This is a genomic window from Micromonospora sp. NPDC002296 (genome assembly GCF_040296145.1).
In the GTDB taxonomy this organism is placed as follows: Bacteria; Actinomycetota; Actinomycetes; order Mycobacteriales; family Micromonosporaceae; genus Micromonospora.
The window spans coordinates 1-57,671 of the sequence record NZ_JBEOWQ010000031.1 but is presented as its reverse complement, the minus strand read 5'-3'; the positions used below and the strand labels follow the sequence as shown (position 1 = coordinate 57,671).

35 protein-coding genes and 2 pseudogenes (1 of these 37 running past the window's edge) are annotated in these 57,671 nt (G+C 74.6%); 18 read left to right on the top strand and 19 right to left on the bottom strand.

Annotated elements, in window-relative coordinates:
• The 4 genes and pseudogenes from ABT023_RS21665 to ABT023_RS21650 all read left to right on the top strand — a co-directional run.
• Positions 1-6,300: the 3' portion of a type I polyketide synthase gene (locus tag ABT023_RS21665; RefSeq protein ID WP_350888196.1), read on the top strand. 3,153 nt of this gene lie to the left of the window's left edge; the window shows 6,300 of its 9,453 coding nt (coding positions 3,154-9,453); the start codon falls outside the window, past its left edge; it ends in the stop codon at positions 6,298-6,300.
• A gap of 25 nt (positions 6,301-6,325) precedes the next feature.
• A pseudogene (locus ABT023_RS21660) lies at positions 6,326-11,809 on the top strand (type I polyketide synthase); the annotation flags it as partial.
• Between the two features lie 88 nt (positions 11,810-11,897).
• On the top strand, positions 11,898-12,938 hold the full coding sequence (locus tag ABT023_RS21655) for an ABC transporter ATP-binding protein (protein ID WP_350888194.1): 1,041 nt from the start codon (positions 11,898-11,900) through the stop codon (positions 12,936-12,938).
• Positions 12,935-13,777 (top strand): ABC transporter permease, encoded by an 843-nt coding sequence (locus ABT023_RS21650; RefSeq protein WP_350888193.1) that lies wholly within the window; start codon positions 12,935-12,937, stop codon positions 13,775-13,777. Before ABT023_RS21655 ends, ABT023_RS21650 begins: the two co-directional genes overlap by 4 nt.
• Before the next feature lie 61 nt (positions 13,778-13,838).
• Here ABT023_RS21650 and ABT023_RS21645 read toward each other — a convergent pair whose 3' ends face one another.
• Positions 13,839-16,685, bottom strand: a complete 2,847-nt coding sequence (locus ABT023_RS21645) for an ATP-binding protein (protein ID WP_350888192.1) — start codon at positions 16,683-16,685, stop codon at positions 13,839-13,841.
• Between the two features lie 479 nt (positions 16,686-17,164).
• Positions 17,165-19,999, bottom strand: coding sequence for an AAA family ATPase (locus ABT023_RS21640; RefSeq protein WP_350888191.1), 2,835 nt, complete (start codon positions 19,997-19,999; stop codon positions 17,165-17,167).
• A 1,599-nt stretch (positions 20,000-21,598) separates the two neighbouring features.
• On the opposite strand from ABT023_RS21640, the gene ABT023_RS21635 reads away from it, so the two are divergent.
• On the top strand, positions 21,599-22,981 hold the full coding sequence (locus tag ABT023_RS21635; RefSeq protein WP_350888190.1) for an AMP-binding protein: 1,383 nt from the start codon (positions 21,599-21,601) through the stop codon (positions 22,979-22,981).
• Positions 22,982-23,014: 33 nt separating this feature from the next.
• Here ABT023_RS21635 and ABT023_RS21630 read toward each other — a convergent pair whose 3' ends face one another.
• Positions 23,015-23,455, bottom strand: a complete 441-nt coding sequence (locus ABT023_RS21630) for a cold-shock protein (protein WP_350888189.1) — start codon at positions 23,453-23,455, stop codon at positions 23,015-23,017.
• Positions 23,456-23,611: 156 nt separating this feature from the next.
• On the opposite strand from ABT023_RS21630, the gene ABT023_RS21625 reads away from it, so the two are divergent.
• Entirely contained in the window at positions 23,612-24,274 is a 663-nt protein-coding gene (locus ABT023_RS21625; protein WP_350888188.1) for a 4'-phosphopantetheinyl transferase family protein, read from the top strand.
• A 14-nt stretch (positions 24,275-24,288) separates the two neighbouring features.
• Here ABT023_RS21625 and ABT023_RS21620 read toward each other — a convergent pair whose 3' ends face one another.
• Positions 24,289-25,698 carry an acyl-CoA synthetase gene (locus ABT023_RS21620; RefSeq protein ID WP_350888187.1) on the bottom strand — a complete coding sequence of 470 codons (1,410 nt, stop codon included), beginning with the start codon at positions 25,696-25,698 and terminating at the stop codon, positions 24,289-24,291.
• 263 nt (positions 25,699-25,961) lie between these two features.
• Here ABT023_RS21620 and ABT023_RS21615 point away from each other — a divergent pair.
• The 4 genes and pseudogenes from ABT023_RS21615 to ABT023_RS21600 form a co-directional block, all read left to right on the top strand.
• Positions 25,962-26,627, top strand: a pseudogene (locus ABT023_RS21615) (HAD-IA family hydrolase); the annotation flags it as partial.
• 260 nt (positions 26,628-26,887) lie between these two features.
• Positions 26,888-27,835 carry an ABC transporter ATP-binding protein gene (locus tag ABT023_RS21610; RefSeq protein ID WP_350888186.1) on the top strand — a complete coding sequence of 316 codons (948 nt, stop codon included), beginning with the start codon at positions 26,888-26,890 and terminating at the stop codon, positions 27,833-27,835.
• Positions 27,832-28,569, top strand: a complete 738-nt coding sequence (locus ABT023_RS21605) for an ABC transporter permease (protein ID WP_350888185.1) — start codon at positions 27,832-27,834, stop codon at positions 28,567-28,569. The genes ABT023_RS21610 and ABT023_RS21605 overlap by 4 nt, the downstream gene beginning before the upstream one ends.
• 296 nt (positions 28,570-28,865) lie before the next feature.
• The gene (locus tag ABT023_RS21600) at positions 28,866-29,177 is read left to right on the top strand and encodes a DUF5988 family protein (RefSeq protein ID WP_350888184.1); all 312 of its coding nucleotides are present in this window, start codon (positions 28,866-28,868) and stop codon (positions 29,175-29,177) included.
• Positions 29,178-29,263: 86 nt separating this feature from the next.
• Here ABT023_RS21600 and recD2 read toward each other — a convergent pair whose 3' ends face one another.
• Together recD2 and ABT023_RS21590 are read right to left on the bottom strand one after the other, a co-directional pair.
• Positions 29,264-31,519, bottom strand: a complete 2,256-nt coding sequence (recD2, locus tag ABT023_RS21595; protein ID WP_350888183.1) for an SF1B family DNA helicase RecD2 — start codon at positions 31,517-31,519, stop codon at positions 29,264-29,266.
• 125 nt (positions 31,520-31,644) lie between these two features.
• A complete protein-coding gene (locus tag ABT023_RS21590) occupies positions 31,645-32,160 on the bottom strand; it encodes a 2'-5' RNA ligase family protein (protein WP_350888182.1) in 516 nt (171 codons plus the stop codon).
• A gap of 81 nt (positions 32,161-32,241) precedes the next feature.
• On the opposite strand from ABT023_RS21590, the gene ABT023_RS21585 reads away from it, so the two are divergent.
• Positions 32,242-32,751, top strand: coding sequence for a mycothiol transferase (locus ABT023_RS21585; protein ID WP_350888181.1), 510 nt, complete (start codon positions 32,242-32,244; stop codon positions 32,749-32,751).
• A 42-nt stretch (positions 32,752-32,793) separates the two neighbouring features.
• Here ABT023_RS21585 and ABT023_RS21580 read toward each other — a convergent pair whose 3' ends face one another.
• The gene (locus tag ABT023_RS21580; RefSeq protein WP_350888180.1) at positions 32,794-33,843 is read right to left on the bottom strand and encodes an NAD(P)-dependent alcohol dehydrogenase; all 1,050 of its coding nucleotides are present in this window, start codon (positions 33,841-33,843) and stop codon (positions 32,794-32,796) included.
• 184 nt (positions 33,844-34,027) lie between these two features.
• On the opposite strand from ABT023_RS21580, the gene ABT023_RS21575 reads away from it, so the two are divergent.
• The 3 genes from ABT023_RS21575 (at position 34,028) to ABT023_RS21565 (ending at position 36,517) form a co-directional block, all read left to right on the top strand.
• Positions 34,028-34,486 carry a hypothetical protein gene (locus ABT023_RS21575; RefSeq protein ID WP_350888179.1) on the top strand — a complete coding sequence of 153 codons (459 nt, stop codon included), beginning with the start codon at positions 34,028-34,030 and terminating at the stop codon, positions 34,484-34,486.
• Between the two features lie 4 nt (positions 34,487-34,490).
• A complete protein-coding gene (locus tag ABT023_RS21570; protein ID WP_350888178.1) occupies positions 34,491-35,531 on the top strand; it encodes a polyprenyl synthetase family protein in 1,041 nt (346 codons plus the stop codon).
• 74 nt (positions 35,532-35,605) lie between these two features.
• Positions 35,606-36,517: a DUF72 domain-containing protein gene (locus tag ABT023_RS21565; RefSeq protein WP_350888177.1), complete on the top strand. Its 912-nt coding sequence runs from the start codon at positions 35,606-35,608 to the stop codon at positions 36,515-36,517.
• Here ABT023_RS21565 and ABT023_RS21560 read toward each other — a convergent pair.
• From ABT023_RS21560 to ABT023_RS21535, 6 genes are all read right to left on the bottom strand, one after another.
• A complete protein-coding gene (locus ABT023_RS21560; protein WP_350888176.1) occupies positions 36,501-36,896 on the bottom strand; it encodes a hypothetical protein in 396 nt (131 codons plus the stop codon). The two genes, ABT023_RS21565 and ABT023_RS21560, sit on opposite strands and share 17 nt — an antisense overlap.
• A 97-nt stretch (positions 36,897-36,993) precedes the next feature.
• Positions 36,994-37,623, bottom strand: coding sequence for a hypothetical protein (locus tag ABT023_RS21555; protein ID WP_350888175.1), 630 nt, complete (start codon positions 37,621-37,623; stop codon positions 36,994-36,996).
• Between the two features lie 68 nt (positions 37,624-37,691).
• A complete protein-coding gene (locus ABT023_RS21550) occupies positions 37,692-38,903 on the bottom strand; it encodes a cellulose-binding domain-containing protein (RefSeq protein ID WP_350888174.1) in 1,212 nt (403 codons plus the stop codon).
• Positions 38,904-38,980: 77 nt separating this feature from the next.
• Entirely contained in the window at positions 38,981-39,856 is an 876-nt protein-coding gene (locus tag ABT023_RS21545) for an alpha/beta hydrolase family protein (protein WP_350888173.1), read from the bottom strand.
• Between the two features lie 60 nt (positions 39,857-39,916).
• On the bottom strand, positions 39,917-41,128 hold the full coding sequence (locus ABT023_RS21540; protein ID WP_350888172.1) for a glycosyltransferase: 1,212 nt from the start codon (positions 41,126-41,128) through the stop codon (positions 39,917-39,919).
• 113 nt (positions 41,129-41,241) lie between these two features.
• A complete protein-coding gene (locus tag ABT023_RS21535; protein ID WP_350888171.1) occupies positions 41,242-42,465 on the bottom strand; it encodes a globin domain-containing protein in 1,224 nt (407 codons plus the stop codon).
• A gap of 179 nt (positions 42,466-42,644) precedes the next feature.
• On the opposite strand from ABT023_RS21535, the gene ABT023_RS21530 reads away from it, so the two are divergent.
• Positions 42,645-43,070: an RrF2 family transcriptional regulator gene (locus ABT023_RS21530; RefSeq protein ID WP_350888170.1), complete on the top strand. Its 426-nt coding sequence runs from the start codon at positions 42,645-42,647 to the stop codon at positions 43,068-43,070.
• 49 nt (positions 43,071-43,119) lie between these two features.
• Here the strand turns inward: ABT023_RS21530 and ABT023_RS21525 are convergent, their stop codons facing one another.
• Positions 43,120-44,376: an SGNH/GDSL hydrolase family protein gene (locus ABT023_RS21525; protein WP_350888169.1), complete on the bottom strand. Its 1,257-nt coding sequence runs from the start codon at positions 44,374-44,376 to the stop codon at positions 43,120-43,122.
• Between the two features lie 408 nt (positions 44,377-44,784).
• On the opposite strand from ABT023_RS21525, the gene ABT023_RS21520 reads away from it, so the two are divergent.
• Positions 44,785-46,824 (top strand): DNA gyrase/topoisomerase IV subunit B, encoded by a 2,040-nt coding sequence (locus ABT023_RS21520; protein WP_350888199.1) that lies wholly within the window; start codon positions 44,785-44,787, stop codon positions 46,822-46,824.
• A gap of 77 nt (positions 46,825-46,901) precedes the next feature.
• Complete coding sequence (locus ABT023_RS21515; protein WP_350888168.1) at positions 46,902-49,391, top strand: DNA gyrase/topoisomerase IV subunit A; 2,490 nt, start codon at positions 46,902-46,904, stop codon at positions 49,389-49,391.
• 98 nt (positions 49,392-49,489) lie between these two features.
• On the opposite strand, the gene ABT023_RS21510 is transcribed toward ABT023_RS21515, so the two are convergent.
• The 5 genes from ABT023_RS21510 to ABT023_RS21490 all read right to left on the bottom strand — a co-directional run bounded on the left by ABT023_RS21510 (position 49,490) and on the right by ABT023_RS21490 (position 56,067).
• A complete protein-coding gene (locus ABT023_RS21510) occupies positions 49,490-50,836 on the bottom strand; it encodes a uracil-xanthine permease family protein (RefSeq protein WP_350888167.1) in 1,347 nt (448 codons plus the stop codon).
• Between the two features lie 118 nt (positions 50,837-50,954).
• Positions 50,955-52,220, bottom strand: a complete 1,266-nt coding sequence (locus tag ABT023_RS21505) for a glycosyltransferase family 2 protein (RefSeq protein WP_350888166.1) — start codon at positions 52,218-52,220, stop codon at positions 50,955-50,957.
• The gene (locus ABT023_RS21500) at positions 52,162-53,697 is read right to left on the bottom strand and encodes a glycosyltransferase family 39 protein (RefSeq protein ID WP_350888165.1); all 1,536 of its coding nucleotides are present in this window, start codon (positions 53,695-53,697) and stop codon (positions 52,162-52,164) included. The genes ABT023_RS21505 and ABT023_RS21500 overlap by 59 nt, the downstream gene beginning before the upstream one ends.
• 256 nt (positions 53,698-53,953) lie before the next feature.
• Entirely contained in the window at positions 53,954-54,589 is a 636-nt protein-coding gene (locus ABT023_RS21495) for an alpha-ketoglutarate-dependent dioxygenase AlkB (protein ID WP_350888164.1), read from the bottom strand.
• A gap of 152 nt (positions 54,590-54,741) precedes the next feature.
• Complete coding sequence (locus tag ABT023_RS21490) at positions 54,742-56,067, bottom strand: polysaccharide pyruvyl transferase family protein (protein ID WP_350888163.1); 1,326 nt, start codon at positions 56,065-56,067, stop codon at positions 54,742-54,744.
• A 306-nt stretch (positions 56,068-56,373) separates the two neighbouring features.
• On the opposite strand from ABT023_RS21490, the gene ABT023_RS21485 reads away from it, so the two are divergent.
• Entirely contained in the window at positions 56,374-57,633 is a 1,260-nt protein-coding gene (locus tag ABT023_RS21485) for an acyltransferase family protein (protein WP_350888162.1), read from the top strand.
• The last annotated feature ends 38 nt before the right edge of the window (positions 57,634-57,671 follow it).

The window sequence follows — 57,671 nt, the reverse complement described above, 5'->3', positions numbered from 1 at the left end:
TGGTGCGCCACCCGGCGGGCCGTCGCCGTCGACGCCGGGGACCCCGCGCCGAGCCCGGCCGCCGCCGCCGTCTGGGGCCTCGGCCGCGCGGTCGCCCTCGAACACCCCGGCCGCTGGGCCGGCCTGGTCGACCTGCCGGACGTCCTCGACCCCTGGACCGGGGTGCGGCTCTGCGCGGCGCTCGGCGACAACGGCGGCGAGGACCAACTCGCCGTCCGCGACTCCGGGGTCTTCGCCCGCCGGCTCACCCGGATCACCGAGCCCGAGCCGACCGCGTCCGGCGAGCCGGCACACGACGGCTGGCGGATGCGCGGCACCGTGCTGATCACCGGTGGCACCGGCGGCCTGGGTGGGCATCTGGCCCGCTGGGCGGCCCGCTCCGGCGCCGCGCACGTCCTGCTGGCCAGCCGGCGCGGCCCGGACGCCCCGGGTGCCGCCGAGTTGGAGGCGGAGCTGACCGACCTCGGCGTACGGGTCACCGTCGCGGCCTGCGACGTGACCGATCGGGCGCAGCTCGCCGACCTGCTGGCCACCGTCGACGGGGACGCCCCGGTGAGCGCCGTGCTGCACACCGCCGCGGTCCTCGACGACGGCATCGTGGACACCGCCACTCCGCAGCGCCTGCACACCGTCGCCGCCCCCAAGTGCGCCGCCGCCGTCCACCTGGACGAGTTGACCCGCGACCTTGATCTGGACGCCTTCGTGCTGTTCTCCTCGGTCGCCGGCACCACCGGCAACGCCGGGCAGGGCGCGTACGGGGCCGCGAACGCCTTCCTCGACGCCCTCGCCGAGCGGCGCCGGGCCGAGGGCCTTCCCGCCCTCTCGGTGGCCTGGGGGGCGTGGAGCGGTGCCGGCCTGCCCGCCGACAACGAGCGCGCCCAGCAGCGGCTGCGCCGGGGCGGCATGGTCGGCATGGACCCGGACCTGGCCGTCGAGGCCCTGGCCCGGGCGCTGCGCCGGGGCGAGACCAGCACGCTGATCGCCGACATCGACTGGGGCCGGTTCGCCCCCGCCTTCACCCTGGTCCGGCCCAGCCCGCTGATCGGCGACCTCGCCGAGGTGCGCGAGGCGGCCCGGGAGACCACGGCGCAGGCCACGGAGGAGGAGTCGGCCGCCCCGTCCGGGGCGCTGGCCCGCCGGCTCGCCGTGCTCACCCCGGCGGAGCGCGTCGAGGCGCTGCTGGAACTGGTCCGCCAGTGCGCGGCGACGGCGCTGGGCTACGGCGCGGCCGACGACATCCCGGCCACCCGGCCCTTCCGGGACCTGGGCCTGGACTCGCTGACCGCGGTGGACATGCGTAACTTCCTGGCCTCCGCCACCGACCTGCGGCTGCCGGCGACGCTCGCCTTCGACTACCCGAACCCGACGGTGCTCGCCGCGCACCTGGACGAGCTGCTCACCGGGGTCGTCCCGGCCGTGACCGCCCCCGCCGCACCCGCCGTGGCCGTCGACGACGACCCGATCGCCATCGTCGCCATGAGCTGCCGCCTCCCCGGCGGGGCGGACGACCCGGAGCGGCTGTGGCAGCTCCTCGCCGCCGGCGGCGACGCGATCGGCGAGTTCCCCACCGACCGGGGCTGGGACCTCGACCGGCTGTTCGACTCCGACCCGGAGAACGAGGGCACCAGCTACGCCCGGGAGGGCGGGTTCGTCGCCGGGGTCGCCGACTTCGACGCCGGCTTCTTCGGCATCAGCCCCCGCGAGGCCCTGGCCATGGACCCGCAGCAGCGGCTGCTGCTGGAGGCGTCCTGGGAGGCGATCGAGCGGGCCGGGATCGACCCGCAGGCGCTGCGCGGCAGCCCCACCGGCGTCTTCGTCGGCACCAACTACCAGGACTACCGGAACCTGATGTACAGCGCCGAGGGCGCCGAGGGACACCTGATGACCGGCAACGCCGGCAGCGTGCTCTCCGGCCGGGTGTCGTACACCCTCGGGCTGGAGGGGCCCGCCGTCTCGGTGGACACCGCCTGCTCGTCGTCGCTGGTCGCGCTGCACTGGGCCTGCCAGGCGCTGCGCCAGGCGGAGTGCTCCCTCGCCCTCGTCAGCGGCGTCACCGTGATGTCCACCCCCGGGGTGTTCGTCGGCTTCAGCCGGCAGCGGGGCCTGGCCCCGGACAGCCGGGTCAAGGCGTTCGCCTCCGCCGCCGACGGCACGAGCTGGGGCGAGGGCCTCGGCGTGCTGCTGGTCGAGCGGCTCTCCGACGCCCAGCGCAACGGCCACCCCGTGCTCGCGGTGATCCGGGGCAGCGCCGTCAACCAGGACGGCGCGTCCAACGGCCTCACCGCCCCGAACGGGCCCTCGCAGCAGCGGGTGATCCGGCAGGCCCTGGCCAACGCCGGCCTCACCCCGGCCGAGGTGGACGCCGTCGAGGCGCACGGCACCGGCACCAAGCTCGGCGACCCGATCGAGGCGCAGGCCCTGCTCGCCACGTACGGGCGGGACCGGCCGGCCGACCAGCCGCTCTGGCTCGGCTCGATCAAGTCCAACATCGGGCACACCCAGGCCGCCGCCGGGGTCGCCGGCATCATCAAGATGGTCCTGGCCCTGCGGTACGGCTACCTGCCGCAGACCCTGCACGTCGACGAGCCGACCGACCAGGTGGACTGGAGCGTCGGCGCGGTCGAGCTGCTCGACGAGGGCCGGACCTGGCCGGTCACCGGCCGCCCCCGGCGGGCCGCCGTCTCCTCCTTCGGGATCAGCGGCACCAACGCGCACACCATCCTGGAGCAGGCCCCCGAGCTGCCCGTACCGGCCGAGCCGGCCGGGGACCCGGACCGGCTGCCGGTGGTGCCGGTGCTGCTGTCGGCGCGTACCGCGTCCGCGCTGGCCGCGCAGGCCGGTCCGTGGGCCGACCAGGTCACCGGGCCGGAGGCGCCGCCGATGGTCGACGTCGGCTGGTCGTCCGTGGTGTCCCGGGCCGCCCTGGAGCACCGGGCCGTCGTCCTCGCCACCGACCGGATCGCGCTGCGCACGGGGCTGCGTGCCCTCGGCTCCGGCGAGGAGTCGCCGCTGGTGGTCACCGGCGCGGTAGCGCCCCGGCCGAAGGTGGCGTACCTGTTCTCCGGGCAGGGCGCGCAGCGGGCCGGGATGGGCCGCGAGCTGGCCGCCGCGTTCCCGGCCTTCGCCGCCGCCCTGGACGAGGTCTGCGCCGCCCTCGACCCGCACCTGCCGGGACCGCTGCGGCCGGTGCTGAACGCCTCGCCCGGCACCGCCGACGCGGAGCTGCTGGACCGCACCGAGTACACCCAGCCGGCGCTGTTCGCCGTCGAGGTGGCGCTGTTCCGGCTGCTGCGGGCGTGGGGCGTGCGCCCCGACGCGGTCGCCGGGCACTCCATCGGCGAGTTCGCCGCCGCCCACGCCGCCGGGATGCTCAGCCTGACCGAGGCCGCCGAGCTGGTCGCCGCCCGGGGCCGGCTCATGCAGGCGCTGCCGGACGGCGGAGCGATGCTCGCGGTCGCCGCCGCCGAGGCCGACGTGCTGGCCTCGCTCGGCGACCGCGCCGACCGGGTCTCCGTCGCCGCCGTCAACGGCCCCGCCGCCGTGGTGCTGTCCGGGGCCGGCGACGCCGTCGAGGAACTGGCCGCCGAGTGGTCGGCCCGGGGCGTGCGTATCCGGCGGCTGACCGTCAGCCACGCCTTCCACAGCCCGCTGATGGACCCGGTGCTCGACGACCTCGCCGCCGCCGCCGCCCGGCTGGAACAGCGGACCCCGACCGTGCCGATGGTCTCCACGGTCACCGGCGCGGTGGTCGACCCGGCGGAGCTGGCCAGCCCGGAGTACTGGGTGCGACACGCCCGCGACGCCGTGCGCTTCGCCGACGCCGTCACGGCCCTGCGCGCACAGGGCTGCACCGGGTACGTCGAGATCGGCCCGGACGGGGTGCTCACCGCCCTCACCCAGGCGGTCCTCGCCGAGGGTGCCCCGGCCGGCGGCCGGGCCCCGCTGGTCGTGCCGACGCTGCGCCGGGACCGGCCGGAGCCGACCGCCCTGCTGCGGGCCGTCGCCGCGCTGCACACCCACGGCGTCTCCCCGGACTGGTCCGCCCTGTACGAGGGCACCGGCGCCCAGCCGATGGACCTGCCCACGTACGTGTTCGACCGGCAGCGCTACTGGCCGGAGCCACCGGACTGGGCCGCCCTCGTCCCCGCCGAGGACGACAGCACCGAGGTCGAGCGCCGGTTCTGGGCGGCGGTTGAGGCCGAGGACTTCGATTCGCTGACCCGGGAGCTGGACGTGGACCGCGACCAGCCGTTCGGGGCGGTGCTGCCGGCCCTGTCCGCGTGGCGGCGGCGTGGCCGGGAACGCTCCCTCGTGGACGGTGCCCGGTACCGGGCGGTCTGGGAGCCGCTGGCCGGCACGCCGACGGAGCAGGACGCCGGCTCCTGGCTGGTGCTGCTGCCCGCCGACCGGGCCGACGACCCGGACCTGAACGCCTGCACCTGGACCCTCGGCGGCGACGTGACCATCGTGCCCGTCGACACCGCCGCCGATCCCGACGAGCTGGGCGGCCAGCTCGCCGACGTGCTCGGCGAGGCGCTCGCCGCGGCCGACGGGACGCTGTCGATCCTGTCCTTCCTCGGCCTGGACGACGCCCCGCACGCCGAGCACCCGGTGGTGTCCCGCGGCCTCGCCGCGACCGTGCAGCTCCTCCAGGAGCTCACCGACACCGCCGCGGCGGCCCGGCTGTGGTGCGTCACCCAGGGCGCGGTCGGCGTCGGCGACGGCGACGTGCCGGTCAACCCCCGCCAGGCGATGCTGTGGGGGCTGGGCCGGGTGGCCGCGCTGGAGCAGCCCGCCCGCTGGGCCGGGCTGGTCGACCTGCCCGCCACTCTGGAGAGCTGGACGGCGATGCGGTTCGGCGGCATCCTCACCGGCGGTGTGGGGGAGGACCAGCTCGCCGTCCGCGACTCCGGGGTGCTGGTCCGCCGGCTCGCCCCGGCCGTCACCGCCGGGGAGCCCGCGCCGTGGCAACCCCGGGGCACCGTGCTGATCACCGGAGGTACCGGGGCGCTCGGCGGGCACGTGGCCCGCTGGGCGGCCGGCGCCGGCGCGGAGCGGGTGGTGCTGACCAGCCGGCGCGGCGCCGACACCCCCGGCACGGCCGAGCTGCTCGCCGAGCTGGACGCCCTCGGCGTCTCCGCCCGGGTGGCGCGGTGCGACGCCGCCGACCGGGCCGCCATGACCGACCTCGTCGCCGAGCTGCGGCGGGAGGGCCCGCCGCTGCGCGCGGTGGTGCACGCCGCCGGGGTCAGCGAGGTGGTGCCGCTGGCCGACACCACCCTGGAGGACCTCGCGTACGTCATCGCCCCGAAGCTGGTCGGTGCCGAGCTGCTCGACGAGTTGCTCGACGGCGTCGAGCTGGACGCGTTCGTGCTCTTCTCGTCGATCGCGGCGGTGTGGGGCAGCGGCGGGCAGGGCGCGTACGCCGCCGGCAACGCGTACCTGGACGCGCTGGCCGAGCAGCGGCACGGCCGGGGCCTGCCGGCCACCTCGGTGGCGTGGGGGCCGTGGACCGAGTCGGGCATGTTCGCCCACGATGCGCCGGAACAGCTGCGCCGCCGCGGCCTGCGGGTGATGCCGCCGGGCGTCGCGATGGCCGGCCTGCGGCACGCCCTCGCCGCCGGGGACGTCTGCGTCACCGTCGCCGACGTCGACTGGGCCACCTTCCAGCCGTTGTTCACCGCGCTGCGGCCCAGCCCGTTGCTGGCCGACCTGCCGGCCGTGCGTGCCCTGACGGAGACCGTCGCCGACGGCCCCGCCCCGGCCGCGCCGGCCACCCGGGACCTGCTCGCCGGGATGCGCGCGCTGCCCGGCGAGGAACGGCGGGCGGCACTGCTGGAGATGGTGCGGGTGGACGCGGCGAAGGTGCTCGGCCACTCCTCCGCCGACGTGATCGAGACCGACCGGGGCTTCCTCGACCTCGGCTTCGACTCGCTGACCGCCGTGGAACTGCGCAACCTGCTCACCGCGGCGACCGGGCACGAGCTGCCCACCACGGTCGTCTTCGACTACCCGACCCCGGCCGGCCTGGCCGACCACCTCTACGAGGAGCTCTTCCCCGACGCGGCCGCGTCGGCCGGCGACGACGGCGACGAGGAGTCCGTCCGCCGGGTGCTGGCCGCGATCCCGCTGGACCAGCTACGCCAGGCCGGGCTGCTCGACCAGCTGCTCCAGCTGGCCCGCGCGGCCGGACCGGTCGCGGGCGCGCCGGTGGCCGTACCGGCCGCGCCGGAGGCCGAGATCCGCGAACTGGACGTCGCCGGTCTGGTCCGGATGGCCCTGGAAGGCTCCGACTCGTGACCCGGCTGGCCGCAAGGAGCCCCCGATGAGCGTCTCACTGGACGAGGTCGTCAGCGCGTTGCGCGCGTCCCTGCTCGACAACCAGAAGCTCAAGCAGCAGAACCAGCAGCTCGCCGCCACGCTCACCGAACCGGTGGCGATCATCGGGATGAGCTGCCGGTTCCCCGGCGGTGTGCGTTCGCCGGAGCAGCTCTGGGACCTGGTCGCCGCCGGGGCCGACGCGATGGCGCCGTTCCCCGACGACCGGGGGTGGAACCTCGAAGCCCTGTACGACACCGACCCGGACAGCCGGGGCACCTCGTACGTGCGGGAAGGCGGGTTCCTCTACTCCGCCGGCGACTTCGACCCCGCGTTCTTCGGCATCAGCCCCCGCGAGGCGCTGGCCATGGACCCGCAGCAGCGGCTGCTGCTGGAGGCCGCGTGGGAGGCGTTCGAGCGGGCCGGGATCGACCCGACCACGCTGCGCGGCGCGCCCACCGGCGTGTACGCGGCGACGAGCAGCCAGGGCGACTACGCGGCCCTGCTGTCCGGGGTCGGCGGCGGTGTCGAGGGGTACCTCGGCACCGGCAGCGCCGCCGCCGTGGCCAGCGGCCGGATCTCGTACGCCCTCGGGCTGGAGGGCCCGGCGGTCACCGTGGACACCGCCTGCTCGTCGTCGCTCGTCGCGCTGCACCTGGCCTGCCAGGCGCTGCGGCTGGGCGAGTGCACCCTGGCGCTGGCCGGCGGCGTGTCGGTGATGGCCACCCCGACGGTCTTCGTGGAGTTCTCCCGCCAGCGTGGCCTGTCCACCGACGGGCGGTGCAAGTCGTTCGCCGCCGCCGCCGACGGCACCGGCTGGTCCGAGGGGGTCGGCATGCTGCTCGTCGAGCGGCTCTCCGACGCCCGCCGAAACGGCCACCGGGTCCTCGCCGTGGTGCGCGGCAGCGCGGTCAACCAGGACGGGGCCAGCAGCGGGCTCACCGCCCCCAACGGCCCCTCCCAGCGCCGGGTGATCAAGCAGGCGCTGGCCAACGCCGGGCTGACCGCCGACCAGGTCGACGTGGTGGAGGCGCACGGCACCGGCACCACCCTCGGCGACCCGATCGAGGCGCAGGCGCTGCTCGCCACGTACGGCCGGGACCGGCCGGCGGACCGGCCGCTGCTGCTCGGCTCGGTGAAGTCGAACATCGGCCACACCCAGGCCGCCGCCGGGGTCGCCGGCATCATCAAGATGGTCCACGCCATGCGGCACGGGACGCTGCCGTCCACCCTGCACGTCGACCGTCCCACCCCGCACGTCGACTGGTCCGCCGGGGCGGTGTCCCTGCTCACCGAGGCGGTCCCGTGGCCGGAGACCGGGCAGCCGCGCCGCGCCGGGGTGTCCGCGTTCGGGGTCAGCGGCACGAACGCGCACACCATCATCGAACAGCCCGACCCCGCCGACGTGCCGCCGCCCCGTCCCGCCGGGGTGCCCGCCCCGCCGGCGCCGTGGATCGTCTCCGCCCGCTCCGCGCCGGCCCTCGCGGGGCAGGCCCGCCGGCTGCTGGACCACCTGGCCGCCCACCCCGACCTGACCCCGGCCGACGTGGCGTACTCGCTGGTCACCACCCGGGCGGCGCTGCCGCACCGGGCGGCCGTGACCGGCGCGGACGGCGACGCGCTGCGGGCCGGCCTGCGGGCCGTCGCCGAGGACCGGCCCGCCGCGGGCGTGACCCGTGGGGTGGCCCGTCCGGCCGGCAAGCTCGCCTTCCTCTTCACCGGCCAGGGCGCGCAGCGCCCCGGGATGGGCGCCGAGCTGCACCGCTGTTTCCCGGTGTTCGCCGCCGCCTTCGACGAGGTGGCCGCCGAACTCGACCGGCACCTGGCCCGCCCGCTGCGCGAGGTCGTCTTCGCCGACCCCGGCTCGCCCGAGGCGGCCCTGCTGGACCGCACCGAGTTCACCCAGCCGGCGCTGTTCGCGTACGAGGTGGCCGCGTATCGGCTGGTCACCGCGTGGGGGCTGCGCCCGCAGCAACTGCTCGGGCACTCCGTCGGCGAGCTGGCCGCGGCGCACGTCGCCGGGGTGCTGTCGCTGGCCGACGCGGCGGCCCTGGTGGCCGCCCGGGGCCGGCTGATGCAGGCCCTGCCCGACGGCGGGGCGATGCTGGCGGTCCGGGCGTCCGAGGCGGAGGTGGCGCCGCAGCTCGGCGACCGGGTCGCCCTGGCCGCCGTGAACGGCCCCGCGTCGGTGGTGCTCTCCGGCGACGCCGACGCCGTGCTCGCGGCCGGCGAGAGCCTCGCCGCGCAGGGCAGGCGGACCCGCCGGCTGCGGGTCAGCCACGCGTTCCACTCAGCCCGGATGGACGCCATGCTCGCCGACTTCCGGGTGGTCGCCGAGAAGGTCACCTGGCACCCGCCGAGGCTGCCGGTCGTCTCCGACCGCACCGGCGACGTGCTCACCGCCGAGCAGGCCACCGACCCCGGCTACTGGGTCGACCACGTGCGGGACACGGTGCGCTTCCACGCCGGCATCGCCACCCTGGCCGCCGCCGGGGTGGGCACCTTCCTGGAGCTGGGCCCGGACGGCGCGCTCACCGCGCTGGGCCGGGAGTGCCTGCCCGACGCCGACCCGGCGGCCTTCGTGCCGGTGGCTCGCCGGGACCAGCCGGAGTCGGCCGGGCTGCTCGCCGCCCTCGCCGCCGTGGACCTGAGGGGCGCCGCGGTGGACTGGCCCGCCCTGTTCACCGGCGCCGACGCCGCCCGCGTCGACCTGCCCACCTACGCCTTCCACCACGAGCGGTACTGGCCGGAGCCGCCCGGGTTCCACCTCGTCCCGCCCCCGGCTGCGGACGCCGTGGACGGGGACTTCTGGGCCGCCGTCGAGGCCGACGAGCCTGCCGCGCTGGCCGCCGTCCTCGGTCTCGACGGCGACCGGCGGGACGCTTTGGCCGAGCTGCTGCCCGTCCTCGGGGCGTACCGGGGCCGGCAGCGCCGACGTACGGAGCTGGACGGCCTGCGGTACCGGGCCGGCTGGGCGCGGGTCGCCCCGCCGACCGCCGTCGTCCCGCCGACCGGCCCCTGCCTGGTGGTCACCCCGACCGGCGCGGACGCGGGCCCGGTGCTGGCCGCGCTGCGCGCCGAGGGCCTGTCGCCGGTGCTGGTGCCCGTTGGCGACCACCCCGGCGACCTCGTACTGCCGGCCGGGGACGCCCCGTCGGTCGTGGTGTCGCTGCTGGCGGCGGGCGACTCCATCGGCACCGACGCGCTGGCCGGCACCGCCGCGCTGGTCCGGGCCCTGGGCGCGGCCGACGGCGGCGCGCCGGTGTGGTGCGTGACCCGGGGAGCCGTCGCCGTCGACCCGGACGATCCTGCGCCGGGCGTCGCCGGGGCGTACGTCTGGGGCCTGGGCCGGGTGCTCGCGCTGGAGATGCCGCGGCTGTGGGGCGGCCTGGTCGACCTGCCGGCGGAGCCGGACGACGCCGCCCTCGCGGCGCTGGCCCGGCTCGTCGCGGGCGGGGGCGACGAGGACCAGCTGGCGGTCCGGCCCGCCGGGGTGTACGCGCGGCGGCTGGAACCCGCCCCGACGGGCGTCGCCGACGAGGACTGGCATCCCAGGGGAGCGGTGCTGGTCGACGGCGCGGCCGGCGTGCGGGGGCCGCACGTGCTGCGTTGGCTCGCCGACCGGGGCGCGCCGCACCTGGTCCTCACCGGGGCGGCCCTGCCCGCCGAGACGGCGGCCGAGCTGACCGGGCGGGGCGTCGAGGTCACCCCGGTCGGCGATCCCGCGGCGCTGCCCGGACTGCTGGACCGGCTCGCCGCCGACGGCCACCCGGTCCGCACGGTCGTCCACGTCGCCGACGCCGGCGGGGCGGGCGAGCCGGTCGCCGGCCTGGACCCGGCGGAGCTGGCCGCCGCCGTCTCCGCCCGCGTCGCCGCCGTGGAGCTGCTCGACTCCGCCTGCGCCGACCGGCCCGTCGACGAGTTCGTGGTCTTCACCTCCACCGCCGCCACCTGGGGCGGCGGTGGCGCGGCGGTCACGGCCGCCGCCGGCGCGGGCCTGGAGGCGCTGGCCGCCCGCCGCCGGGCCGCCGGCCGGCCGGCCACCGTGCTGGCCTGGGTGCCGTGGGCCGACGAGGTCGCCGAGCCGGAGCAGCTGCGTCGCCGGGGCGTCCGGCCGCTCGACGCCGAGCTGGCCGTCGCCGCGTTGCAGCAGGCCGTGGGCCGGGGCGACGACCAGCTCGCCGTCGCCGACATCGACTGGCCCGCGTTCGTGCCGGCTTTCACCGCGGTACGGCCCAGCCCGCTGCTGCGCGGCGTTCCCGAGGCGACGGCCGCCGCCGCGGCGGACGGGTCGGCCGGGGGCGACGCCGGCGACCCGGCCCGGGCGCTGCTGACCCGGCTCACCGGCAGCACCGCCGCGGACCGGCAGCGGATCCTGCTGGACCTGGTCCGGGCGCGGGTGGCCACGGTGCTCGGGCACGCGTCGCCCGGGGCGATCGAGGCCGACCGGGACTTCCTGGAACTCGGCTTCGACTCGCTGACCGCCCTGGAGCTGCGCGACGCGCTGCGTCAGGAGACCGGCGCGGAGCTGTCCGCGACCCTGCTGTTCGACCACCCCACCCCGACGGCGCTGGCCCGGCACCTGCTCGGCCAGCTCCTCGGCGCGGGCGCGGCCGGCGACGCGGCGACCGGAGCGGGCGACGACGGCGGCGGCGGGGCGGGCGGCGGCGGGCTGCTCGGCGGGCTGTTCAACCAGCCCAAGGCCCGGGAGGACTCCGCCGGGTACGCCGAGCTGCTGGTCAAGCTCGCCCAGTTCCGGCCGTCCTTCACCGATCCCGGGCAGCTCTCCCGGCCGGCCGGGATCCTCCGGCTGGCCGAGGGCGGCGCCGGGGCGCCGTTGGTCTTCTGCTGCACCATGTCGCTGCTCTCCGGCGCGCACGAGTACGCCCGGCTCGCGTCCGGCTTCCGCGGCCTGCGCGACGTCTGGGCGCTGCCCAACCCCGGCTTCGGGGCGGGCGAGGAGCTGCCCGCCGACCTGGACGCCCTGCTGCGGGTGCACGCCGACACGGTGCTGCGCGCCGTCGGCGACGGCCCGTACGTGTTGGGCGGGCACTCCGGCGGCGCGATGGTCGCCAACGTGCTCGCCCGCGAGCTGGACCGCCAGGGCCGGCCGCCGGCCGCCGTGGTGCTGATGGACACCTACCCGGCCGACAGCGAGGTGCTCGGCGGCTGGGTGCCGGAGCTGCTCGACGGGATGACCGAGCGGGACAGCGCGTACACCCCGATGGACGACTGGCGGACCACCGCGTGGGCCGGGTACCTGCCGTTGTTCCTGGACTGGCAACCCGCCCCGATGACGTCGGCGACCCTGCTGGTGCGGGCCAGCGAGCCGCTGGGGCAGTGGACGGGGGAGGCCGACGGCTGGCGGTCCCGGTGGCCGTACCCGCACGAGGCGGTGGACGCGGCCGGCGACCACTTCAGCATGGTCGCCGACCGGGGCCCGGAGCTGGCCGTGAGCCTGCAGGGGTGGCTGGCCGGGCATGGCCTGTGAGGGCCCACGCCCCTGCGGTCCCCCTTAGCGCCCCCTATTCGAAGATCGGTATCTGTCCCATAGATGACCTGGACGGGAGCATGACGACGTGGACGAGGCAGTGGTGGTCACGGAGCTGGTCAAGCAGTACCAGCCCAACATGCCACCGGCGGTGGACGGACTGAGTTTCACCGTCGCCGCTGGTGAGGTCTTCGGTCTGCTCGGGCCGAACGGCGCGGGCAAGACGACGACGATCGGGGTGCTGACCACGCGGGTGCGAGCCACCTCGGGTCGGGCCACCGTCTGCGGCGCGGACGTGATCGGCGCGCCGGCCGTGGCCCGGCAGTTGCTGGCGGTCGTGCCGCAGCGGGTGAACCTGGACCGGGCGTTGACCGTCCGGCAGAACCTGGTGTTCCACGCGGCGTACCACCGCGTGCCGCGGGCCGAGCGCAACCGGCGGGCGGACGAGCTGCTGGAGCAGATGGGCCTCACGGAGATGGCCAAGCTTCGCACCGACTTCCTCTCCGGCGGCCTGGCGCAGCGCACGATGATCGCGCGGGCGCTGATGCACTCGCCCCGGGTGCTCTTCCTCGACGAGCCCTCCAGCGGCCTCGACCCGCAGTCGCGGCTTTTCGTGCACGACCGGATCGCCGAGCTGAAGCAGCAGGGGGTGACCGTGGTGGTCACCACCCACGACATGGACGAGGCGGAGAAGCTCTGCGACCGGGTCGGCATCATCGACCACGGCAAGCTGCTCACCCTGGACACCCCCGCCGCGCTGACCCGCACCCTGCCCGGCAGCAGCACGCTGACCCTGGTGGTCGGCGCCGGCGCGCCGGCCGAGGAGGTGCAGGCCGCGCTCGGCAACATCGCGGACGTGGAGCGGGTGGAACAGCTGCGCGGCGGCGCGGGCGCCGGCATGCCGGCGTTCCCCGGGATGCCGCCCATGCCCATGCCCATGCCCGCCGCGCCGGCCGACCCGGACGCCACCCTGTCCTTCCGGGTCTACACCGGCACCCAGCCGGCCCACGCCGTGCCGATGGCGCTGAAGATCCTCGGCGACCTGAGTTGCGAGGTCCGCGACCTCAGCATCGGCCAGCCCAGCCTGGAAGACGTCTTCATCCACCTGACCGGAAGGGAACTTCGGTGAGCGTCACCGCACCCGCCGCCCCGTCCGCGCCGACGCAGGCGTTCACGGCGCCTCGTTCCGTGCGCTGGCTGGACCAGCTCGCCACGTTCCGCGCGGTGCTCACGCGTGACCTGTTCGTCACCGGCCGCGAGCTGGGCGCGTTCCTGGCCCAGGTCTTCATCCAGCCGCTGTTCATGTTGCTGATCTTCGGCAAGGTGCTCGGCGAGCTGGGGTACGCCAGCAACGACTTCGCCAACGTCCTGCTGCCCGGCGTCATCGCGCTGAACGCCTTCCTGATCGGCCTGGAGAACACCGCGCTGCCGCTGGTGATGGACTTCTCCTTCACCAGGGAGATCGAGGACCGGCTGCTCTCTCCGCTGTCGATCCCCCTGGTCGCCTTCGAGAAGATCATCTTCGGGGCCATCCGCGGCACGATCGCCGGCCTCGTGCTGATCCCGATCGGCATGCTCATGCTGGGGGTCACCTGGCCCGTGCTGACGGCGCTCAAGGTGATCGTGGTGCTGGCGGCCGGCGCGCTGGTCGGCGCGGCGCTCGGTCTCACGTTCGGCACCCTGGTCCCGCCGCACCGGATCCAGATCATGTTCACCGTGATCATGACGCCGCTGATGTTCACCGGCGCCACCCAGTTCCCGCTTCGGGCCCTGGACTCCCTGCCCTGGTTCCAGGTGATCTGCGCGCTCAACCCGCTGACCTACGTCAGCGAGGCCACCCGGTCGCTGGTCGCCCCGCCCGGCGTCGAGTCGGTGCCGCTCTGGCTGGACCTGATCGTCCTCGCCGGCGTGTTCGTCGTCGCCACCGCGATCGGGACCCGCGGCTTCCTGCGCCGATCCATGGACTGACCGCGTTACGCGAGAAGGGCGCCGTGGTGGGAGACCACCCGGCGCCCTTCTCGCGTCCCGGTCAGGACGCCGCGCCCTGCGCCTCCTCGGCCAGCGGCTCCGCGAACGCGATGAGCCGGGCCGGCAGGTCGGTGCGCCGTTTGACGTCCAGCTTCCGGTAGACCCGGGTCAGGTGCTGCTCGACGGTGCTCACCGTGATGAACAACTTGCTGGAGATCTGCCGGTTGGTGTGCCCCTGGGCGGCCAGCGCGGCGACCCGCCGCTCGGCCTCGCTCAGGCCGTCGTCCGGTTCCTGCGGCTCGGTGCTCGCCTGGTACGCCGGCAGCCCGCCGCCCGGCTCCCGCCGGATCAGCCGTTGGGCCAGCACCGACGCCCCGCAGTCCTGGGCCAGCTGGTACGCCCGGCGGACCAGCAGCCGGGCCCGGGCGGAGTCGCCGGCCCGTTGCAGCGTCTGACCGGTGTCGCCGAGGGCACGGACGAGCTCCAGCCGGTCCCCGCAGGACTGCAGCAGGTTCACCGCCTCGGAGAGCAGCTTGCGCCGGTGGTCCGGGGCGGCGGTCGTGGCGAGCAGCCGAAGCGACCGCCCCCGGGTCCGGTCGTCGACCCCGTGGGCGACCCGCAGCTGCTCCTGCAACAGTTGGGTGGCCTGCGTCTTGTTGCCGACGCTGAGCTGTACCCGGGCCAGCTCCAGCCGCCACGGCGCCAGCCCGGCGACGTCGACGCCCCAGGTGCGTACCAGCTCGCCGCACCGGCGCAGGTCGGTGATCGCCGCGTGCGGCCGGCCCATGGCCAGGTGGTGCCGGCCCCGGGCGGCCAGGTAGTGCACCCCCAGCGGGGTACGGAGCATGCCGGCCGGCATGGGGTGGGCCAGCCACCGGTCGGCCTCGGCGAACCGGCCCGCCTCGGTCGCGCAGCCGATCAGCGTGGCCAGCGGGCCGGCGATCGCCACCCCCCACGCCGGGGCGGGCAGGTCCACCAGCGCCGTCCGGGCCTGGTGCTCCGCGCCCGGCAGGTCACCCAGGCGCAGCGCCGCCTCGGCCCGCACCGCTCGCACGATCGCCCGCCACACCGGGGCGTGCCGGGCCGCCGGCCGGTTGAGCAGCACGTCGCCCCAGACCGCCACCCGGTCGGCCCGGCCCGCCCAGAGCAGCGCCAGCAGCGGTGCGGTGAGCAGGCCCAGCGACCCGTCGTCGGTGTGGTGCCGTTGCAGCAGCTGCTCGGCGGTGGCCACGGTGTCGTTCTCGGCGGTCGGCATCAGCGCCGTGCCGAGCACGGTCACCGCCTGCAACTGCGGGCTGATCGTCGTCGGCGCGGTCGCCGCCCGGCTCCAGGTGCTCGGGGTCTCCCGGACGGTGGCCAGGTGGTCGGGGTGGGAGAGGGAGACCAGCAGCTGCATCGCCCGCAGCCGGCCGGCGGTGCCGGTGGCGGCGCCGTGGTCGTCGTCGGGGGAGAAGCCGCTCACCGCCTCGGTGGCCTCGTCCACCCGGCCCTGCCAGAGCAGGTACGGCACGGTGGACAGGGCCGCGGTGGTGGACCACCCGGCAGCCCGGGCGGCCTGCACCAGCTCGGTCAGGTGCCCGTTGACGGTCAGCGGGTTGACCTGCCAGCGGGCGTTGACCAGCATCGCGGTGGTGGTGCTGCGCTGCTGCTCGTCCACCTCTGCGCGGCCGAGCAGGCGCAGGCAGGCGGCGGCGAGGTCGGGGCGGCCCGAGGCCAGCGCCTGCCCGGCGGCGTCGGAGAGCACCGGCACCGACCAGGCGCCGTCCGCCCCACCGGCGGCGACCAGGTGCTCGGCGACCACCCCCGGCTCGGCGCCGTGCTCGTGCAGCACCTCGGCGGCACGCTGGTGCAGTGCCCGACGCTCCTCGGGGGACATGTCGGCCAGGATCGAGCGCAGGATACGCGGGTGGCGTAGCTGGTCGGTATCCATCAGCCCGGACGTGCGCAGCACCCGCACCGCCGGAACGGCGGACTCGGGCACCACGTCGAGGAGGTGACCGAGCAGCTCCGTCGGGGCCGGGCGGTTCAGCACCGCCAACGCCTGGGCGACCCGCCGCACCCCCGGTTCGTGCCGGTAGAGGCAGCCGAGCACGGCCTGGCCGAACCCGTCGCCGTCGCCCGGGTCGGGGGTGGCGTCGTCGGCCGATTCGGCCCGGCCCCGCTCGTCGAGCAGGGCCCGGGTGAGCAGCGGATTGCCGCCGGTCATGCTGAGCAGGCTCTCGGCCGCCTCCCGGGCCTGCGCGGCCTCGGCGTCGTCGCCGATCATCCGGGCGATGGCGTCGACGGTCAGCGGCGGCAGGCTGATCCGGGAGAAGTACGGCTGGCTGAGCAGCTCCGCCCGGAACAGCGGGTGCGACGGGCGCAGCGTCGACGCCTCGGTGAGCACGATCATGATCCGTGCGTGGCGCAGGCGGCGGGTGACGTAGAGCAGACAGTGCAGCGAGGCCGGGTCCGCGTGGTGCACGTCGTCGACGGTGAGGACCAGCGGCCCGGACCGGGTCAGGTCGAGCAGCGCGGTGAACAGGCCGTGCAGCAGCGGTGCCCAGGCCTGTTCACCGGAGGCGACCCCCTCGGCCGCCTCACCGCCGGGCTCCGGCTGCGGTACGGCGAAGGCGGCGTCCCGCATCAGCTTCTCGACCCGGTCGGCCGACTCCTGGTCCAGCCGCGCGCTGTGGAACAGCTGCCCCAGCACCCCTAGGCGGAGTCCGCGTTCCGCCCGCGAACCGGCCGCGTTGAGCACCCGCCCACCGGCGGCCACCACCCACTCGTCAAGCGTCTCCAGCAGACTCGTCTTGCCGCTTCCCACTGCGCCCGTCACCAGCGCCACGTGTCCACGTTGCTGCTCCTCGCAGGCGCGGAACGCCCTTCGGAGCAATGCGATCTGTTCGTCCCGCTGCACCAGCACCACTCGTGTCAGCCTCTCTCATCTGTGGTGCCGAACCGGGTTACCGGTGCTGACCGACACCACCCCTCCCGAGCCGAACGGCAGCCCTCTCACCGCGCCCACCCGGAGTGCCGGGTAGGGGTGAGGCACGCCGGGCCGTCGTGCCGGGTGGACCTGTGATCTCCCTGCCGGACCGGGCTCCCCAGCGGGCGGTCCGGAATTCTCAGGCGAGTCTGGCACCGGGTCGGGTGCGCTACAACGGCCTTGAGACCCCACCGTTCCCGCCTGAAACCTACGGATCTCATTCGCCGATAGGGGTTGCGGAAGGGGGAGGAGGGGAGCGCCAGGCCGGGAACGGAATCGGACGGGAGCACGATGGACGGTCCGTGACGACACCGTGTCTCGATGTTGCCACAACGCCGTCGCCGACACCTGTCCAGCGCGTCCACGGGCGAGCGGCAGGGGGCAGCGGGGCGAGGGGAGAAGGAGAGACGGGCGGCGGGCTAGCGCTCCGGGTCGCCCGGGGCCGACGGCGCGTCGTCGTGCCCCGTCGGGGCCGGTCCGGGGCGGCCCAGGCGCAGCCGGACGGCGAGGTCGCCGCGGGAGTTGACGTCGAGCTTGCGGTAGATCCGGGTCAGTCGCTGCTCGATGGTGCTGACCGTGAGGAAGAGCCTCTCGGCGATCTCCCGGTTGGTGTGGCCCCGCGCGGCCAGCGTGGCCACCCGCGACTCCGCGTCGCTGAGGCCGTCGACCACCACCGCCACGTCGGAGGCGACCTCGCCGGCCCCGGCGGCCCTGGTGGCGACGCTGGGCCGCAGCAGCGGGATGCCACACTCCTGAGCCAGGGTGTGGGCCGCGCGGATGGCGTTGCGCGCCTGCCGCAGGTCGCCGACCTCCTGGTAGACGTGGCCGAGGTCGATGAGGCTGTGGGCGAGTTCCGCCCGGTCCCCGCACTGGCGCAGCAGCCGGACGGCGGCGCGCAGGTGCTGGATCCGGTCCGGCCCTTCCCCCGTCGCGGCCAGGACGCGCAACGCGAATCCCCGGTACCGCACGTGCGTGGGCCGCAGCCGGGTCAGCTCCTCGCGGACCAGCTTCTCGGCCCGTTCGCGGCGGCCCATCCGCAGCAGCGCCCGGGCCGACTCGGTCCGCCAGGGGACGAGGGCGGGCAGGTCCAGCCGCCAGGACGTCATCAGCTGACCGCAGAGCTGGAAGTCGGCGAGGGCGGCCTCCGGGCTCCCCGTGGCCAGGGCGTACAGGCCGCGCGCGTGCAGGTAGTGCAGCCCGAACGGTGTCTCGAACATCGTCTGCGGCACCGGGACCTGGAGGCAGCCGGCTGCGGCGTCGAGCTCCTCCATGAGGGTGAGGACCCGCAGCCGGACGGCGAGCGGTACCCCGATCACCACGCCCCAGCCCTTGTTGGAGAGCTGGGTCAGCGCGGTGTCGGCGAGGTCCCGGGCCCGGCTCAGGTCACCGAGGCGCTCGGCGACCACCGCCTTCACGGCGGCGATCATCGCCGCCGGGGTGGGCTGCCGGTGCGCCGCCCGGGTGTCGCCCAGCTTCTCGGACCAGTCGCCGGCCAGCTCCAGCCGGTCGGCGTAGACCGTCGCGACGAGCGCACAGACGGCGGTCCACATGTTGCGCTCGTCGTCGAGGCCGATGGTGGACAGCACCCGTTCGGCGTCGTCGACCACGCCGACGTCACCCCGCTCGAGCACGGTGGTCAGCATGGTCACGCCGTGGAGCCGCCGCTTGACCTTGGCCAGGGTCAGCGGGTCCCGGACGGCCGGCGAGGGCATCGGCCGGCTGGCCGCCACCCCGGGGTAGAGGGTGGCCAGCCACCCCTTGGTGATCACCAGTGCCGCGGCGGAGCTCGGGTCGGCGCTGTCGGCCCGTTCGCCGAGGTGGTGGACGAGCTCGACGGCCTTGTCGATCTGGCCGTGCCAGAGCAGGAACTGGATGGGGCCGGCGGCCTGCCGGCTGCTCAGGTGTCCCGCCCGAACTGCGGTGGCGACGCCGAGCAGGTGGGGTACCGCGGCCTGCGGGTCCAGCATCCACTCGGCCCGGGCGAGGGCCGAGCGGATGCGGGCCCGCAGGCAGGCGTCGGCGCAGTCGCGGTTGGCCCGCCGCAGGTAGCGCAGGGCGGTGCCGGCTTCGCCGTCGAGCAGCGCCTGCTCGCCGGCGTCCAGCAGGGTCTGGGCCATCCACGGCTCGCCCAGCTCCTCGGTCCTGACCAGATGGCGCGCGATGCGCTCCGGCGCGGTGCCGTCCTCGTGCAGCAGGCAGGCGGCCTCCCGGTGCAGCCGGGCCCGTTCCTCGGCCGTCATCCCGTCGAGCACGGCCTGGACCACCGCCGGATGTCGCAGCCCGTCCGCGGTGACCAGGCCGCCGCTGGTCGACCCGTCGATCGCCCGCAGCGCCGACTCGGCGCGGACGTCGACGAGGTGGGACAGCAGGCTCCCGTGCAGCGGCTCCCCGGTCACCGCGAGCGCCCGGGCGGCCTTGAGCACCAGGTGCTCGCAGCGGTAGAGGCAGCTCAGCACGGCCTCCCGGAACGCCTCGCCCACGACTGGCCGGTCCGGGCGTTGCCCGGTGGCGGCCAGGTGGTCGTCGCTGAGCGCCCGCACCAGCAGCGGGTTGCCGCCGGTGATCTCGTGGCACTCGCCGGCGATGCGGCGGGCGGCGGGCGCGCCGATCCTGGCGGCGAGGAGTCGGTACGTCCCGTCGGCGGTGAGCAGGGGCAGCCGGATGCGGTGCAGCCGCGCGGGTTGCAGCAGCTCGGCGTACACCTCGGGGTGCCACGGCCGGGTGCGGGGCGACTCGGTGAGCACGATCAGCACGGGGAGGCCGGCGATCCGCCTCGCCGCGTAGTCCAGACAGCGCAGTGAGGGTATGTCGGCGTGGTGGGCGTCGTCGACCGCGATGACCAGGGGTGCCCGGCCGGCCAGCTCCACCAGCGCGCTGCCGAGCGCGGCAGTGGTCGGGGCGGGGCCCTCCAGGTCCCGGTCGTCGGCGTCGCCCCAGGCGAGGGCGCCCCGGTCGATCAGCCGGCCGAGGCGGTCGCGGTCGCCGTCGCCCAGCGGCGCGGCCCGGACGAGCTGACGGATGATCTCCAGCGGGACGGTGCGCTCGGCGCGGGACGCGCCGGCGGCGAGGAAGCGGACGCCGGACCCGGCGACCTGCCGGGCGAACGCCTGCAGCAGCGTGGTCTTGCCCGCGCCGACGGGGCCTGTCAGGACGGTCAACGGCCGGTCGTCGGCGAGCCGGCCGGCCGGCCGGAGCCGGTCGGCGAGCCGGTGCTCCAGGAAGGCGAGCTGGCTGCTCCGTTCGGTCAACTCCATGGCCGTGGCCTCGGAGGGAGCGCGGGGTCCGCCGACGGCGGGTGCGCCATCTTCCCAGGGCTGCCGAGGGGCCTGACGAAATCGGAGACCGGCAATTTTCGACCCATTCCCGTATAGGCGAATATAGACGGCCGTCTCATTGGGGAGGCATGCCATCGATCAACTTGACTGCATGGTGCCTCTGAATCGTGGCCCCACCAGTGTCATCGACAATTCCCGCCCCCTCGGGGCTCGCCCCCCGCTATCGACCGCCGTGCATGGTGGAGTATGTCAGTCTCGGAATTGGGCGGCAAGCCGAAAGTTGTAAAGGATAGGCAAACATCGGTTCGGTGCCGACCGGGCGGCGCCCGCCCTGCCGCACCCCGTGCAACGGAAAGTCGTCGGCCGAATTCGTAACGTGATGTGGTTTCGCGGAGCGGGCCGCTCGCGGGCGTTTTCGGCACTTGCCGAATTGGTGCGCGAGGTGTCGCGGCGTTCGGCGTCGGTGCCCGCGTCGCCGTCGCGGGTCCTCGGGCGGCGCGCCCGGCGTCCCGCCCGTCGGGGCGTCGCGGCGGGCGCGGGCGGCCCCGCGAGCGGCGGCCCCGGAGTCCGCGTTTCGTGCCCGGGGTGGCGGTTGGCGGCCCGGGCCCGGTTGGCCCGTCCGGCGCCGGGTCGTCGCCGTGCGGGAAGAACTCACAGCTCAGGGCCCCGGTCGTGTGGCTCGGCACCGAGGGGTCGGGTTGCAGGCTGGTGCACGCCGGGCGGGGGTGTGCCGCCGGCGGACTCGGGCCCCGGCCCCCGGGTGGGTGGGGCCGGCGGCGGACCGGCAGCACACCCCGGGCCCGGGGCTACCGGTGCGCCTCCCGGTTGCCGTGCGGTCGGTGCCCCGTCGGCAAAAAGTTAAAAGAATTCGCCTTTCGCTGCTGTCGCGCCCGGCCTGTGGGTGTGCGCCGGTCGCGGCCGGCCCGCGTTCGAGGACGCCGCTAACGGTGGATGAAACGGGAGGATCCGCATCGGTGACATCGCCGCACTCTTGCCCGATTCGAACCTTTAACAGCGGAAAGCGAGATAGACGTCAATTAAGAACTATGTGGCCTCAATGGTTGTCCGTCCGCCGCGTTTACGCGGTTGCCGCAGTGGCGTCCGGTGTATTTCATCGGTGCCCACGCCCCAATATTATGAAGGCCGGCCTGAATCTGCCGGCAATCCTACAGCAATGATCGTCGCCAATTATCTCCGACCTGGTCCGGACCGATCTTTCTCGAATGTGCGTCCCGACGGAATGTGTCGCCGCGGCGCCCTCGCCACACTGCCGCTCCGCCGTCGCCCCACGCCTGCCCTGCCCCTGTCCCAGTGTCGCCCCCCGAACCGGCGCGGATCGCGTCCTACCTGGCCCGTCGGCCCGTCACGCCCCGGTAGCCCGCCCGCCGGCAGCGTCGCGGGCCCGCGCGGCTAGGGGTTGTGCCAAGCGAATGGGCAGCCTAATTTCGGAGCACCCGCGCGGACGGCGGGGAAGGCCGGATATGGGGCTGCACGCACCCATGACGCGAAGGGTTCTGTGGCCGTGATGTCCCAGCCACTGCCGAGACTCCACCACGTCCCCGACAGGGGTTAACGGAGATGACACTGCTGCCGGCACTGTGCGGTCACGGTACCGACCGGGCCGACGCGGTCAGGGTCGCCGGGCGGACCCTCTCCAGCGAAGCGCTGCTCGGCTGCGTGAACGCGGTCGCCGACCGGATCCGGGGCGCCGGCGCGGTCGCCGTCGATGCGACCCCCAGCCTGGAGGCGGTGGTCGGGATGGTCGGCGCCGTACACGCGGGCGTGCCGCTGGTGCCCGTGCCGCCGGGCGCCGACGAACGGGAGCGCAGTCGCATCCTGCGCGAGGCCGGGGTGACCGTGGTCCTCGGCCGGGACCGCCCCGGCACCCTCGGCCTGCCGGCCGTCCCGATCGACCTGCGGCAGCGATCCTGGACCCGGCAGCCCGAGCCGGAGCCGGACGCCGACGCGGTGATCCTCTACACCGGAGGCACCAGCGGGCCGCCGCGCGGCGTGCGCATCTCCCGCCGGGCCATCGCCGTCGGCCTGGACCTGCTGGCCGACGCGTGGCGCTGGACCGGGGACGACGTCCTGGTCCAGGGCGCCCCGCTGTTCCGGGCGTACGGCCTGGTGGTCGGACTGCTCGGCGCGCTGAGGGTGGGCAGCCGCTTCGTCCACCTCGACCGGGAGGCCGTCGCCGGCCCGGCCGGCACCCTGTACCTGGCGGTGCCCGGGCAGTGGGCGAGGATCGCCCGGAACCGTCACTGGGCGCACACCCTCGCCGGCGCCCGACTCCTGGTCTCCGGGGACGCCCCGCTCGTACCCGCCGTGACCGAACGCCTCCGGCTGCTCACCTCGCACTCGCTCCTGCAGGGCTACGGCACCACCGAGACCCTCATCGCGCTGGCCGGGCGGGTGGACGCCCCGCCGGCCGTCGGCGCCGTCGGCGCGCCCCTGCCCGGGGTCCAGGCCCGGGTCCTGGGCCGGGACAACCTGCCGGTGCCCACCGACGGCGAGTCGGTCGGCGAGCTCAGCATCCGGGGGCCGACGCTGTTCAGCGGGTACGTCGACCGGCGTGGGCAGCGCGTTGGCGCCGACGGGTGGCACGCCACCGGCGACCTCGCGACCGTGGCGGCGGACGGGTCACACCGGATCATCGGACAGCGCCGCACGGACGTGGTGCACGGTCCCGTCCGCGTGTACGCCGGCCAGGTCGAGGAGGTGCTGCTGAGCCATCCGGGGGTCCACGACGCAGCCGTGGTCGGCATCCCGCACCCGGTCCTGGGCGAGCAGGTCACCGCGTACGTCGTCGCCGCCGAAGGGCTCACCGCCCAGGTGCTCATCGACCACGTCGGGCGGTACCTGTCGGCCTGCCAGCGGCCCCGCCGGGTGCACTTCGTCGACGAGCTGCCGCGCAGCGTGCAGGGCCGGATCAGGAAGTCGCTGCTGATCGCCGCCGGCTGAACGCGCCCGCGCCCCGGCCGGTGTGCCGGAGCGTCAGCCCTCCACCCAGCCGTGCCGCCGGGACAGCGCCAGCATCCGGGCGCGTACCGCCACGATCTGCGCGCCCGTCAGGTCCGGCACGGCGGTCAGCAGGGCCTCCGTGGTCTCCGCGAAGAAGGCCCGCTCGGAGAGCACGTCGCACAGGCCCTCCTCGTCCTCCGCGCCCGCCGGGACCTCCCGGGCGCGCACGGCACCGGCCGTGGCGCTCCGATCGGCGCCGGGGGCGGGGGCGGGGCCGATCACCCGCACCGTGAGCGCCTTCGGGCCGCGGTCGCTCTCCACCGCCTCGTACTCCACCGGCACGCCGGGCACCATCGTCCACTTGTCACCATCGACGGTGTTCGCGTGGACGAACACGTCGTCACCGCCGTCGTCCGGGGCGATGAACCCATAACCCCGCACCTCGTCGAACCGCACCACTTTGCCTCTGAGCATCGCTTTCCCGCATCCGTCCGACCACTCCGCACGCTCCGGCCACCCGGGCCGGCATGCCACAGACTGGCAGGCACCCCGGGCGGCGGGCACCCGTACCTTACCCCTATCGACCACCCGGAGGGCGGCACGGCGGCCCGGCGCACCTACCATCGGCGGGTGATCGAGCAGATCCTGCCCCCCTCCGTGGCCGTGGCCGAGTCCTTCGACGATCCCGCCGGGCTGACCCTGTTCCCCGAGGAGGAGGCGCTCGTCGCGAACTCGGTGCAGAAGCGGCGCCGGGAGTTCACCACCGTGCGGCACTGCGCCCGCCGGGCGCTCGGTGAGCTGGGCGTCGAGCCGGTGCCGATCGTCTCCGGCGCGCGCGGCGCCCCGATCTGGCCGGCCGGGATCGTCGGCAGCATGACCCACTGCGACGGCTACCGGGCGGCCGTCCTCGGCCGGGCGGCGGCGTTCGCCACCCTCGGGGTGGACGCGGAGCCGCACGCGCCGCTGCCCGAGGGGGTGCTCGACGCGATCGCCCTGCCGGCCGAGCGGACCCGCACGGCCGCACTGGCCGCCGCCCGTCCCACGGTCTGCTGGGACCGCCTGCTGTTCAGCGCCAAGGAGTCGGTGTACAAGGCGTGGTTCCCGCTCACCGGCCGGTGGCTGGACTTCGCCGAGGCGGACATCGTCGTCGACCCGGGCGGGACCTTCGTGGCCGAGCTGCTGGTGCCCGGCCCGGTGCTGGGCGGCGTGCCGGTGACCGCCTTCACCGGCCGGTTCCTGGTGGGCCGGGGCCTGGTGCTCACCGCGATCAGCATCCCGACACCCACCGCCTGAGCGGAGCTGCCCGGTCAGTCGGCCGTCAGCCTCGTCTTCTGCACCTTGCCCAGGGCGTTGCGGGGCAGCGCGTCGACGAGCCGCACCTCGCGGGGGCGCTTGTGCGCGGACAGTTGGCGGGCCACGAAGTCGATCAGCTCGGGCCCGTCCACCCCGTCGCCCACCACGTACGCCGTGACCTGTTGGCCCAGGTCCGGGTGCGGGGTGCCGACCACGGCGGCCTCCCGGACGCCGGGGTGCGCCAGCAGGGCGTCCTCCACCTCGCCGGCGCCGATCCGGTAGCCGCCGCTCTTGATCAGGTCGGTGGCGGCCCGGCCGACGATCCGGTGCCAGCCGTCCGGGTCGACGGTGGCCACGTCCCCGGTGCGGAACCAGCCGTCCGGGGTGCGGGTCGCCGCGTCGGCGTCCGGCCGGTTCAGGTACCCGTCGAAGAGGGTGGGCCCGCACACCTGGAGCTCGCCCATCGCCGCGCCGTCGGCGGGCAGCGCCGCGCCGTGCTCGTCGACCACCCGGGTACGCACGCCGGGCAGCGGCACCCCGACCGTTCCCGGCCGGCGGGGCCCGTCGGCGCGGGCGCTGACCGTGATCAGCGTCTCGGTCATCCCGTACCGCTCGACCACCCGGTGGCCGGTGAGCGTGGCGAGGTCGGCGAAGACCGTCGCCGGCAGGGCCGCGCTGCCCGAGACGAGCAGCCGTGCCGGGCGCAGCGCCCGCGCCGCGTCGGGGTCGGCGGCGATCCGGGACCACACGGTGGGCACGCCGAAGTAGACGGAGCCGGCCGCCGCCGCGTACCGGTCGGGGCGGGGGCGGCCTACGTGGTGCAGCCGGCTGCCCAGCCTCAGCGGCCCGAGCACGCCGAGCACGAGCCCGTGCACGTGGAACAGTGGCAGGCCGTGCACCAGCAGGTCGTCCGGGGTCCAGGACCAGGCGTCGGCGAGGCCGTCCAGGCAGGCGGCGACCGCCGCCCGGGAGATCACCGCGCCCTTCGGGGCCCCGGTCGTGCCGCTGGTGTAGAGGATCAGCGCGGTGCCGGCCGGGTCCGGCTCCGGGTGGACGGTGTCCGACCCGCGGGTCGGGTCGACCGGGACCACCGGCGGGCCGGAGTCGTCGGCCGGCTGCGGGCCGTTCGCCGGGACGAGCTGCGCCGCCGCGCCCGAGTCGCGCAGGATGTGCTCGCGCTCCATCGGCCCGGCGTCCGGCGGCACCGGTACGATCGCCGCGCCGGCGGTCAACGCGCCCACCACCGCGACCACCGTCTCCAGGGTGGCGGTGGCCTCGACGGCCACCCGGTCGACGCCGCGCAGCTCGTCGGCGACCGCTGCGGCCCGGCGGCGCAGCTCCACCCAGGACAACGCCCGTTCGTCGACCCGGACCGCGCCCGGGCGTTCGTCGTCGGACTCTGCCAACCAACGCAGCAACGTCATGCCCTGCGCCCCTCTCCAGCGGCTCGGATCCGGCGCCGCCCGGCGCGCCGGGAGCCGACGCCACGCCGGACCGTCGCCGGCCCGCCGGCCCGACCGGATCGCCGGTAGGGTTCGCGTGGGCGTCGGCGGGGTGCGCGTCGTCGCCGGAGGCCCGGCACGGCGGGTCCCGGGACGAACCGACCGTAGTCGGGGCGCCCCCGGCCCGGCCACCCCTACCGGCCGCCGCCGGCCGTGTCGTCGACATTCCTCAGGAGGTGCCGCCGGTGACCGGTGAGGCGGGAGACCGGCGGGACGCGTCCGGCCCGGTCCGGGCGGTCGTGTTCGACCTCGACGGCGTGCTGGTGGACAGCCTGGCCGTGGCCCGGGAGGCGTTCGCCCTCGCGTACGCCGAGGTGGTCGGCGACGGGGCGGCGCCGGTCGAGGAGTACTGCCGGCACCCGGGCCGGTACCTGCCGGAGGTGCTGGAGCTGCTGGGCCTGCCGGCGGCGATGGCCGGCCCGTTCGTCCGGGAGAGCAGCCGGCTGGCGCACCGGGTGACGCCGGTCGACGGGGTGGTCGAGCTGCTCGGCGTCCTGCGCGGGCGGGGGCTGGGCCTGGCCGTGGCCACCGGCCGCAGCGGGAAGCGGGCCCGGGACCTGCTCGACGGGCTCGGCATGCTGCCGCTGGTCGATCACGTCGTCGGCGCGGACGAGGTGCCCCGGCCGAAGCCGGCCCCGGACATCGTGCGGCGGGCGCTGGAGCTCCTCGGGGTGGGCCCCGGCGAGGCGGTGCTGCTCGGCGACGCGCCCGCCGACCTGGTCAGCGCGCGGGCCGCGGGGGTGGTGGCGGTCGCCGCGTTGTGGGGTGAGTCGGACCGGGAGGTCCTGCTCGCCGCCGGCCCCGACGCCGTGCTGGGCCGCCCGACGGATCTGCTGCCGCTCTGCCCGTCACCCGGTCCCGGGTCGTCCACCGCCCGGCCCGGCTCGGCGACGGGCACGCGCGGTGACCGCCGGGCACCCCTGTCGGGCCGGTCGGCCCCGGATGACACCCCGGTTCGTCAGCCGATGGGTTGATTCGTGATTCAGATCCCCGGATGATGTCCGGCGTCGGTCGCCGCCGCGTGGACCGATTCCGCGTACCGCAACACGCCGCGATCCCAGAGGGTCCCGCCCTCCCGACGGCAACCCGCACGTGACGGAGGACGACGCCAATGCCGGTCATCGAGGTGGAGCACCTGCACAAGCGGTACGGGGAGAAGGTGGCCGTCGACGACGTGTCCTTCACCGTCGAGCAGGGTGAGATCTTCGGCGTGCTCGGGCCGAACGGGGCGGGCAAGACGACCACCGTCGAGTGTGTGCAGGGGCTGCGCCGCGCCGACGGCGGCTCCGTGCGGGTGCTCGGACTGGATCCGATCCGGGACCGCACCGAGGTGCGCCAGCGCGTCGGCGCCCAGTTGCAGGAGAGTCAGCTCCCCGACAAGCTGCGGGTCCGCGAGGCGCTGGATCTCTACCGCTCCTTCTACCGCCAGAAGGCCGACATCGACGAGCTGCTCGCCGACCTGGGCCTGACCGAACAGCGCAACACCGCCTTCCACAAGCTCTCCGGTGGGCAGAAGCAGCGGCTCTCGGTGGCCCTGGCGCTGGTCGGGCGCCCCGAGGTGGCCATCCTCGACGAGCTGACCACCGGCCTGGACCCGCAGGGCCGGCGGGACACCTGGGACCTGGTCGAGCGGATCCGTGACCGGGGCGTCACCGTCGTGCTGGTCACCCACTTCATGGAGGAGGCGGAGCGGCTCTGCGACCGGCTGGCCATCATCGACACCGGCCGCATCGTAGCCATCGACACCCCCTCCGGCCTGCTCACCCGCGTCGGCACCGAGCACCGGGTGCACTTCCGCCCGCTCGACGGGCTGGACGACTCGCTGCTCGCCGCCCTGCCCGAGGTGACCGGGGTCAGCCGCAGCGGCGACGAGGTGACCGTGACCGGCCCGGAGGAGGTGCTCCAGTCGGTGCTCGCGGCGCTGACGGAGCACAAGGTCCGGTACGCCGCCCTCCGGGTCGAGCAGCCCACCCTGGACGACGCCTTCGTCTCGCTCACCGGTCGCCGCGCCGGCCGGGACGCCGCCACCCAGCCGCCGACCGACAAGAGGCCCTCGTGAACGCCCTGACCAAGCTCATCGCCGTCGAGATGAAGCTGTTCGTACGCGAACCGGTGTCGCTGTTCTTCGTCTTCGTCCTGCCGATCGGCCTGATGCTCGTCTTCGGGCTGCCCCAGCGGGGATCGTCCACCCAGGCCGCCGGGCAGCACGGCGAGCTGACCTTCCTGCCGGCGCTCGCCCTGGCCCTCACCATCGGCATGCTGGCGCTGTTCACCCTGCCGATGGCGCTGGGCGTCTACCGCGAGCGGCGGGTGCTGCGCCGGCTCGCCACCACCCCGGTCCACCCGGGAATGCTGCTGGTCGCGCAGGTCGTGGTGAACCTGGTGATGGGGGTGGCCGGCGCGGTGGTGACCGCGATCGGCGTGCGGTTCCTGCTGGACCAGTCGTCCCCGGCGAACATGCCCGGCTTCGTGCTGGCCTTCCTGCTCGGCGTGGCGAGCCTGTTCGCCATCGGCCTGCTCATCGCGGCGCTCGCGCCGTCGGCCCGGGCGGCGCAGTCCATCGGTCCGGCGCTGTTCTTCCCGCTGCTCTTCCTCGCCGGGGCCTGGCTGCCCCGCGACCAGATGCCGACCGTGCTGGCCCGCATCGGCGACTACTCGCCGCTGGGGGCCACGGTGGACACTCTCGCCGCCTCGTGGGCCGGCGACAGCCCGGCGCTGTCGCAGCTCCTCGTCCTGGCGGCCACCGCGGTGCTCGGATCCGTGCTGGCCACCCGCTTCTTCCGCTGGGAGTGACGAGAGCGCCCGGCGGGCCTGCCGGGCGTTGAGCGACGGGCCCTTCCCGCCCGGGTGGCGGGCAGGGCCCGTCCCGTCTGCGCCGCCCCGCTCCGGCTAGGGGTCGTTAAGGGTGTCCGGGGATTGTGACCTGGATTACTTTCTACCTCAACGAGCCGGTCACCAAGGGCGCGGGAGGGCGTTCTCCCGTCACCCGTTCCGTGTCCGCGGAACGGGGTGTCGCCCCCGCCGGTGACCCGCGCCGCGCCGACGACTCACGCGTCCGGGGCGGCGCGACGAACGACGGAGGTCGTGCGATGACAGATTCTTCCGATTCCGCCACCGTTGTCCGGACGGCGGACCGGATCGTCAACGATGACGACCGGAGTGCCTGGTCGGCGCGGGTGCCGATCGGCGGGGACGCCGCCAGCATCATCGACGTGGTGCTGGAGGGCGGCCCGACCGATCTCCCCGCCGAGCAGCGCAACCACCGGATCTCCCTGGCAGAGGACAAGATCAAGGTAAGCCACTACGGCGGGTACGAGCACTTCGAACGGGACTCGGTCAGGATCGCCGACGAACTGCCCGTGGTCTTCCGCTGGACCGGCCGCACCAGGATCGCCGAGTAGCGCGAGGGCAGCGCCGGGCGGTCGTCGGTGACCCGCGGAACCGGGTGCGCCGGGCGGCCCGGCGCGGTCCGGCCGCCGCCCCGGGCTCAGGCCCGGTCGGGGGAGAGCCGGTGGGTGAGCGCGGTGTGCCGCCGGCCGGTGCCCGCGGTACGCACCGCGATGGCGAGCGCCTTGCGCGACCCGGCCAGCACCACCAGCTTCCGGGCCCGGGTGACCGCGGTGTAGAGCAGATTCCGTTGCAGCATCGTGTACGCGCTCATGGTCACCGGCACCACCACCGCGGGATACTCGCTGCCCTGCGACCGGTGCACTGTGATGGCGTACGCGTGCTGCAACTCGTCGAGCTCGTGGAACTCGTAGCCCACGTCCTCGTCCTCGTCGGTGCGTACGGTCAGCGTCTGGTCGTCCAGGTCCAGGGCGGTGACCACCCCCACCGTGCCGTTGAACACCCCGGCCGCGCCCTTGTCGTAGTTGTTGCGGACCTGGATCACCTTGTCGCCGATCCGGAACACCCGGCCGCCGTGCCGCCGCTCCGGGGCGCCGTCGCGGTGCGGGGCGATCGCCTGTTGCAACAGGGTGTTCAGGTTGCCGGCGCCGGCCGGGCCGCGCAGCATCGGGGTGAGCACCTGCACGTCGCGGGGGCGCAGGCCGAACCGGCGCGGGATCCGCCGGGCCACGATGTCGACCACCTGCTCGGCGGTGATCTCCGGTTCGTCGCTGGGGAACAGGAAGAAGTCGGGGTGCTCACCGAACACCGGGGCCTGGCCGGCGTTGATCCGGTGCGCGTTGACCACCACCCCGGACTCCTGCGCCTGCCGGAAGATGCGGGTGAGGCGGACCCGGGGCACGGTGTCGGCGGCCAGTACGTCGCGCAGCACCTCGCCGGCGCCGACCGAGGGCAACTGGTCGACGTCGCCGACGAGCAGCAGGTGCGCGCCGGGCGGGATCGCCTTGACCAGCTTGTTGGCGAGGATCAGGTCGAGCATGGACGCCTCGTCGACCACCATCAGGTCGGCGTCGAGCGGGTTGTCCCGGTCGAAGGTGGCGTCCCCGCCGGGGCGGAGCTGGAGCAGCCGGTGCACGGTGGTGGCCGGGTGGCCGGTCAGCTCGGTGAGCCGCTTCGCCGCCCGGCCGGTGGGCGCGGCCAGCACGATCTTCGCCCTCTTCGCCGCGGCCAGCTCGATGATCGACCGCACGGTGAACGACTTGCCGCAGCCGGGACCGCCGGTCAGCACGGCCACCCGGGAGGTCAGCGCCAGCCGTACGGCCTGCTCCTGCTCCGTCGCCAGCTCGGCCCCCGTGCGGGCCCGCAGCCAGGCCAGCGCCCTGGGCCAGTCCACGTCGGCGAAGGCCGGCATCCGGTCCACCGGGTCGCGCAGCAGCCGGACCAGGCTCGCCGCGAGGGCCGACTCGGCCCGGTGGAAGGGCACCAGGTAGACCGCCGGGATGACGGCGCCCTCGTTGCGCCGGTTCGGCACCGCCTCGCGGACCACGCCGTCCTCGGTGGCCACCAGGTCGGCCAGGCCGGCGGCGACCAGTGTCGCCGGCACCTCCAGGATCGCGGCGGCGTCGGCGACCAGGTTCGGCTCGGGCAGGTAGCAGTGCCCGCCGTCGGCGGCCTCGGAGAGGGTGTAGCGGATGCCGGCGCGCACCCGCTGGGGGCTGTCGTGCGGGATGCCCACGGCCTTGGCGATGCTGTCGGCCGTCCGGAACCCGATGCCCCACACGTCGGCGGCCAGCCGGTACGGGTCGTCGCGCACCACCGTGATCGACGAGTCGCCGTACTGCTTGAAGATGCGCACGGCGTGCGAGGTGGAGACGCCGACGCCCTGGAGGAAGATCATCACCTCCTTGATGGCCTTCTGCTCCTGCCACGCCGCGCCGATCGCCGCGGTGCGCTTGCGGCCCAGGCCGTGCACCTCGACCAGCCGGCCGGGTTCCTCCTCGATGACCCGCAGGGTGTCCACGCCGAACGCGGCCACGATCCGGGCCGCCATCTTCGGGCCGATTCCCTTGATCAACCCCGAGCCCAGGTAGCGCTCGATGCCCTGCACCGTCGCGGGCAGCACGGTGGTGCAGTGCTGCACCTCGAACTGCCGCCCGTAGCGCGGGTGCGAACCCCACCGGCCGACCAGCCGCAGCCGCTCCCCGGGCTGCGCGCCGGGCAGTGGGCCGACGACGGTGAGCAGGTCGTCGCCGGAGCGGTCGGTGGCGACCCGGGCGATGGTGTACCCGGTCTCCTCGTTGGTGTAGGTGATGCGCTCCAGCACCGCCTCGAGCACGCTGCCCCGCACCGGGGCGGCCGCGGTGTCGGCGGTCGGCGCGGACGGGTCGGCGGACATCGTGACGATGATGGCAGACCTCCCGTCCGGGGTGCCGTGGTGGCCCGCCGGCCCGTCCGGGGCGGGTCTGCGGCCGGCAGCGGGCGATCGGGACGGTGCGCCGCGCCTGCGGGCGACCGCGCCGGTCAGGGCAGCGGCCGGCAGACGCCCCGGGCGTGGTCGGTGACCGCCGCGCCGACCACGGTCGCCTCCAGCGGCAGCACCTCCAGGCAGCGCCGCACCGCGGCGGCCATCAGCGCGTTGGGCACCCGCATGGACAGCGTGCAGTGCGGCACCCAGTGCCCCGGCCGGTAGTGTTCGGCCAGTCCGACGCCGGCGGCGGCGAGCCGGCCGTGCACGAGCGCGTGGTGGGCCAGCAGCTCGGCGTGGGGGGCCGGCCCGAGCCACAGCACCCGCCCGACGAACTGCCCGGCGTGCTGGAACGTCAGCCGCAGCGGCGCCGCCACCACCGTGCCGGCGAGGGCCGCGGCGACCTGCTCCGGGTCCAGCCGCGGGGCCACCGCCAGCGACACGTGCGGCCGGTGCCGCCGCTCCAGCAGGGAACGCATGCTCTGCACCCCCTCGGACTCCAGCGCGTCCCACAGCACCCGGATGCGCCGGGTGGCGTCGGTGTCCAGATACAGCTCCAGTGCCGCGACCACGCCGATCACCCTAGGGCCCGAGGTTTGCCGACCCGCTGACGCGGTACTGCTTCGGGAAAGTCCAGTGTCGAGGAGGACCGGGTGGACGTGAGTGATGTGCTGACCGAGACCTACGGCCGGCTTCCCGGGCTGGTCCGCGGTGCCGTCGACGGCCTGTCGCCGGAGCAGTTGCGCCGGGCGCCGGCAACCGGCGCGAACCCGGTGGGCTGGCTGGTGTGGCACCTGACCCGGATCCAGGACCACCACGTCGCCGACCTGCTCGACGCGGAGCAGGTGTGGGTCACCGGGGGCTGGGCGGGCCGGTTCGGGCTGCCCGCCGACCCGGACGACGTCGGCTTCGGGCACACCCCGGAGCAGGTCGCCACCGTCCGGCCGGAGAACGCCCAGGCGCTGCTCGACTACTTCGACGCGGTCGCCCGACGGACCCGGGGGCTCCTCGCCGGGCTGCGGCCGGCGGACCTGGACCGGGTGGTCGACGAGGCGTGGGACCCGCCGGTGACCCTCGGGGTCCGGCTGGTCAGCGTCGTCGAGGACGACCTCCAGCACGTCGGTCAGGCCGCATACGTGCGCGGCCTGCTCGGGGCGGACTGACCGCCGGGTGGGGCCGCCCGCCGTGCGCGGCCCCACCCGCGGTCACGGCACGATGACGGCGCGGCCCTCCAGGGACCCGTCCCGCATCTGCCGGTACGCGTCGACCGCGTCGTCCAGCCCGAACGTGGTGACCTTCGGCCGGATCAGCCCGCGCGCGCCGAGGTCGAGCACCTCGATCAGCTCGGGCCGGCTGCCCCAGTACGTGCTCTGGATGCTGAGCTCGTACGGCACGGAGAAGAACGAGACCGGCAGCGTGCCGCCGCCGATGCCGACGACGGTGAGGTCCCCGACGGTGCGGGCGGCGGCGGCGCCGAGCGCCATCGTGGCGTCCACGCCGACGAAGTCCAGGACGACGTCCGCGCCCCGGCCGCCCGGGGTGGCCTGACGGATCTCCTCGGCGGTCCGGTCGCCGGAGCGCAGCGTCAGGTCGGCCCCGTACTCCTCGGCGAGCTTCAGCGCGTCGGCGCGGGTGTCCACCGCGATCACCCGGGCCGCCGTGGTGGCCTTGAGGATCTGCACGCCGACGTGCCCGAGCCCACCGACGCCGATCACCACGGCGGTGCTGTCCGGCGGCAGTTTGTGCCACGACCGCCGGACGGCGTGGTACGGGGTGAGGCCGGCGTCGGTCAGCGGCGCCGCCTCCACCGGGTCGAGGCCGGCGGGCAGCGGCACGATGTGCCGGGCGTCCGGGACCAGCTCGTACTCGGCCATGCCGCCGTCCAGGCCGAGCCCGCCGCCCCCGCCCGGCACGGGCGCCCCGGCCGGGTTCTCGCAGTACGGGTCCACGCCGACCCGGCAGCGGGCACAGGCGCCGCAGCCCCACGGGCCGTAGACGGCCACCGGCTGGCCGACCTCCAGGCCGGTCACCCCGGCGCCGAGGGCGTGCACCCAGCCCGCGTTCTCGTGGCCGAGGGTGAACGGCGGGTTCCAGGGGACCGCGCCGGCCTCGAAATCGTGCATCAGGTGCAGGTCGGAGTGGCAGGCACCGGCACCGCCGATCTTCACCACCACCTGGCCCGGGCCCGGCGTGGGCTCGGGCACCTCGACCAGTTCGGGTTCGGACTTCCATCTCGGCAACCGCAGCGCGCGCATCCGTGTCTCCCGTTCTCCGCGTCGGGCATCTGCCCGGTGACCTGCCCTTTCAGCGCCCGAACAAACGGGCGGCGGCCACGAGAGCCGCCGCCCGTCCGGCCGGGTCGGCATCCTTACAGTCCGCCGCCTCGCCTCCCCTTCGGTGCGAGACTCCGCCTCAGGCAACGTCGGTGAAGGAGAAGCCATGTCAGACCCGAACGCGCAGACCAGAGGCTCCGACGACCGGTTCGACCGGGTCGGTGAGACCCTCTCGGAGGCGGTGACGCGGGCGGCGTCCGTGCTGGAGGAGGAGCTGGCCGGGGGCGTCGACAGCGCCCGGCGGCTCACCGAGCGGCTCACCGCGGACCGCCGGGTCGACCCGGCGGCGTTCGACGAGGTGGTGGGGCGGGTCCGCAAGGACACCCACGCCCTGATCGACATGGTGGTCGGCCAGCTTCCCGCCCCGGCCTCCGGCGACGACCTCACCCGCCGGTACGCGGCGGACGCCCACGACGCGCTGGACAGCCTCCTCGACCTCGCCCGGCTCACCCCCGAGTTCGCCAACGGGCTGCTCGACCGGGTCTCCGCCGGCACCCGCCGGGACGGGAAAGACCCGGTGGCCGCCCCCGGCGCCGAGCCGGGCGCGCCCACCGACGGCCGCTGAGCCGGTGACCGCCACCGTGACCGACGGCCCGGTCGACACGCTGCTCGCGCGCTACCGGGCCCGCACCATGGCCACCCTGCTGGCTGAACTGCCCACCGGCGGGCCCCGGTATCTGTACGACCTGGTGGCCGACTACCCCGGCCGGTCGGGCAAGGGGTTGCGGGCGGCGCTGTGCGTGGCGACCTGCCGCGCGTTCGGCGGCACCGACGACGACACCGTGGTGAACGTCGCCGCCACCGTCGAGCTGTTCCACAACGGGTTCCTCATCCACGACGACATCCAGGACGGCAGCGAGCAGCGTCGTGGCGCCCCCACCCTGTCGGCCCGCTACGGGGTTCCGGTGGCGCTGAACGTCGGCAACATGACGAACCTGCTCGCCCTGGAGCGGCTGCTGGCCAACCGGGACCTCCTCGGCTCCGGCACGACCTGGGAGCTGGTCGAGCAGACCCGGTTGATGCTGCGCCACTCCCTGGAGGGGCAGGCCATCGAGGTCGGCTGGATCCGGGACAACGTCTGCGACCTCACCCCGGACGACTACTACCGGATGTGCCTGAAGAAGACCTCCTGGTACACGTGCGTGTATCCGTGCCGCACCGGCATCCTGGCCGTCGGCGACGGCCGGCCCGGGATGGACCGGCTCGACCGGTACGGCTGGTTCCTCGGCGCGGCCTTCCAGATCCAGGACGACGTGCTCAACCTCGTCGGTGACTACGCCCGATACGGCAAGGAGATCTCCGGCGACCTGTGGGAGGGCAAGCGGACGCTGATCCTGATCGACTACCTCGACCGGTGCACCCCGGCCGAGCGGGAGCGGACGGTGCGCTTCCTCGGTGCCGCCCGCGCCGCGCGGACCGTCGCGGAGGTGCGCTGGCTGCACCGCCGGCTGCTCGCGTACGACAGCGTGGCGGCGGCCCAGGGCCAGGCCCGGGACCTGGCCGACGCCGCGCGCACGGAGGCCGCGGCGGCGCTGGGCGAGCGGGCGGACTCCGAGGACGGCCGGTTCCTGCTCGCCCTCGCCGACTACGTCGTCGACCGGTCCCGGTGAGCTGCGGGCGGTCGGCCGGCGCGACGGCGCCGCTCCGGTTGCCGATCCGGGCGGGGCGCGGTCCACTGATCCACATGGGCGAGATCAAGGTGGGCACGTCGTCATGGGCCGACCGGATGCTGCTGGGCTCCGGCTGGTACCCCCGCTCGGTCAACACCCCCGCCGGCCGCCTGCGCCACTACGCCGAGCGGTTCGCACTGGTCGAGGTGGACACGTCCTACTACGCGGTGCCGACGCCGGAGACCACCGCAGGCTGGGTTGCCGCCACCCCGCCCGGGTTCACCTTCGACGTCAAGGCGTTCAGCCTCTTCACCGGCCACCCCACCCCGGTCGCGGCGCTGCCCCGGGACCTGCGACCGGCCGGCGGCCCGTTCCGGATCCGGTGGCGGGACCTGCCCGCCGGGGCGTACGACGAGCTGTGGAGCCGGTTCCGCGCGGCGCTGGAGCCGATCGCGGCGGCCGACCGGCTCGGCGCGGTGCTGCTCCAGTTCCCGCCGTGGCTGGCCCGCAGTGCCGCGGCGGAGCGGCGGATCGTCGCCACCGCCGAGCGGCTGCGGCCGTGGCGGGTGAGCGTGGAGCTGCGGCACGGCTCGTGGTTCACCGAGGACGCCGTCCTGGGCACGCTTGCCCTGCTGCGTGAGCACGACCTCTCCTACGTCTGCGTGGACATGCCGCAGGGGTTCGTCTCGTCGGTACCGCCGATCCTGGTCGCCACCGCCGCACCGGCCGTGGTCCGCTTCCACGGCCACAGCGCCGCCTGGGAAGGCGGCGACAAACAGGACAAGTACCGGTACGCCTACGGCGAGCGCGAGCTGCGGAACTGGTCGCGGCTGCTGGTCGAGCTGGCCGACGCCGGCGACGAGCTGCACGTCCTGTTCAACAACTGCTGCGGCGACCAGGCCCAGCGCGACGCCGCCCGCCTGGTGGAGGTCCTGGCGGAGGCGGGCGTGCCGGCCGGTGGGACGCCGGTCAGCCGCGCCGGTTGATCCCCTCCGGGTGCATCCCGGTCGCCTCCTCCAGCGCGTTGTCCGGCAGGTCCCCGCCGGCACTGTCGTTCGGGAACGCGCGCCGCGACGGCGCCGGGTCGGGCGGCGCCCCCGGACCCGCCTCGGCGACCGGCCTGTCCTCGACGTTGCCGAACCCGTGCCGCCCCGCGGGCCCGGTGGGCTCGGCGGGCGCGCCGGCCCGCCGGTCGCCGAGGCTCCCCTGCGGTACGGCGGTCTCCTCGCTGCCCTCGTCCATCGGGGAGTCCTCGCCGGCCCCCCACGGCGGGCCGGCGTCGAACCCGTCGCTGGTGCCGAAGGGGGCGGCGGACCCAGGTCCGCGTTCGTCCCCGCCGTTCGTCGATCCGTCCCTGCTCGTCATGGCCACCTCGCTGGTCGGGTCGGTGCTGCGGGCGCTGACTGCCCGCCTGCGCGCCGCCCGTGCCCACCGGTCCGGCCGGGCACGGGCGGCGCGGTGGTCAGCGGCCGGACATCGCCATGTGCCGCCTGGCGGCGCCCATGGCGGCCACCTTTCCCATCGCCCTGGGCGCGCCGGCCAGCCCACCCGCGCGCCCGAGCAGGCCCCGAAAGACCTGCCCCGGCTTCTGCTGCTCACCCATGTACGCGCTGACCACCACCAGCGCGCCGGTGAGCGCCGGGACGGCCCACTGGAGCAGCTTCAGCTGTCGCTGGCAGGAGGCCACGTTGGTCGGCGTCTGCGGGTTCGGCTCGGTCGTCCCCTCGACGGACGGGCCGCCCGCCTTCTCCAGCCGCATGCCGAGCAGCCGGCTGTACCCGGTTACCGCGAGCGCGGCGACCGTGAGGGCCGTCTTCACCGTGCTGATCCGGGCCACCCCCGCCTGGGCGAGCACCCGGGGGCTCTCGGTCGTCAGCTCGCCGACCGCGCCGGCCAGGTGCGCGCCGATCGCCGCCGCGTTGACCGGGGTCCACCGGGCCCACCCGGCCGAGGCCACCGGCAGTCGCTGGGTCGAGTCGTTGATCTGTGCCGCCGCGCCGTTGACGCCGAGCGCTCCCATCAGGGAGCCGCCGAACCAGGCAGCCAGGCCCAGGTCGTGCATCGAGCGCAGTGCGGTGTGCCGTTCGGACATCTGATCCCCTTCCACGGTACTGGCGGTGCGGCATACCCGCCGATCGGGCAAGTACGCACCGTGACCGGTCAGAGGCCGTAGCGGCTCTTCAGGTGGCGCCACCAGTCGCGGAACATCCACTTGTCGAACTCGGTGACGGTCGCCGCGCTGCCGGCCTTCATCAGGAAGCCGCCGACGCCGGTGGGCGTCCAGTCGTAGAAGTCGTCGAGCCCGAAGGTATGGCCGATCTCGTGCAGCAGGACGTGCATCGAGTCGGTGCCCAGGTTGGCCATGAAGTACTCGCGGCCCACCCGCTGGCCCCAGTCGCCGCCCGCGCCGCCGCCGAACCCGTCGGCCAGCCACAGGGACTGGTCGTAGTGGTGGCCGGCCCCGCCGGGGCAGTTCGGGTACTGGCCGCCCTGGTTGAAGAACCGGCCGCAGGGCTCGGCGCACTGCGGGGCGTTCTCGCGGATGTCGTTGACGTAGACGTCGACGGAGTTGTCCGACCACTGCAACTGGCTGCGGTCGCGGACCGCCCAGCCGACGACCCTGACCGGCACGTCGCCGTACGGCCAGCCGTTGTGGCCGACCATGACGTCCGTCCACTTCTTGTACTGCCGGGAGAGCGCGGCGTGGATCTGGTCGCGCTGGGCGGCGGTGACCGTGGCGCCGGAGTCCCAGCGCACGCAGAAGTTGAGGTAGCCGCGGTTGGCGGAGACCTGGTCCCAGCCGTAGTTACGGAAGCCGTACAGGTTGGTGTAGGTGCTCTCCTGGTGGGCCCACACCTCGTTGAGCGGGGTCACCAGGTGCGCCGGCGGGCTCCACCCGGAGCTGGGCGGCGCAGTGGTCGGCGCCGGAGTGGTGGGGCCGGGCGTCGGGGTGCCGGCGCACGTCACGCCGTTGACGGCGAAGGACGCGGGGGCCGGGTTGCTCGCCGCGTTCCAGGTGCCGTTGAAGCCGAACGTGGCGCCGCCCCCGGTGGGCAGGTTGCCGTTGTAGCCGACGTTCGTCGCCGTGACCCGGGCGCCGCTCTGGGAAGCGGTCGCGTTCCATGCCTGGGTGACGGTCTGCCCGGCGGTGAAGGACCAGGTCAGCGTCCAGCCGGTGAGGGGATCGCCGAGGTTGGTCACGGTGACGTTCGCGCCGAAGCCGCCGGACCACTGATTGGTGACCTGGTAGTCGACGCGGCAGCCGCTGGCCGCGGCCTGGGCGCCGGTGACCGCGAGGCCCGCGCCGGCCGCGGTGACGAGGGCGGCAACGACGGCCGTCACCAGCCGGGCGCCTGTTCGGGACAGTGTCATGGCTCGTCCTCCGCCTGGGGCCCGGTGACCCGCCCGGCACTGGCCACCAGGTAGAGTTTGATTGTTGTGAATATAAATTAACCCGAGTGGCGGGTGCCTGGCAAGCCGGCGGCGAAGGCGGCCACCCGCGCGGCCACCGGCGCGCCGGCGCGTACCCAGACGAAGTGGTCGAGCGGGCCGCCGGCCTGCGCGGTCGTGTAGCGCTCGCGCGCGACGGTGGCCGCGGCGAGCTTGCCGCAGAGCTGGTCCAGGATGGCGTGCGGGGTGTACTGGTCGTCGTCCACGCTCACCGCGAGGACGGGGACGTCGAGCGTGCGCAGCGCCGCCTCGACATCCACCCCGTCGAGGGTGGGGAAGCGGCCGGTGCGGGCCGTGTACGCCCAGTCCCGGATCACCCCGCGCGCCTGCCGGCCGCCGAAGCCCCAGCCCGGCCAGACGCCGAGCAGCCGGGCGGTCGCGGCGATCCCCTGGGTGTACGGCAGGACCCCGTACCTCCGCGGGGCCGGGTAGCCGCGCCAGTACGGCACGCCGACGGCGACCAGGGCCAGCCCGTCCACCGCGTCCGTGCCGTGCAGGGCCAGGTGCAGCAGCGTGGCCTGGCCGCCGAGGGAGTGCCCGAGCAGGATCGTCGGCCGGCCGTCCAGCAGCGGCTTCAGCGCCGCCAGCACCGCGCCCACGTCCGAGGCGAGCTCCACGTAGCCGTACCGGCAGGCCCGGCTCGGCGCGGGGGTGCTCGCGCCGGTGCCGCGCAGGTCGGCGACGACCACGGCGAGGCCGGCGGCCCGCAGCGCGGCGGCGAACGGCCGGTAGTAGCGGGCCCGCACCCCCATCGCGGGCCAGATCACCACCACCGGGGCGCCGGCGGCCCCGTCGGGCTCGGGATACACCTGCACCCCGAGCCGGGCGCCCTCGACGTCGACGAACTCCTGCGTGTACTCCCCGGTCGCGCTCATCTGCCCAGCGTACGGCCGTAAGCTACCGGCGGGTAGCAAGGGGGTGTGGGTGGCCGGCCGTCAGGCCGCGGCCGGAGCCGGCACCGGGCGGGCGACGGTGGCCACCGCCTCGTACACGACGTTGAGCTGCTCGGCGCAGCGCCTCCACGAGTACCGGCTACGGATCCGGTCCAGCGCCGCCGTGGCGTACGCGAAGCGCCGCACGTTGTCGCCGAGCAGCCGGCGGATCGCGGTGCCCAGTGCCCGGGGGTCGCGCGGCGGCACCAGGTCGCCGGTGAGCCCGTCGATGACGGTGTCGGCGATGCCGCCCACGTCGGTGCCGATCACCGGGACGCCGCAGGCCATGCCCTCCAGGGCGGTCAGGCCGAACGGCGCGTGCCACGGGGCGGCGACCAGCAGGTCGGCGGAGCGGTACCAGCTGGCCAGCTCCTCGCGCGGCACCCCGCCGATCAGCTTCACCCGGTCGGCCACCCCGCAGGACCGGGCGAGCGCGGTCAGGCGCCGGGCGGAGCCGTCGGTGGGCAGTTTCTCGGCTGGCGGGCCGCCGACGATCACGCACTCGGCCTCCGGCGCCGCGGGCATGGCCCGGACGACCTCCTCGAAGCCCATGCTCTCCGTCAGCCGGCCCACGGTCAGCACCCGGGGGCGGACCGGGTCACGCGGGGCGACCGGGCCGTCCGGGCGGAAGATCCGCTCGTTGACCCCGGCGGGCACCAGGGACATCCGGGACCGGGGCACCCCGAGGCGGACCAGCTCACCGATCTCGTCCTGAGACTGCACGACCACCCGGTCGGCAGCCCGGCCGAGCGCGCGCTCGTAGCCGGTCCGGCCCGGTGGGCCGGTGTCCCGTGCGCCCCGCTGCGCCGTGCCGAGGGCGTGGTAGGTCAGCACCACCGGCACCCCGGTGCGCCGCCCGGCGTGCACGGCGGCGAGCCCGCTCCGCCAGAAGTGGGCGTGCGCGACGGCGGGCAGCCAGGCGTCGCGCCAGTGCCCGGCCAGCCACCGGCCGAACTCGCCGGTGTGCGGCAGCAGCTCGTCGCCGGGCAGCAGGCGCGGCGGGCCGGCCGGCACGTGCAGCACCTCGTAGCCGTCCGGGGTGGCCACCGCCTCGGGCAGGGCGGGAGAGTCGCGGCGGGTGTAGACGCGTACCTCGTGGCCCCGGTCGACCAGGGCCGCCGCCAACTCCGCCACGTGCGTGTCCTGGCCGCCGGTGCTCCTCCCGCTGAGGACGGCGAGCGGGCTGGCGTGCTCCGAGATCATCGCGATCCGCATTCTTCCTCCTCCATCCGCCCGTCCCGGCCGGCGGGGACCCGTCGAGCCGGCGGGGTCCCTGGAACGCGCACGACAGGTCCCTACCCCCGCCCTCGTCTCCTAACCTCCTGGGGTCAGGCCCCGTCGCGGAGCATGCCGGGGCCGAAGACCTCGTAGGCGATCCGGTCGCTGGGGAGGCCGCGGCGCAGCAGGGTGCTGCGGACCTGGTTCATGAAGGGCAGCGGGCCGCACAGGTGGACGTGGGCGTCGGGGGTGAGCGGGATCAGCTCCGGATCCACGCGCCCCGGGCTGACCCGCACCGGCAGTTCGGCGAGCGGCCCGTCGGTGGCGTCGACTTCCTCGTACCAGAGCGCGGTGCGCAGGTTGGGCAGAGCGTGGTGCAGCCGGGGCAGTTCGTCGCGGAGCACGTGCGCGGTGCCGGCCCGGTCGGCGTGCACCAGCGTCACCGGCCGCTGCGGCGCGGTGGCCGCGAGGTGCTCCAGCGCGGCCATCGCGGGGGTGAGCCCGATGCCGGCGCTGACCAGCACCAGCGGCCCCTCCCCGGCTACGGCGCTCACCTCGCCGAACGGTGGGCTGAGTCGCAGCGTGTCGCCGACGGCCACCCGCTCGTGCAGGAATGTGGAGACCATGCCGTCAGGCGCGCCGGCGACGCCGCGCACCCGCTTCACGGTGATCCGCCACCGGGCCGTGCCGGGCCGGCCGGAGAGGCTGTACTGCCTGATCTGCTGCCCCCGGCCGCCGTCGAGGTCGACCGCGACGGAGACGTACTGGCCGGGGACGAACTCCGGCACCGGGCCGCCGTCGGCCGGCTCCAGGCCGAACGACACGACGTCGGCGGTCTCCCGGACCCGCTCGGCCACCCGCCAGGCCCGCCAGACCGACTGCCCCTCGGCCACCCCGGCGCCCTGGTAGAGCCGGGCCTCCCGGGCGATCAGTTCGCAGGCCAGCAGCCAGTACGTCTCGTCCCAGGCCGCAGCGACCTGCGGGGTGACCGCGTCGCCGAGCACCTCGCCGACGGCGGCGAGCAGGTGTCGGCCCACGACGGTGTACTGCGCCGGGGTGATGCCGAGCGAAACGTGCTTGTGCGCGATCCGGTCCAGGATCGGCCCCCACGGCGCGTCACTGGCGCCGATCAGGTGCTCCGCGTACGCGACGACGGCGGCGGCCAGCGCGGCCTTCTGCTGCCCGGTGGCCTGGTTGCCCCGGTTGAACAGGTCCAACAGCTCCGGATGGGCGTCGAACATCCGCCGGTAGAAGCGGCCGGTGATCGCCTCGCCGTGCGCCTGCACGGCGGGCAGGGTCGCCCGCACCACCGCCGCTGATGACTCCGTGAGCATGACATGTCCTCCTGCGGTCGTCCGTTGTCGTCCGCTTGCGTCGACGACGTGCCCAATAAACAGGAATCCCGGATTCCTCTTCAGGGTCGAAGGTCCCGGTTGCGGAGTCGCCCGGATCACATCGGGAACGGGTCGGCCGGCCCGGGTCACCGCGCGTTCGCGGTGGCTAGGGTCGGTACGTGAAGCTCAACCGGTCCACGGACATGGCCCTGCGGATCGCCATGCTGACCGCCGCCTCCCAGGCCCGTACGACGGTGGACGAACTGGCCGAACAGCTCGCGCTGCCGCGCAGCCACGTCGCCAAGGTGGTGCAGCGGCTGCAGCGGATCGGGGTGCTGGTCACCATCCGGGGCCGCTCCGGCGGGGTGGCCATCGCCGAGGGGGCCGGCGAGCTCACCGTCGGCGCGGTCGTGCGGGCCTTCGAGGGCGACGACGAGGTGGTCTCCTGCGAACAGCCGGCCTGCCCCCTGGCCGCCGACTGCCGGCTGCGCGGTCAGCTGCGCCGCGCGCAGGAGGCGTTCCTCGCCGTCCTCGACGGGACGCGGCTCGGCGACCTGGTCGACGGCCCGACCGGCCCCCTCCTGCTCTCCCTCGGCCGGAGATGACGAAGGGGCCCCCCGACAACAGGGGCCCCTTCTCACCTGCGGAGGGCGGTCAGCCGACGCTGATCGTCCCGTCCCCCGAGCGGACGCAGGCCACCGCGCGAGCGGTCGTGGCGGAGGCCCCGGCCAGGCAGCGGCCCAGCACCTGGTGCCCGGCCACGTTGGGGTGCCACGACTCCTGGCACGTCTGGAAGTAGCTCACGCAGGTGTTGGCGATCCGCTGGATGGCGATCTTGTCCTTGCCGGCGAGGCTGGTGACGAAGGTGCCGGTCGCGCCGTCCTGGAGCCGGATCGGCGTGGCGAGCGCCCCGGACGGGCTGGTCGGCTGCTCGCAGAGCCGGGCGCCGTCGAACGCCCGCTGCACGTTGAGGTAGACCAGGTCGGCGGCGGGGAACTGGCTGGCCAGACTGTCGCGCGTCGAGCGGACCAGGGTGCCCAGCCCGGAGGAGAAGTTGTGCCCGGGGCGCAGGCTGGCCCGGTGGATCGGGCAGCCGGCCGCGTACCGCTCGGCGCCGAGGTCCCGGAACTTGTCCCGGTCGTCCTGCCGCCCGTCCTCCTCCCAGTAGTTCGAGGCCAGGTCGAACGGCAGCGGGTTGGTGTAGTCCTGGAACACGATCCGGTGCTGGCCGTCGGCGTCAATTTGGTCGAGGGTGGTGAGGATCTGCCGTACGGCCGCCGTGGTCTCCGCGGTCGCGGCGCTCAGCTGCGCCGCGGTGGCCAGGTCGGCGTCGCTGCACGGCTTCTGCTCCACCGGCCCGCCGAGGTACGCCCAGAACTCCCACCAGCCGGTCCACGCGTCGGCGATGAACCGGTTGGCGCACTTCTCCGCCACGCTGCCGAAGGTGAACGAGCTGTTGTTCGAGCCCAGTCCCACCAGCACCAGGTCGATGTCGTGGGTCTGGCCCACCGCGCGGAGCTGGTCGAGCTGGGAGGCGACCGCGCGCCCCTTGGTCCGGCTGACCGACGCGTTGCCGATGTCGTACGGCTGCCCGCCCGAGCAGGCCAGGTTGAACCGGTCCTGGATGCCCGGCAGGTTGGCCTGGAACAGCGAGGCGTTGGGGGACCGGTGGCAGAAGTAGGCGTTGCTGTTCGGCGCGGTCCAGCCGGGGAAGCCCTGGCTGATGCCGTTGCTGTCGACGACCGGGGAGTAGGCCCCGGCCCCCTCGCCGCTGATGAAGCTGTCGCCGAGCGCCACGGCGGCGGTGGGGAGGGCGGCAACCGCCGGGGCGGGCGGTGCGACGGCGGTCGACAGCGCCGCCGCGGCGACGGTCAGCGCCGCCGCGAGCGCGGTACGACGGAACACGGACATACGCGTCCTCCATCAGTCCATGGAAATATGAAAGTTTCTATGAGGCGATGATCACATCACGGGCGAGTGACGGGCGTCAACGTCCGGCCATCCCCGCACGGGTTCGGGCAGGGGCGTCCCGGGACCGCCGGGGAGGGCCCGGCCGTGGCGCGGGTATGTCGCCCAGCGGTGGCCGGGCGGGATGAATCCCGGGTCCGGTGGCGTTGTCGGGGAGGTGGACGTCCTCCGGGCCGCCCATCGGCAGGGCCGCCGCCGGCGGCGGGGCGACCCGCACACTGCGGGGTGCCTACGTCCTGTCCCACCTCCCGGTTAGGCTCGCTGCGGCGCGCCGCGCGATGTGATCGAGCCGGTGAGCGGCACCACACCGCCGAGACCTGGGAGTACGACCAGTTGACCGCACAGCCTGAGATGCTCTACGGGGCCGACGACCTTACGCACCTGGAGGGCCTGGACGCCGTTCGCAAACGCCCCGGCATGTACATCGGCTCCACCGACAGCCGTGGCGTGGGTCACCTCGTCAACGAGATCCTCGACAACTCCACCGACGAGGGTGTGGGGGGTCATGCCACCCGGGTCGAGGTGATCCTGCACGCCGACGGCTCGGTGCAGGTCGACGACGACGGCCGGGGCATCCCCACCGACGTGCACGCCAAGTCCGGCATCTCGGGCGTCGAGCTGGTGCTCACCCGGCTGCACGCCGGCGGCAAGTTCGGCGGCTCCGGCTACAAGACCTCCGGCGGCCTGCACGGCGTCGGCGCCTCCGCCGTCAACGCCCTGTCCCGCCGCTTCGACGTCACGGTGCGCCGCAGCGGCAAGGTGCACACCATGTCGTTCCGGCACGGCGTGCCGGGGGTCTTCGACGGTCCCGGCCCCGACGCCCCGTTCACCGCCGGCCCGGGTCTCCAGGTCGCCGGCGCGATGAAGCGCGGCGCGGGCACCGGCACCTCGATCCGCTACTGGCACGACGCCCGCTACTTCGAGACCGGCGCCGCACTGGACGTCGATGCCGTCCGGCTCAAGCTGCGCAACACCGCGTTCCTCGTCCCCGGCGTGAGCTACCTGCTGCGCGACCTCACCGGCGAGGAGCCGGTCGAGGAGACCTTCCACTTCCCCGCCGGCCTGACCGACATGGTGGAGTTCCTCGCCCCGAGCGGCGACCGGCCGGTCTCCGGCACCCTGCTGGTCGTCGGCGAGGGCACCTACCGGGAGAACGCGGCCGACGCCAACGGCGTCATGCAGTCCAACGTGCAGCGACGTGCCGAGGTCGAGGTGGCGTTCCGCTGGGGCACCGGCTACGAACGCACCGTCGAGTGCTTCACCAACACCATCCGCAACGCCCACGGCGGCACCCACCGCAAGGGCTTCGAGCGCGCCATGGCCCGCACCCTCGCCGACGCGGCCCGCAACGCCCGAGGGCTGCTCAGGCCCAAGGAGGACGCGCCCACCCTGGACGACGTCCTGGAGGGGATGACGGCCGTGGTGCACGTGCGGATCCCCGAGCCGCAGTTCACCTCACAGACCAAGGACGAGTTGTCCACCGCCGGCATCACCAAGGTGCTCCAGGGACTGATCGAGGCGCACCTGAAGGCGTGGCTGGAGGACCGCCGCACCAAGGTCGAGGCCCGCACGGTGCTCCAGAAGATCGTGGACGCGGCCCGGGTCCGGCTGACCCAGAAGCAGCAGAAGGACGCCGCCCGCCGCAAGACCGCCCTGGAGGGCGCGTCCATGCCTCCGAAGCTGGTCGACTGCCGCGCGACCGGCATCGACAGAAGCGAATTGTTCATCGTGGAGGGGGACAGCGCCCTCGGAACAGGCCGGCTCGCCCGATCCGCCGAGTACCAGGCGCTCCTCCCGATTCGCGGCAAGATCCTCAACGTGCAGAAGGCCAACCTCCAGCAGGTCCTCGACAACGCCGAGTGCGCCGCCATCGTCCAGGTGCTCGGCGCCGGCTCCGGCCGCACCTTCGACCTGTCGGCGCTGCGGTACGGCCGGGTGCTGATCATGGCCGACGCCGATGTGGACGGCGCGCACATCCGCACCCTGCTGATCACGCTCTTCGCCCGGTACATGCGCCCGTTGATCGAGGCCGGCCGGCTCTACGCCGCGATGCCGCCCCTGCACAAGATCACCACGAAGGGGCGCAACCCGCAGACCACCTACACCTACACCCAGGCGGAGATGGAGGCGTTGGTCCGCAAGCTGGAGAAGTCCGGCAAGCAGATCGTCACCCCGATCCCCCGGTTCAAGGGCCTCGGCGAGATGAACGCCGACGAACTGTGGGACACCACGATGAACCCGGCCACCCGGGCGGTCCGCCGGATCACCCTCGACGACGTCGACGCCGCCGAGCGGATCCTGGAGCTGCTGATGGGGGAGAAGGTCGAGCCGCGCCGCAACTGGCTGATCGAGTCCGCCGACCGGGTCGACCGCGACGCGATCGACGCATGAGGACCGCCCGCCGCCAGACCGTGGCCCCCCGGGGACAGCGCCGGCCGACCGTGGCCCGCCGAGGAGAGAGCTGAACCATGGCACGCCGTAAGAACACCGGTCCCCGGGCGGACCTTGCCGCCTTCGATCAGGCCGGCGCGCGGGTCTTCGACAACCCGCTGGTCACCGAGGTCTCCGACTCCTACCTGGAGTACGCCTTCTCGGTGATCCACTCCCGCGCGCTGCCGGACGCCCGGGACGGCCTCAAGCCCGTGCACCGGCGCATCCTCTACTCGATGCACGAGGCGGGCCACCGCCCCGACCGGGCGCACGTGAAGTCGGCCCGGGTGGTCGGCGACGTGATGGGCCGGTACCACCCGCACGGCGACACCGCGATCTACGACGCGATGGTCCGGCTGGCCCAGGACTTCTCGCTCAACGTCCCGCTCATCGACGGGCACGGCAACTTCGGCAGCCCCGACGACGGCCCGGCCGCCGCGCGCTACACCGAGGCGCGGATGTCCCGGGAGGCGATGCTGCTCGTCGGCGAGCTGGGCGAGGACACGGTCGACGTCGAGCCGAACTACGACGGCTCGCTCACCCAGCCGACCGTCCTGCCGGCCGCGTTCCCGAACCTGCTGGTCAACGGGGCGTCCGGGATCGCGGTCGGGATGGCCACCAACATGATCCCGCACAACCTGGGCGAGGTCGTCTCCGCCGCCCGGTGGCTGATCAACCACCCGGACGCCGACCTCGACAGGCTGATGGAGTTCATCCCCGGGCCGGACCTGCCGACCGGCGGCGTGCTGCTCGGCCTGGACGAGGTGCGCCGGGCGTACGAGACCGGGCGCGGCGTGGTCCGGATGCGCGGCCGGGTGGAGATCGGCCACCTGGAGGGCAGCCGGGGCCGGCAGGCGATCACCGTTGTCGAGCTGCCCTACGGCGTGGGCGCGGAGAAGGTCATCGCGGCGATCACCAACGAGGTCAACAAGACCAAGCGGCTGACCGGCATCGCCGACGTCAAGGACCTGACCGACCGGGAGAACGGCACCCGGCTCGTGATCGAGTGCAAGGTCGGCGTCAACCCGCAGGCGCTGCTGGCCGATCTCTACCGGCTCACCCCGCTGGAGCAGTCCTTCGGCGTCAACAACCTGGTGCTGGTGGACGGCCAGCCGCGGACCCTCGGGCTGAAGGCGCTGCTGGAGGTCTTCCTGCGGCACCGCTACGAGGTGGTGACGCGGCGCAGCGCGTACCGCAGGCGCAAGCGCGAGGAGCGGCTGCACCTGGTCGACGGCCTGCTCATCGCGCTGCTGGACATCGACAAGGTGGTCCGGCTGATCCGGGGCAGCGACGACGCCCAGGCCGCCAAGGACGGCCTGATGCGCCAGTTCAAGCTCTCCGAGATCCAGGCCGGCTACATCCTGGACACCCCGCTGCGCCGGCTGACAAAGTTCGACCGGATCGAGCTGGAGGCCGAGCAGGATCAGCTCCGCAAGGAGATCGCCCAGCTCTCCACCATCCTCGACGACGAGAAGGTGCTGCGGAAGGTCGTCTCCGACGAGCTGGCCGCCGTGGTGAAGCAGTTCGGCACCGAGCGGCGCACCACCCTGGTCGACGGCGACCTCAAGGAGGTGCTGGCCGCGTCCGCGCCGGCCGGTCCTCTCGAGGTGGCCGACGACCCGTGCCAGGTGATCCTCTCCGCCGCCGGGCTGGTCGCCCGCACGGCGGCCGAGTCGGAGGAGGCGTCCGAGGGGCGCCGGCGCAGCGGCCGGGTCAAGCACGACGCGGTACGGGCGGTCGTGCACTCCACGGCCCGGGGCCGGGTGCTGCTGGTTACCAGCGCGGGCCGGGCGTTCAAGGTCGACGTGCTGCCGCTGCCGGTGCTCCCCGAACAGGCGGGCACGGTGTCGCTGCGCGGCGGCATGTCCGCCGCCGAGCTGGTGCCGTTGGAGCCCGGCGAGACGGTGGTCGGCCTGGCCCCGCTCGGGGCGACGGCCGAGGGGTCGCCGGGGCTGGCGCTGGGCACCCGGCAGGGCGTGGTGAAGGTGTGCGCGCCGGACTGGCCGGTCCGTTCGGACGAGTTCGAGGTGATCGGCCTGCGCGAGGGCGACGAGGTGGTCGGGGCGAGCTGGCTCGTCGACGGCAGCGAGACCCTCGCCTTCGTCTCCTCCGAGGCGTCGCTGCTGCGCTTCGCCGCGTCGCTGGTACGCCCGCAGGGGCCCAAGGGCGGCGGAATGGCCGGGATCAACCTGCCGGCGGAAGCCAGGGTGGTCTTCTTCGGGGCGATCCGCACCGACGACCCGGGGCACGGCGAGCCGATGGTGGTCACGTCCACGGGCGCGACGGTGAAGGTGACGCCGTTCGGGGCGTACCCGGCCAAGGGGCGGGCGACCGGCGGGGTGCGCGCGCAGCGGTTCCTCAGGGGCGAGACGGACCTGGTGGTGGCCTGGATCGGCCCGCGCCCGGTCGGCGCGACGGCGACCGGCGACCCGGTGGAGCTGCCCCCGGCCGACCCTCGCCGCGACGGCAGCGGCTTCGCCGTGATGCTCGGCCCCTCAGCGGTCGGCCACCAGATCGAACGCAACTGACCCACCCCACCCACCGCCCTCCGCGTTGATCAAGAGGTTTGCGTCGCCCGGCGCGGGCTGACGCAAACCTCTTGATCAACTCTGCGGGGGTGGGGTGGTCAGAGTTCGGGTTCGGGGGCTTGGCGGGGTTCCGGGGTGGTGCCGCGGAGGCGGGCGATCAGGCGCATGCCGTGGTAGATGACCAGGGCGGCGGCGGTGCCGAGGGCGATGCCGTTGAACGAGAGGTCGCCGGCGGTGAGGGTGTAGTTCGCCGCGCCGACGATGAGGGCCACGGCGGCGGTCATCAGGTTGACCGGGTCGTGGAAGTCGACCCGGCTCTCGATCCAGATCCGCGCGCCGAGCACGGCGATCAGGCCGTACAGGGCGGTGGTCGCGCCGCCGAGCACCCCGGCCGGCACGGTGAGGATCAGCGCGCCGAACTTGGGGCTGAGCCCGAGCAGCACCGCCGCCACCCCGGCCACCCAGTACGCGGCGGTCGAGTACACCCGGGTCGCCGCCATCACGCCGATGTTCTCCGCGTATGTGGTGGTGCCGGAGCCGCCGCCGGAGCCGGCGAGCACGGTGGCCAGGCCGTCGCCGAGGAACGCCCGGCCCATGTCCCGGTCCAGGTTGCGGCCGGTCATCGCGGCGACCGCCTTGACGTGGCCGGCGTTCTCGGCGATCAGCACCAGGATCACCGGGATCACCAGCACGACCGCGCGCAGGCTGAACTGCGGCGCGTGGAACTCGGGCAGGCCGACCCAGGCCGCCTCGCGCAGCCCGTCGACGGCCTTCGGGTCGAGGTCGCCGAGGACGGCGGCGAGCAGCCAGCCGACCGCCACCCCGACCAGGATGGACAGCCGGGCCAGGAAGCCCCGGAACGCGACCGTGGTGAGCAGGACCACCGCCAGGGTGATCACCGCGATCATCGGCTGCGCCCGGAAGCCGGTGCCGCTGCCGCCGCCGTCCCAGGCGACCGGGGCGAGGTTCAGCCCGATCAGGGCGACGATCGCGCCGGTGACCACCGGCGGCATCAGCGCGTCGATCCAGCGCGACCCGGCGAGCTGCACGACAAGACCGACCACGGCCAGCGCGACGCCGGCCACCACGATCCCGCCGAGCGCGGGGCCGATGTCCCCGCCGGCCTTCGCGGCCAGCACCGGGGCGATGAACGCGAACGACGACCCCAGGTACGACGGCAGCCGGTTTCCGGTGAGCAGCAGGAAGAGCAGGGTGCCGATGCCGGAGAAGAAGATCGTGGTGGCCGGCGGGAAACCGGTGATCAGCGGCACGGTGAAGGTGGCGCCGAACATCGCCACCACGTGCTGCACGCCCACCCCGAGGGTGCGTGGCCAGGAGAGCCGCTCGCCGGGGTGGACCACGTCGCCGGGGCGGACGGACCGGCCGTCGCCGTGCAGGGACCACGGGGACCAGCGGGAGCGTGGCTCGGTGGGGGTCTGGGTCATGGCGCGCCCTTCGCGTCGAGGTGCTGACGGGGGCGTGGACGACCCTGGGAGTTGTTTCTAGCAGGCCGACCCTCGGCGGCGACGCGCTGCCCCCGCCGCCGGGGCCGGCCCGGGTCGGCTAACCGGCGAGCACCGAGTCCGTCGCGGCGTCGTGCTGGTCGGGGCTGCCGGTGGCGGGAAGTCTCGGCTCCCGGCGGGGCTGCCGCACCACGGTCGGCGTCGGATGCGTCGGGCGGAGCGTGAGCAGGCTGCCGACCAGCCCGGAGAAGAGCACCACCACGCCGAGCGCGATGGCGGTGGCCGACGGCAGCACCACCCGGAGGGTCGCGAGCGGGTTCAGGTCGCCGAACCCGTCCAGCCCCCAGTACCAGACGGCCGCGCCGGTGCCGGCCCCGCCCGCAGCGAGCAGCAGCAGGCCGACGGTGGCGCTGGTCTCCAACCGCAGCAGGCGGATCCACCGGTCCGAGGCGCGCGGCGGGACCAGCGCCTCCTGCCGTCCGTAGATCTCGGCGAGGCCGCCGAAGAGCACGAGCTGCGCCCCGACCAGCACCATCAGGCACGCGTAGACCAGAGAGGCGACGTCGAGCCGGACCGGGCCGAGGGCCAGCGGGCCGGGGGTGAGCGCACCCACCCCGACCAGCCCGAGCAGGGCCAGCGCACCACCCGGCCGGACCAGGGTCTTGCGCGGGGCGAACACCAGCAGGAAGCGCAGGTGCCGCCACCCGTCCCGCCAGGTGCGCAGGTGCGGCGGGCGGGACCGGCCGTCGGGGGACAGGGTGGTCGGCACCTCGACGATGTCGTAGCCGGCCAGCGAGGCGCGGACCACCAGTTCGGAGGCGAACTCCATGCCCGGCATGCAGAGGCCGAGGGCGCGGATCCGCTCGGCGTTGAAGCCGCGCATGCCGCAGTGGAAGTCCCGCACGCCGGACAGCCCGAACAGCATCCGACCGAGCCAGCTCAGCACCGGGTTGCCCAGCCAGCGATGCAGGGGCGGCATGGCGCCAGGGGCGATCCCGCCCCGGAACCGGTTGCCCATCACCACGTCGTGCCCGGCGCGCAGCTTCTCGATGAAGGGGCCGAGGTCCGACAGCGCGTACGAGTCGTCGCCGTCGGCCATGATGATGTAGCGCCCGCGGGCCTGGTCGATGCCGTTGAGCAGGGCGCCCCCGTAGCCCCTGACGGGGGCGTGCACCACCCGGGCGCCGGCCCGCTCGGCGAGTTCCTGCGAGCCGTCGGTGGAGCCGTTGTCGGAGACCAGTACCTCGCCGACGACGCCGCATTCGTCCAGCGAACGCAGCGCCTTGCGGACGCAGGTCTCCAGGGTCTCAGCCTCGTTGAGGCACGGCAGCAGCACCGTGACCTCGATCTCCCGTTCGTTCGTCATGCTCCCCGTTGCTCTCTGCCGTGGTGGGTGTGAGCCGGTCCGGCTCGCGGTCGGCCGGCCTACGCCGGCTTGTTCGGGTGGGCGTCGATCGCAGTCGCTGCCAGCCGGCGGCTGCGGCGATCGGCAGGAACGCCAGGGCCGGCAGCCCGTAGCGGAGGTCGAACATCGAGGTGGCGACCGAGAAGACCATGACCCCGACGCCGATCCCCGCGTACAGCAGCGCCACCATGCTCAGCCGCAGGCCGCCCCGGCGTGGCCACCCCGCCCCGACCAGCGCGAGCAGGACCATCGCGGCGAGGGCGGGCGGTGGGGTGACGGCGTACCGGCCGTAGGCGTGCAGGAACCGGCTGGCCGCGTTCGGCTCGACGTCCTGCGAAGGCGCGGGTCGCTGCTGGTAGTCGGCACCGGCGGTGCGTGGCGTGCAGTCGTAGTCGGCCGCCCAGTTGGTCGGGGCGGGCTGCGGGCGCCACCAGTTGGCCAGGCAGGCCTCGGTCGGGCCGAGCCGGCTCGGCCAGAAGTAGCGGACCGTGTCGGACGCCACGGCGGCCAGGTAGTCGCCCGGCTGCTGCCGGAGCACCTCGCGGGCGAACTCGTCGAGGTCCGCCGGCCGCTCGGCGGCGCGGATCGGGCTGGCCCGGTTCCAGATGAACCAGTCCGGTCGGTCGGGTCGTTGGCCCAGCGGCTGCGTCGGGCAGAGCTTGCGCAGCCCGGCGCGCAACTCCAACCGGTCGCAGTCGGCGACCTGCGCCGTGCGTCCGTACAGGAACTTCCCGCCCTCCGCGCCGAGGGCCTCCTTGACCGTGCCGGTGGCGACGAAGGCCGCCCCGAAGACGGCGACGATGCCCAACAGGTAGGCGGTCGGGGCCTTCCAGCCGCGCCAGGGCAGCAGGAGGAACAGCAGCAGCGCGCCGACGGCGACCACGCCGGTCGGGCGGGTGGCCATGCCCAGGGCGACCGCCACCCCGGCGCCCAGCGCGGCGAGCGGCCCGGGCCGCTCCCGCCGGACCAGCAGCAGCGCCGCGAAGGCCAGCGTGGTGGTGAAGAGGGTCTCGGTGAGCAGGTACTGCTCCAGCGTCAGCTGGGTGGCGTCGAGCAGTACCGGCGCGGTGGCCAGCGCGGCGACCCACCGCCGCACCCCGAGGCGGCGGCGCAGCAGCAGGTATGCCGCGACGCCCAGGGCGACCCCGGCGACGTGCTGGAGCGCCACCACCGAGGCGAAGGTGCCCGTCCACTCGAAGCCCTTGAGCAGCCACGGGAACGTCCAGCGCGGCGGCACTGCGGGCCACTCCCGGGACATCCTGATGTAGCTGCCCGAGTCCCCCTGGAACCACAGCGCCGGCGCGTAGGCGACCATGGCCGTGACGCGCAGTGCGATCCCTGCGGCAAGCAGGAGGACCAGCGCGACGTGGCGGCGCAGCAGGGCGGCGAGGGCGCGTGCGGCTCCCTCCCGCCGTGCGGTCGGGCGTCCGACGAGCACGTAAAGCTCCAGAGCAATGCGGAGAGTGACGGTCGCGGCCAAGTTAACACGGTCCGAGAAGTCCATGGTTACCCGAAAGTGGACGATCACGTTACGTTTCCGCGCCGACCCGCCGATTCGTGCGCCCGCAGGGCCGCCCCGGGGCGCGCGGTCCTGCGGGCCCTGGCCCGAACGGCCGTCGCGGTGGAACCGAGCCGGTCGTCTCCGCTCCCCGTTCGGCCGGCCGGGCGGCGTGGGCACCGGGCCCGCCGGTGGGTCAGGCGACGCCGGCGGGACGGAACTGGACGCTGACCCGGGACCCGACGGGCCGGCTGGTCTTCGGGATCGCGTGTTCCCAGGTGCGCTGGCAGGACCCGCCCATCACCACCAGGTCGCCGTGCCCGAGCGGGAAGCGCAGGCTCGCGCCGCCGCCGCGCGGGCGCAGCAGCAGCGGCCGGGGCGAGCCGAACGAGACGATGGCCACCATCGTGTCGGTGTGCGCGGAGCGGCCCCGGGTGTCGCCGTGCCAGGCGACGCTGTCCCGCCCGTCGCGGTAGAGGCACATCCCGGCCGTCGCGAACGGCTCGCCCAGCTCGGGCGCGTAGTGCGCGGTCAGGGCGGCCCGTGCGGCGGTGAGCACCGGGTGGGGGAGCGGCCGGTGGGCGGCGTACCAGCAGAGCAGCCGGGGCACGGCGACCTCGGCGTCGTACATCGTGCGGCGCTCGGCCCGCCACGGCACCTCGGCGAGCAGGGTGTCCAGCACCCGGTCGGAGCCGAGGACCCAGCCGGGCAGGTGGTCCACCCATGCGCCCCGGTCGAGCCGGTGCCGGCGCAGCCGCCCGGCGAGCCGGCCGAGGGTGGGCCCGTCGGCGGTGAGGTCGAGCATCGACGGCTGGTAGGCGGCACCGGACATGCGCCCATCCTAGCGGCGTGTTCGTACACCCGTACGAGTGCGGTGTCCTGTCACCTGCGGCGCACGTGTCCGTCGCCGGCCGTGCCGGGAACGGCCCTGACGCCCACCTGTCGACGGGGCGTGGGTCGCTGGACAGCCCCCTGACGGGAGGGTCAGCGGTTGAGCATCCTGCGCATCCGCCCGCCCACCGCCGCCCGCACCCGGGCCCGCAGCCGCTGGGCGTTCAGCTCCTCGATGCTCTCCCCGAGCTCCTGGTTGCGGTCGCGCAGCCACTGGATCCGGGCGATCAGCTCGCCCGGGTCGGTGGCCGTCTGGGCGCGGACCGCCGGGGGATAGCTCGTCGCGGCGACCTGCCGGTCGAAGCGAGCCGCGCTGTCGCCGTCGGCGAAGGAGTGGCCGAGGTCGTGCCGGGCCAGGAACGACATCATCGTGTCGAACCGGGCCTTGTGCCCGTTGTTCAGCGCGGTGTAGTCCGCCTCGTCGTAGAGCGCGACGGCGTCCACGTCGGCCGGCACGTCCTTCATGATCCGGTGCGGGATGTCGAAGTACCGGGCCAGCTCCAGCGTTCGCGAGTCGTGCGCGAACAGGTAGCCCGGGGTGCCGGCGACCAGCGCGGTGATGGTGCCGTGGATGCGGGTGCCGAAGTTGAAGTCGAACCCGGACAGGTAGTCCATCCAGGTCCACGGGTCGACGAACATCCGCACCTTGTCCTCGACGAAGAGCGGGTGCGAGGTGTGGATCGGGATGGCGGCCGTCTTGCCCCGCTCCTCGGGCAGGTCGCCGTAGAGCAGGGTGCCGAGGGTCTTCAGGTCCTGCGGGAGGTAGCGCAGGTTCGGGTAGCGCTGGTGGTGCGAGCTGATCACCTTCGCCATCGACTTGACGTACGGCGAGACGGTCAGCGCCACCCGGTCCTCGACGGTGAGCGTCGCCTTTCGCTTCTCCACCCGCAGGCTGTCGCCGTGCAGGAACATCGACGGGCAACCGATCACGTCGACCGCGGAGAAGCCGAGGCTGCGCAGGTACCCCTCGGTGATCTCGCCGCGCACGCCGATGCTGTGCGACCGGTCGAGCACCGCCTTCGTGAACGCCCTCACGGTGTCGTCGATCGGCCGCAGGTACTCCCGGTCGCCCTTGACGTCGGTCTGCACGCCGACGCCCAGCACCACCACCGGGATCTTCAGCCGCTCGATGAGCCGGGTCATGGTGCCCAGCCGGCTGGCGTAGCTGCGCCGGAACGCGTTCGCCAACGGCACCACGAAGACGTCGTACCGCTCGTTGATCTCGTCCGCCTCGCGCGGGTTGGCACGGAACTCCGACGGGGTGATCTGCGCCGTCGAGGTCTGGAGGATCTTGTGCGCCGAGTGGCTGAACACGAGGTTGCCGGTGTTGTCGCCGATCCAGTTGCGCTCGAACGTCTCCTCCGGCGAGTAGACGTCGAACGGGCCCTTCTTGGCCCGGAGCAGGATCCGCTGATGCATCGGTGTCGTCCTTCTCGTCGTGTCCGCCCCGTCGGGGGTGCGTCGGCGGGCGCCGACCCGGCGTGCGTGACGAGACCGGCCACGCCCGTTGGTTCCGAGACCGCGATATTAGGCCATCGGGCATCCGCTCCCGGCATTCGCGTCTCCGGGCGACCGCCGACGCGGGGGCCGGGTGGGCCCAGCGGGTAGGGTGCCCGGCGGGCGGCGCCCACCGGCCTGCCACGACGCGGCGGTGCCGGCCGCCCGGCGCGACACGAGGCGAGGAGGCGCGGTGCTGGTGACCCTGCGGACGGACGGGCCGCCGGCATGACCAGCGCACCAACCGTCGTACGACCCGAGCCGTCGGCCCGCGCGGCGAGCAGGCTGCCCTCGCTGACCGGGCTCCGCTGGATCGCCGCCCTGCTGGTCTTCGGGTACCACGTCGGCACCATGCGGATCGTCGCCGAGCCCGACTACCAGGCCGTCCTCGACCGGCTGTTCACCCTGGGCCTGTCCGGGGTGGAGTTCTTCTTCATCCTCAGCGGGTTCGTGCTGGTCTGGTCGGCCCGCGACGGGGATCGCCGACGCGACTTCTGGCGCCGCCGACTCGCCAAGATCTACCCCAACCACCTGCTGATGTGGGCGGTGGTGCTGCTGACCGGCCTGTGGGTCTTCGCCGACCCGGTCAACACCCGCGCCGCGGTGGAGAACCTCCTGCTGCTCCAGGCCTGGGACCCGACCCCCGGCTACTTCTACAGCGTCAACTCGGTGAGCTGGTCGCTCTCCTGCGAATTGTTCTTCTACTTCTGTCTGCCGTTCGCGCTGCCGCTGGTCCGCCGGGTGCGGCCCGGGGTGCTGTGGGCGGTGGTGGTCGCGGTGCCGCTGCTGATCGTGGCGCTCTGGCCCGGTCAGCGACTGGTGCCGCAGGAGAGCACCTGGTGGTTCACCCAGGTCTTCCCCGTCGTGCGGTCCCTGGAGTTCTGGATGGGCGTCGCCGCGGCCGAGCTGCTGCGTCGGGGGCGCTGGCGGGGCCCCGGCCTCACCGCGGCCAGCGTGATCTTCGTGGCCACCTGGGTCGTCGCATCGCAGTGGATCCGCGCCGAACTGTGGGCGGCCCTGCTCGCGGCGGCGTACCTGCTGGTCATCGCCGCCGCCGCCGACGCGGACGTGCGCGGGGCGCGGACGCCGTGGCGGTCCCGGCCGATGGTCTGGCTCGGCGAGGTCTCCTTCGCCTTCTACCTGGTGCACGTCTTCGTCATGGTCACCGTGCTGCGGCTGGCCGAACGGCTCGGCACGGGGCTGCCCGGCTGGTGGGGACCGCTGGCCGTGGTCGGCTTCCTGCTGGTGAACCTGGGGCTGGCCGCGTTGCTGCATCGGTGGGTCGAGATGCCGCTGACCCGCCGGCTCGGGCCGCCCCGCCGACCCCGCCCGCCGGCCACCGGTGGCGGGACGGCCTCGGGTGGCGGGACGGTGCCCGGTGGCGGGACGGCCCCTGGCGACCCGGCGGGGCCGCCCGGACCGGCGACGACGGCCGCCCCGACGCCGGAGCGCCCCCGCGAGCACGTCCCCGCCCCCGGGCGGCGCTGACCGGCCCGTTCCCGCGCCACCCGCCCGAGGGCCCGGGC

Excerpts from the sequence above, each read along its gene's own strand:
- ABT023_RS21525 (WP_350888169.1), bottom strand. The coding sequence starts at position 44,376 with ATGTCCGTGTTCCGTCGTACCGCGCTCGCGGCGGCGCTGACCGTCGCC.
- ABT023_RS21600 (WP_350888184.1), top strand. The coding sequence starts at position 28,866 with ATGACAGATTCTTCCGATTCCGCCACCGTTGTCCGGACGGCGGACCGG.
- ABT023_RS21520 (WP_350888199.1), top strand. The coding sequence starts at position 44,785 with ATGCTCTACGGGGCCGACGACCTTACGCACCTGGAGGGCCTGGACGCC.
- ABT023_RS21485 (WP_350888162.1), top strand. The coding sequence starts at position 56,374 with ATGACCAGCGCACCAACCGTCGTACGACCCGAGCCGTCGGCCCGCGCG.
- ABT023_RS21545 (WP_350888173.1), bottom strand. The coding sequence starts at position 39,856 with ATGAGCGCGACCGGGGAGTACACGCAGGAGTTCGTCGACGTCGAGGGC.
- ABT023_RS21575 (WP_350888179.1), top strand. The coding sequence starts at position 34,028 with ATGTCAGACCCGAACGCGCAGACCAGAGGCTCCGACGACCGGTTCGAC.
- ABT023_RS21550 (WP_350888174.1), bottom strand. The coding sequence starts at position 38,903 with ATGACACTGTCCCGAACAGGCGCCCGGCTGGTGACGGCCGTCGTTGCC.
- ABT023_RS21565 (WP_350888177.1), top strand. The coding sequence starts at position 35,606 with ATGGGCGAGATCAAGGTGGGCACGTCGTCATGGGCCGACCGGATGCTG.
- ABT023_RS21555 (WP_350888175.1), bottom strand. The coding sequence starts at position 37,623 with ATGTCCGAACGGCACACCGCACTGCGCTCGATGCACGACCTGGGCCTG.
- ABT023_RS21540 (WP_350888172.1), bottom strand. The coding sequence starts at position 41,128 with ATGCGGATCGCGATGATCTCGGAGCACGCCAGCCCGCTCGCCGTCCTC.
- ABT023_RS21635 (WP_350888190.1), top strand. The coding sequence starts at position 21,599 with ATGACACTGCTGCCGGCACTGTGCGGTCACGGTACCGACCGGGCCGAC.
- ABT023_RS21510 (WP_350888167.1), bottom strand. The coding sequence starts at position 50,836 with ATGACCCAGACCCCCACCGAGCCACGCTCCCGCTGGTCCCCGTGGTCC.
- ABT023_RS21490 (WP_350888163.1), bottom strand. The coding sequence starts at position 56,067 with ATGCATCAGCGGATCCTGCTCCGGGCCAAGAAGGGCCCGTTCGACGTC.
- ABT023_RS21610 (WP_350888186.1), top strand. The coding sequence starts at position 26,888 with ATGCCGGTCATCGAGGTGGAGCACCTGCACAAGCGGTACGGGGAGAAG.
- ABT023_RS21505 (WP_350888166.1), bottom strand. The coding sequence starts at position 52,220 with ATGACGAACGAACGGGAGATCGAGGTCACGGTGCTGCTGCCGTGCCTC.
- ABT023_RS21535 (WP_350888171.1), bottom strand. The coding sequence starts at position 42,465 with ATGCTCACGGAGTCATCAGCGGCGGTGGTGCGGGCGACCCTGCCCGCC.
- ABT023_RS21495 (WP_350888164.1), bottom strand. The coding sequence starts at position 54,589 with ATGTCCGGTGCCGCCTACCAGCCGTCGATGCTCGACCTCACCGCCGAC.
- ABT023_RS21640 (WP_350888191.1), bottom strand. The coding sequence starts at position 19,999 with ATGGAGTTGACCGAACGGAGCAGCCAGCTCGCCTTCCTGGAGCACCGG.
- ABT023_RS21630 (WP_350888189.1), bottom strand. The coding sequence starts at position 23,455 with ATGCTCAGAGGCAAAGTGGTGCGGTTCGACGAGGTGCGGGGTTATGGG.
- ABT023_RS21515 (WP_350888168.1), top strand. The coding sequence starts at position 46,902 with ATGGCACGCCGTAAGAACACCGGTCCCCGGGCGGACCTTGCCGCCTTC.
- recD2 (WP_350888183.1), bottom strand. The coding sequence starts at position 31,519 with ATGTCCGCCGACCCGTCCGCGCCGACCGCCGACACCGCGGCCGCCCCG.
- ABT023_RS21620 (WP_350888187.1), bottom strand. The coding sequence starts at position 25,698 with ATGACGTTGCTGCGTTGGTTGGCAGAGTCCGACGACGAACGCCCGGGC.
- ABT023_RS21580 (WP_350888180.1), bottom strand. The coding sequence starts at position 33,843 with ATGCGCGCGCTGCGGTTGCCGAGATGGAAGTCCGAACCCGAACTGGTC.
- ABT023_RS21560 (WP_350888176.1), bottom strand. The coding sequence starts at position 36,896 with ATGACGAGCAGGGACGGATCGACGAACGGCGGGGACGAACGCGGACCT.